The organism is Subtercola sp. YIM 133946 (genome assembly GCF_036553535.1).
In the GTDB taxonomy this organism is placed as follows: Bacteria; Actinomycetota; Actinomycetes; order Actinomycetales; family Microbacteriaceae; genus Subtercola.
The window spans coordinates 1-43,528 of the sequence record NZ_JAZHPE010000033.1; the positions used below are offsets into that span (position 1 = coordinate 1).

Here is a 43,528-nt window from a genome sequence, read left to right on the forward strand (position 1 = left end):
CAGGTGAGCAGGTCGACCGCGGCGAGCGACAGAGCGGCGATGAGTGCCCAGGAGGCCAGCCCCACGATGAGCGCGCGCCACCCGGTGCGGGCGAGCTTCGCGAACCGGATGTTCGAGCCGAGCGCGAACAGCGCCATGGCGAGCAGCGCGGTCTGCAGGGTATCGGCGATCGACAGCAGCTCGCCGGGCAGCGGCACGAACGTGCGCAGCACCACAGCCGCGAGGAAGCCCGCGATGAACAGCGGAACGATCGGCGGCCGCTTCGGCCGCACCACGGGCACGGCCCCGGGGTCGAGAGCGAGTGCGGCGCGGTCGGCGCGCGTGTCGCGGCCGCGTTCGACCAGCCCCACGATCGCCACCATCGGCGCCAGCGTGAGCACCCGCGTCAGCTTCACGACCACCGCGACGGCGAGCGCTGTCGGCCCGGCGATCTGCGCGGTCGCGACCACCTGGCCCACGTCGTGCACGCTGAGGCCCACCCAGAGCCCGAACTGGTCGACGTCGAGCCCGAGCGGAAAGCGCAGCACGGGCAAGATGAAGATGGCCAGCGTTCCGCACAGCGTCACCAGCGCGATCGGGGTCGCCTGGTCTTCGTCGCGGCTGCGCGTCACGGCGCTCATCGCGCCGACCGCCGAGGCGCCGCAGATCGAGAAGCCGGCCGCGATCAGAATGGGCTGGGTGCCCGGCAGGCGCAGCAGCTTTCCGAGGCCGAGGGTGGCCGCGAAGGTGATGCCCACGATCAGCACGATGACGACGATGGTCGCCCAGCCGAGCCCTGCGATGTCGAAGAGCGAGAGCTTGAGGCCGAGCAGCACGATGCCGATGCGCAGCAGCCGGCGCGCGGCGACGGCGATACCCGGCTTCAGCACCGAGTCGAGCAGCCGCTGCGTGGCCGGAATCTGGCCGACCACCATGCCGAGCCCGACCGCCGCCGTGAGCAGGGGGATGCCCGGCAGCACCAGGTGCAGGCCGAAGGCCGCCAGCGCGGCGAGCCCCGCGACGGCCACGCCGGGCAGCCACCGTGGCACGCGCGGGCCGCGCGTCGCGCCGTGCGCTGCCCCACCGTACGCCGCGCCGCCGTCTGCGCCACCCGCGCCGCCGCCAGCGCCGTCGGCTACCGCCACGAAGGCAGCCAGTAGTGCAGCGTGAGCAGCCAGCCGGGGATCGGCTGCGCGGTCCACACCGGGTAGAAGAACACGGTCACGAGCGAGGCGAGCACCAGGTACGCCGCCACGACCCAGAGGGCGCGGGTGCGTTTTCGCCGGGCATCCGTTCGCCTGCCGAGTGCCATGCCGATCACGAAGGTCAACCCGAGAATCATGTAGGGCTCGAACGCGATCGTGTAGAACTGGAAGATCGTGCGGTTGATGTACAGCAGCCACGGCAGGTAGCCCGCCACCATGCCCATCAGAATGAGCCCGACCTGCCATTCGCGCTTACGGATCAGTCGGTAGACGAGGTAGAAGACCGCGGCCGTCGCCGCCCACCAGATGGCCGCGTTGCCCACCGAGGTGATGTTCGCGTAGCAGGTGTCGGCGCCGCAGCCGCCCGTGCCGCCGGTGGTCGTGCCGACGTACATCTGCGTCGGCCTGATCATGAAGAGCCAGGTCAGCGGATTCGCAGCATACGGGTGCGGATCGTGCTCGTTGACGTTGAAGTTGTAGACCGACACCTCGAAGTGCCAGAAGTTCTGCCACACCAGGGGCACCCAGGCGAGCGCACCCGTCCACGGTTTGCCGTCGGTCTCGGCCCAGTTGCGGTAGTAGCCGCCCGAGGTGGTGAACCAGCCGATCCAGGTGACGAGGTAGCTGGCGAGGTAGAGCGGCACGGTCAGGAGGAAGACCGCAGGCCCCTGCTTCAAGATCGACGCGCTGATGTAGAACGGAATGCCCGCCCGTCGCCGCGCCAGCAGGTCGACCAGCACGGTGTAGAGGGCGAAGGCGACCAGAAAGTACAGCCCCGACCACTTGACGGCGCTCGCGAGTCCGAAGGCGACGGCCGCCGCCATCAGCCAGGGCCGCCACCACATGGTCGGGCCCCAGGTCGGTTCGCGGCCCTCCGCCTCGCGCCGGGCCACCCAGTCGGCGAGCCGCCGCAGGTGCCATTCCCGGTCGAGCAGAATCGCTCCGAACCCGAGCAGCAGAAAGAGCATCAGGATGCCGTCGAGAATGCCCACCCGCGACATCACGATGGCGTGCCCGTCGATCGCGAACAAGAAGCCCGCGATGGTGCCGAGCAGGGTCGACTTGAACAGCTTCGTGCCGATCATCGCGATCAGCAGAACGGCGAGAATGCCGCAGATCGCCACCGACAGCCGCCAGCCGAAGCTGTTGCCGGCGCCGCCCGCTGCCGCCTCGCCGAGGGCGATGATCCATTTTCCGAGGGGCGGATGCACGACATACGACCCGGCGCTGGTGAACTGGTTCACGTCGCCGGCGTTGAACGCCGCGTCTGCGCCCGAGGGCCAGCTGCCCTCGTAGCCGAGGTGCAGTAGCGACCAGGCGTCTTTCACGTAGAAGGTCTCGTCGAAGACGAGGCTGTGCGGGTTGCCGAGGTTGTAGAGCCTCAGGATGGCCGCCAGGATCGTCACGGCGATCGGGCCGCCCCACCGCCACAGCCGCTGGCGCGCCGGGCTGTAGAGGGTGCGCGCCCACCAGGCGTCGATCCTCGACCCGAGCGTCTCGCCGCTGTGCTCGGCGTCGGCGAGGTCGCGTTCGCTCGGTGGGCCCGTCCAGGGCAGCGTGTCGACGCCGCGGGCGCCGGGCTTCGGCGGCGCCTCGAGCACGGTGCCGGTCACGGCGGTGCCGGTTGGTGCGGCGATAGTTGGTGCGCTGCCGGTCGTTGGAGCGCTGGTCGCTGCGGCGCCAGGTGCTGGGCTGCCCGCCGCCGAGGGCCCGCCGGAGGAGTCGCTGTCTGGCGCCGGCACGGGCGGTTCTGAGTCGGTCGCTGGGCTCACCCGCCCCATGCTATCCAAAGCAGGCTGAATGCCCTGTTGGGCTCGGGCTTCCTGTGCAAACTCTCGACCGCTGCCGGGCTGTGTCCGCTGACGTGGGTGCCCGCGCGTTGGCGCGACGAATCGGCGGTGCTCAGCGAATCCTCGCCGCATATGGGCTCGGTGTCGCTGAACGCCGCCGATTCGCGCGCCGCGCTGGCGGCATCGGGCAGACTGGGGCCATGATCATCCTCGCCGCCACCCCCATCGGCAACCTGAAGGATGCGTCGGCGCGACTGATCGAGACCCTCGAGGCCGCCGAAGTGGTCGCCGCAGAAGACACCCGCGTCACCGCCAAGCTGCTGCGAGCCCTCGGCGTCGCGAACCGTCCGCGCCTCATCGCGCTGCACGACCACAATGAGCGCGAGAAGGCCGCCGAACTCGTCGAGCTCGCCCGCGGCACCGACCTCGTGGTGCTCAGCGACGCCGGAATGCCCACCGTCTCAGATCCGGGCTACCACCTCGTGCAGGCCGCGGTCGCGGCAGGAGTGGTCGTCACGATCATCCCGGGCCCCTCTGCTGTGGTGTCAGCGCTCGCCGTCTCGGGGCTGCCCACCGACCGCTTCACCTTCGAAGGGTTTCTGCCGCGCAAGCAGGGCGAACGGCGTGCCGCCTTGGCCGAGCTGGCGCGCGAACGTCGCACGATGGTCTTCTTCGAGTCGCCGAACCGCCTCGCCGCCTCGCTCGCCGACATCGCCGCCACGCTCGGCGACGACCGGCTCGTCGCGGTCTGCCGCGAGCTCACCAAGCTCTACGAAGAGGTGAAGCGCGGGGGAGCGGCCTCGCTCGTCGCCTGGGCCGAGGCGGGCGTGAAGGGCGAGATCGTGCTCGTCGTCGCCGGCGCAGAACCCCTCGAGGTCACCCTCGAGACCGGCCTAGCCCAGGTTCTCGAGCTCGTCGCCGACGGCTCCCGCCTGAAAGACGCCACCGCCGCCATAGCCGAGGCCACCGGCCTCAGCCGCCGCGCCCTCTACGAGTCGGCCCTCCAACGCCGCCCGCCCCGCCCCGCGCCCTGACCCTCCTGGAGGATGTACTGGTCACGCATGGGCCAGCGGTGACCTGCGGCCTGTCACGAGTCACAATCCTGATGGGTGAACCGACAGCCATTCAGTGTGTTCTGATCGCAGAACGTCTCTCAGGTGCGCTGTCGGCGCGATCACGTCGGCGCCCCCAGCGTACGGAGCATAGAGCCACGCCAGCGACGGCACCGTCAGGATGCAGCTCCCTGCTTCGCCCTCGTCGTCTGCGATGCTCCTGAGAAGTGGGTCGATCTCTGCCCGGTCGACCGCACGGCTGACGCGAATGTAGGACTCGAGCACGTCATCATCGTCGGGCGCCAGCGTCTTCCATAGCCAGGAACCCGGCAGGGCCTTCTTCGTCCAACCGTGGAACAAGTCTGACTTGGGGTAGTCCTGAGCGATGACGATGACCGGCCACGAGGTTCCGGTCGCAGCCATCAGCTCGTCGATCACCCTGTGGTGACGCGCGAACAGTTCGCGCCATTCACTGCCCGTCTCCGCGTACCGCTTCGAGAGAGGCAGGCTGTGGAAACGAACCCACCGTGCTGCCAGATCGTTGCGGAGGTGATGTCGCACCGGTCGGGCAGAGCCCCACCGCGCCGCCCAAAGAGCCGACAACTGATCGGATCGAGACAAACTGACCATAACTCAGTATAGCGACGCATCGAACCGGGCCCCACCTCACCTGAAGTGCACAGACGGCGTAACAGGGCGCCCGGCGGGGGCGCGCGGCTTTAGGATGATCGGTATGTCTGACGGCTCCTCGTTCTATATCACCACGCCTATTTTCTACGTCAATGACGTGCCGCACATCGGCCACGCCTACACCGAGGTGGCGGCCGACGTTCTCGCGCGCTGGCACCGTCAGGCCGGTGACCCCACCTGGTTTCTGACCGGCACCGACGAGCACGGCCAGAAGATCCTGCGCACGGCCACCGCGAACGGCGTGACGCCCAAGGAGTGGGCCGACCGCCTCGTCGAGACGGCGTGGCAGCCGCTGCTTGCGACCATCGACATCTCGAACGACGACTTCATCAGAACGACGGATGAGCGCCACGAGGTCAACGTGCAGCTGTTCCTCCAGCGGCTCTTCGACGCCGGGTACATCTACACCGGCGAGTACGAGGGCTTCTACTGTGTGGGCTGTGAGGAGTACAAGCAGCCGAGCGACCTCGTCGACGGCACCGGGCTCTACGAGGGCCAGCAGGTCTGCGCCATCCACTCCAAGCCCGTCGAACTGCTGCAGGAGCGCAACTACTTCTTTCGCATGAGCGACTTCACCCAGCCGCTGCTCGACCTGTACGAGGCGAACCCGAACTTCGTGCAGCCTGAGAGCGTGCGCAACGAGATCGTGAGCTTCGTCAGGCAGGGCCTCACCGATCTCTCCATCTCGCGCCAGACCTTCGACTGGGGCGTGAAGGTGCCGTGGGACGACACGCACGTCGTCTACGTGTGGTTCGACGCGCTGCTGAACTACATCACCGCGGCCGGCTACGGCTACGACGACGAGAAGTTCGAGCGGCTCTGGCCCGCCACGCACATCGTCGGCAAAGACATCGCCCGCTTCCACGCCGTCATCTGGCCGGCGATGCTCATGGCCGCCGGGCTCGAGGTGCCCACGCAGGTGTTCGGCCACGGCTGGCTGCTCGTCGGCGGCGAGAAGATGTCGAAGTCGAAGCTGACGGGTATCGCGCCGAACCAGATCACCGACACCTTCGGTTCGGATGCCTTCCGGTACTACTTCATGAGCGCCATCAACTTCGGCCAAGACGGCTCGTTCAGCTGGGAAGACCTGTCGGCCCGCTACCAGGCCGAGCTCGCCAACGGCTTCGGCAACCTCGCCTCGCGCGTCATCGCCCTGGTGAACCGGTACTTCGACGGCGAGATCCCGAACCCCGGAGTGTCTGAGGGCGCCGACGAGCGCGTTCGCACGGTCGAGCGTCGCGTGGTCGCCGAGGCAGACGAGGCCATCTCGCGCCTCGCCATCCACGAGGCCCTGTCGACGATCTGGCAGCTGGTCGACGAACTGAACGGCTACATCACAGCGCAGGAGCCCTGGGCCCTTGCCAAGAAGCCAGAGATGCTCGACCGCCTGCAGACGGTGCTGTTCACGGCCATCCGCGGCCTCGGCACCCTCGCCGTGCTGCTCTCGCCGATCATCCCTGAGGCGGCGACCAAGCTCTGGACCACGCTCGGGGGCGTCGGCGACATCACCGACGTTCCGCTGCGCACCGCCTACCACTGGGAGACCGACGGGAAGGTGTGGCCGCTCGAGCCGCTCTTCCCGCGCGTCGAGACGATCGACGGCTCCGACGGCACGGCTGCGGCCGCGGCCTCGGCTGCCCCGAATGGCCCGAAGGGTCCGAAGGCTCCGGCAGGCGGCGGGGCGAAGCGCGGCCCCGAGTCGATCGACGCAGCCACGAAGGCGCCGGCCGTTCATCCGGTCGGCACCGACGCGTCGTGACGAGGGTGGGCGGCCGGCACGCTCTAGGCTCGAAACATGAGTGAAGGTTCGCCGTACATCCGCCAGCGCGACCCGTCGCCGGGCCGCGACCTCAGCTACCCGCCACTGCCGCAGGCGCTCGTCGTTCCGGTCTACGACAACCACACTCACCTCGAAATTGCAGACGGCGACGACCCCCTGACCTACCGCGAACACCTCGACCGCGCCTCGAGTGTCGGCGTGCGCGGAGTGGTGCAGGTCGGTGGCGACGTCGAGACCTCGCGCTGGTCGGCCGAGCAGGCCCTGCGCGAGCCACGGATGCTCGCCGCCGTCGCCCTGCACCCCAACGAGGCTCCCGTGTACGCCGAGAAGGGCGAACTCGACGACGCCCTCGCGGTGATCGCCGAACTCGCCACCCGGCCGCGGGTGGCCGCGATCGGTGAGACCGGGCTCGACTTCTTCCGAACATCCGGCGACGAGGCCCTTGCCGCGCAATACCGGTCGTTCGAGGCGCACATCGAGATCGCCAAAGAGAACGACCTCGCCATGCAGATTCACGACCGTGACGCCCACGCCGAGGTCATCGCCACCCTGAAGCGGGTCGGCGCCCCCGAGCGCACGGTCTTCCACTGCTTCTCGGGCGACGTCGAGCTGGCCGAGATCTGCGCCGAGAACGGCTGGTACATGTCATTCGCGGGCAACGTCACGTTCAAGAATGCCGGCAATCTGCGCGAAGCCCTCGAGGTCGCCCCACGCAACCTGCTGCTCGTCGAGACCGACGCGCCGTTCCTCACACCCGTGCCGCACCGCGGCCGCCCGAACGCGCCCTACCTCATTCCGTACACGCTGCGGGCGATGGCCGACCACCTCGGCACCGACGTCTCGATGCTCGCCGCCCAGATCTCCTCCAACACCGAGCTGGTCTACGGTTCGTGGAACGCCGAACCCGTCGTTGTTCCCGACTGGAACGACTGATGCCCCCTGCCCCGCCAGCCCACCCCGCCGGCTCGCCCTCGGTCGGCCCCGAGAAGAGCCAGCTGCTCGGCCCCGCCGAGGTGCGCGACCTCGCCGAACTGCTGAACCTCACCCCCACAAAGAAGCTCGGCCAGAACTTCGTCATCGACGGCAACTCGGTGCGCCGCATCGTGCGTATCGCCGGTGTGCAGCCCGGGGAGACGGTGGTCGAGATCGGCCCCGGCCTCGGGTCGCTCACCCTCGGCATCCTCGAGACCGGTGCCGAGGTCATCGCCATCGAGATCGACAAGCGCCTCGCCGAGCAGTTGCCGCACACGGTCGGTCTGCTGCAACCGGATGCCCGGCTCACGGTCATCCGCGACGATGCGTTGCGCATCATGTCGTTGCCCGGCGCTCCCACCCGCCTGGTGGCGAACCTGCCGTACAACGTCTCGGTTCCCGTTCTGCTGCACTTCCTCGAGCACTTCTGGAGCATCCTCTCGGGTGTGGTCATGGTGCAGGCCGAGGTCGGGCACCGCATCGCAGCCACGCCCGGCTCGAAGGTCTACGGCAGCCCGAGCGTCAAGGCGGCCTGGTACGGCACCTGGCGCACCGCCGGCTCGGTGAGCCGCCAGGTCTTCTGGCCCGTGCCGAACGTCGACTCGGTGCTCGTCGCATTCGAACGGTCTGCCACCAGCCTGGCCAGCGAAGAGCTGCGCATCGCCACGTTCACCCTCGTCGACGCGGCCTTCCAGCAGCGCCGCAAGATGCTGCGCCAGTCGCTGTCGAGCGTGTTCGGCGATTCGCGAACCGCCGCGGGCATCATCGAGGCCGCCGGGCTCGAACCCACGGTGCGCGGCGAGCAGCTGACCGTTCACGACTTCCTCGCCATCGCCGAAGAGGCCATGCGCGACTAGCGTGCGCTCAGCGCAGGGCGACTTGCGCGAATGGCGCACACTCAGCTGTGCACACTTAGCACAGGGCAAGCAGAGCGAAAACCCTGCCCCGGGCTGGGCTAGGTTAAATGCATGACAGTGAACACGGGTCTTCGAACGGTTCATGTCAGGGCCCCGGGCAAGATCAACGTGTTTCTGAAGGTCGGCGCCGTGATGGAAGACGGCTACCACGACGTGGCCACGGCGTACCAGGCCGTCTCGCTCTACGAGGAGGTGCGGGCGACTCCGGCCGACGACTTCTCGGTCTCGTTCTCGGGATCGATCGACACCTCCAGCCTCGCCACCGACGGCTCGAACCTCGCCATCCGGGCCGCCCGCATGGCCGCGCACAAGGCCGGCTACCGCGGGGGAGTGCACCTCGAGATCGTCAAGAACGTGCCCATCGCCGGCGGCATGGGCGGCGGGTCTGCGGATGCCGCGGCCACCCTGCTGGCCTGCGACACCCTCTGGGGCACCGAACTGGGTCGCGAAGAGCTGCTGCTGCTCGCGGCGCGGCTCGGCGCCGACGTTCCGTTCGCCTTCACCGGTGGAACGGCCATCGGCACCGGCCGCGGCGACCAGCTGAGTCCGGCGCTCGCGAAGGGCCAGTTCCAGTGGGTGCTCGCGATCGCCGACTTCGGGTCGAGCACGCCCGAGGTGTACCGCGAGCTCGACCGGCACCGCGACAGGCACGCGCAAGACATCTTTCCCGCCCAGATGCAGCCGACGGTCGACGCCGATGTTCTGCAGGCGCTGCGCGCCGGCGACCCGCACATGCTCGCCGAGTCGCTCTACAACGATCTGCAGGCGCCCGCCCTGCATCTCGCCCCGGCTCTCGGCACCGTGCTCGAGCTGGGCGAGGCCAACGGCGCCCTGGCCGGCATCGTCTCGGGGTCGGGCCCCACGGTCGCCTTCCTCGCGGCAGACCTCGACGGCGCCCTCGAACTGCAGATCGCGCTCTCGACCGCCCGCTACACCGTCGTGCGTGCCACCGGCCCCGTGCACGGCGCCCGCGTCATCTCCGACTGACCCCGCCGCGAGCATCCGCACCCCCCACCTCGCCCCCCCCGCCCCGCCCGGCCGCCCCCCGTCTGCAATCGATTCGCGGATTGAGAACAGTGGGCGGCGTAGCTACTGTGCCGAACACGTGAATGGATCGCGGCTCGGCACGCGGGGCGCCGGCCCAGCCCAGGCCAGGGCGGATGCTCGCCGTCAGTCGATGGCGAGCAGGGCGTTCACGGGGTAGCCGGGCACGGCCGCGCGACCGCCGAGGGCGGTGAGCTCGATGGCGACGCCGAGCCCGACCACGACGTACCCGGCGCGCTCGAGCAGCCGGATCGCGGCGGCCATCGTTCCGCCGGTCGCCAGCACGTCGTCGAGCACGTAGACGCGTGATCCGGGCGCCAGGGCGGCGGGTTGCAGCTCGATCGTCGCGCTGCCGTACTCGAGGTCATAGGTCTCGGCGAGCACGTCGCCGGGCAGCTTGCCGTGCTTTCGAATCGGAAAGACGCCGATTCCCCTGGCGATTGCCGCGGCCGAGGCGAACAGGAAACCCCGCGCCTCGACGCCGACCACGGCGTCGACGTCGTTCGGTATGGCGTCGAGCAGAGCATCCGTCACGGCGCGCAGTGTGGGCCCGTCGGCCATCACCGCGGTCAGGTCGCGAAACAGGATGCCCGGCTCGGGAAAATCGGGCGTCGTGGTCATTCTGGCGCTGATCAGCTCGCTGATGCTCGTGTTCGTCACCGCTTCACGGTAGTGCACGCGCGCCAGCCCCGCCGAAGCCGACGTCGATTCGACGACAGGATGCGCCCGCGACGTCAGACGCCCACGACGTCAGACGCCGACCTCAGACGACGTCGTCGCGGCGCTCGCTGCGGGTGACCTGCTGGCCGTTCGCGTCGATTCCGCTGCGCGTCGTCGACACGCTCGATCGCTTGCGCGCGATGAGCACGATGCCGAGGATGACGATCAGAACGCCGGCCGCCATCAGGATGTAGCCGACGGTCGCCAGGTCGATCCAGGCGACGGTGACGTTCACGGCGAAGGCGAGTATGGCGCCGACGGCGATCAAGAAAATGCCGAGTCCGAGACTCATCTGGTCCTGCTTCCTTCGGGTGGGGCGGGTGTGGTGTACCGTGCGACCGACCCTACTCTGCTCTCGCACCAGAGCATCGGATGACCGTGGCGGGTCTTGCTCCCGCCCTTCGCCTGCGGCATAATCGCCGGGCGCGGCGCCCCGGCGTACCGCGGGTGTGGTCAACTTGAGTAATGGCACATCTTCTGGGAGCCGAGTCTCTCCACCTCGAGTATCCGACCCGAGTCATCTTCGATCGTCTCACGCTCGGCATCGACGAGGGCGACCGCATCGGCATCGTGGGCCGAAACGGAGACGGCAAGTCGACGCTGCTCCAGCTGCTGTCGGGCAGCCTCGAGCCCGACTCCGGCCGGGTGACGCGGCGCGGCGGTGTGACCGTGGCCGTGCTCGACCAGTCCGACACGCTCGACGACAGCCTGAATGTCGGCCAGAGCATCGTGGGCGACCTCGACGAGCACGTCTGGGCGGGCGACCCGATCGTGCGCGACGTGATCGCGGGCCTCGTCTCCGACATTCCGTGGGAGGCGAACGTCGCCGACCTCTCGGGCGGCCAGCGCCGCCGGGTGGCGCTCGCGTCGCTGCTGATCGGCGACCACGACATCATCTTCCTCGACGAGCCCACCAACCACCTCGACGTCGAGGGCATCGCCTGGCTCGCCGGTCACCTCAAGCGGCGCTGGTCGCCGAACTCGGGCGGACTCGTGGTCGTGACGCACGACCGGTGGTTCCTCGACGAGATCTGCACGGCCACCTGGGAGGTGCACGACCAGGTCGTCGAGCCGTTCGAGGGCGGTTACGCCGCGTACATCCTGCAGCGCGTCGAGCGCGACACCATGGCGGCGACGATGGAGTCGAAGCGGCAGAACCTGATGAAGAAGGAGCTCGCCTGGCTGCGCCGCGGTGCACCCGCGCGCACGGCGAAGCCGAAGTTCCGCATCGAGGCGGCCAATGCCCTCATCGAGAACGAGCCGCCGGCCCGCAACTCGATCTCGCTGGCGTCGATGGCGATGCAGCGGCTCGGCAAAGACGTGGTCGACCTCGAGAACGTCTCGGTGGTCTACGACGGAGCCGCGGGGCCGCGAAAGGTGCTGCACGACATCACCTGGCGCATCGCCCCCGGCGAGCGCACGGGCATCCTCGGCGTGAACGGTGTGGGCAAGAGCACGCTGCTCAGCCTCGTGTCGGGCTCGCTGCAGCCCACCAGCGGGCGCGTCAAGCGCGGCAAGACCATCAAGGTCGCCACCCTCACGCAGCAGCTGTTCGAGCTCGAAGAGATTCAGAACGACCGGCTCAACGACGTCATCTCGAGGCAGCGCAGCACGTACATCAGCGGCGGAAAAGAGATGACCCCCAGCCAGCTGCTCGAACGTGTCGGCTTCTCGAGCGCCCAGCTCTCGACCCCCGTGAAAGACCTGTCGGGCGGCCAGAAGCGGCGGCTGCAGCTGCTGCTGATTCTGCTCAGCGAGCCGAACGTGCTGATTCTGGATGAGCCGACGAACGATCTCGACACCGACATGCTCGCCGCCATCGAAGACCTGCTCGACACCTTTCCCGGCACGCTGCTTGTCGTCTCGCACGACCGGTACCTGCTCGAGCGCGTCACCGACAACCAGTACGCGGTCATCGAGGGTGGCCTGATCCATCTGCCGCGAGGCGTCGACCAGTACCTCGAGGTGCGCGCGTTGCAGCAGCGCACCGAGCCACGCGGGTCGAGCAGTGTGGGTGCGAATCCGTCGACGGCGGGTGCGGCATCCGCAGCGGGAGGGTCAGGCGGCGCGGCACATGCGGCCGGCGCGGGCGGCGGAGCGGGCGGCACCTCGGCCGGCAGTGCCCCGACGGCCCCGAAGCTGGGCGGCGCCGAGCTGCGCTCGGCCCAGAAGGAGCTCGCCTCGGTCAACCGACGGCTCGAGAAGTACGGCGCGCAGGTGACCGAGATCCACAGCCGCATGGCCGCGCACGACCAGAGCGACTACACCGGCCTCGGCGCCCTGTCGGCCGAGCTCGACGCCACGCAGAACACGCTCAGCGACCTCGAGGTGCGCTGGCTCGAACTCTCTGAGCTGCTCGCCTGATACGGCGGGCCCGCCCCCGCCCGACAGGTCAGCCGAAGTCGCGCGAGAGCTTGCGCAGCAGGGCGGCGAGGCGGTCCTGGTCGGGCTTGCTCAGTCCTGAGAGCAGCGCGCCCTCCGAGGCGACGAGTTCGGTGATCGCGGCGTCGACGCGCTCCACGCCGTCGGCGGTCATCGTGACGAGGATGCCGCGCCCATCATGCGGGTCGGTACGCCGCTCGACGAGCCCCCGTGCCACCAGCCGGTCGATGCGGTTCGTCATCGTTCCCGACGACACCAGGGTCTCCTCGAGCAGCGCCTTCGGGCTGAGCTGGAACGGCGTTCCGGCGCGGCGCAGCGCCGACAGCACGTCGAACTCCCACGACTCGAGCCCGCTGGTCGAGAACGAGTTGCGGCGGGCGCGGTCGAGGTGCCGCGAGAGCCGCCACACCCGCGACAGTACCTGCAGCGGGGCGAAGTCGAGATCGGGCCGCTCGCGCCGCCAGGCGTCGACGATGTGGTCGACGGAGTCGGCTGGTTCGAGGTCGGGCATCTGTTCATTATCTCGGGGCAGCGGGCGCATTTCACTGCATCTCGCCCGCACGGCGTGCGCGCCACCCTCGAAGCTCTGGCAGACTTGTGTACTGCACGCGCTCGTTCGTGCGTGCATTCCGCCTTGGTGTAACGGCAGCACGACAGCCTTTGGAGCTGTTAGGACTAGGTTCGAATCCTGGAGGCGGAGCGCACCGCCAAGCCAGAACTGGGAGATTTCGTGACCGACTCCAGACTCGCGATCATCATCCTGGCCGCCGGCCAGGGAACGCGAATGAAATCCGAAACCCCGAAACTGCTGCACACGCTCGCGGGGATACCGATCGTCAGCCACGTGCTGGCCACGGCGCGCGAGCTCGACGCCGCCTACACCGTCGCGGTGGTGCGGCACGAGCGGGATGCCCTGGTCACCGTCATCACCGACGAGTTGCCGAACGGGCTCATCGTCGACCAAGACGAGATCCCGGGCACCGGCCGCGCGGTCGAGCAGGCCATCGCGGCCCTGCCCGACGACTTCGACGGCGACGTGCTGGTCGTCAACGGCGACACCCCCATGCTCGACGTGCAGACCCTCGCCGGACTGGTCAACGAACACCGCCAGGGCGGCGCGGCGGCCACCCTGCTCTCGGCCTACCTCGACGACCCGTCGGGCTACGGCCGCATCGTGCGCGCGGCCGAGACCGAGGGTGACCGGCCGAACGGCCGCATCGGCCGAAACGGCCGGGTCGACCGCATCGTCGAGCATCGCGACGCGACCGACAGCGAGCTGGCCATCGCCGAGATCAACGCCGGCGTCTACCTGTTCGGCGTCGCCGAGCTGCGCGACCTGCTGCCGCAGCTGACCATGCACAACGCCCAGGGCGAGAAGTACCTCACCGACATGATCGAGCTGCTGCGCAGAGCCGGCTCCGACGTGACCGTGCTGCCGGTGAGCGAGTCGTGGCTGGTGGCCGGCATCAACGACCGCGCCCAGCTCAGCGAGGCTGCGGCGAAGATGAATGCCCTGATCATCCGGGGCTGGCAGCTCGCGGGCGTCACCGTGCAAGACCCGGCGACCACCTGGATCGACCTCAAGGCCACGTTCGAGCCCGACGTGACGCTGCTGCCCGGCACCCAGATCAAGGGCGCCACCGTCATCGCCCGCGGCGCGATCGTCGGCCCCGACACGACACTCGTCGACTGCGAGGTGGGCGAGGGCGCGATCGTGAAGCGCACCGACGCCACGCTGAGCGTCATCGGGGCCGGCGCCGAGGTGGGCCCGTTCTCGTACCTGCGGCCCAACACGATCCTCGGCGCGAAGGGCAAGATCGGCACCTTCGTCGAGACGAAGAACGCCCAGATCGGCGACGGCAGCAAGGTGCCGCACCTGTCGTATGTCGGCGACGCGCACATCGGTGTCGGTTCGAACATCGGTGCCGGCTCGATCTTCGCCAACTACAACGGTGTGGTGAAGAGCGAGACCGAGGTCGGTTCGCACGTGCGGCTGGGATCGCACAACGTGTTCGTGGCCCCCGTTACAATTGGTGACGGAGCATACAGCGGCGCCGGAACAGTGGTGCGCAAGAACGTTCCGGCGGGCTCGCTCGCCATGAACATCGCTCCGCAGCGAAACCTCGAGGGGTGGGTGCAGGCGCACCGTGCCGGCAGTGCAGCCGACACAGCCGCGCAGGCGGCCCTCGCGGCCCAGGCGGCAGAGGCCGCGCTGGGCGAGAACGGCAAGTCAACAACAACGGGCGAGCGCGCCGACAGAACCGGAGAATAAGTGTCTGAGATCACCTCGAACGGCGAAAAGCACCTGGTTCTGGCAACCGGCCGGGCGCATCCCGAGCTCGCGAGAGCGATCGCCGACGAGCTCGACACGACCCTGATCGGGTCGACCAGTCACACCTTCGCCAACGGCGAGCTGTACGTGCGGTTCGACGACAGCGTTCGGGGCAGCGACGTGTTCGTCATCCAGTCGCACTCGACCCCCATCAACGAGTGGTTGATGGAGCAGCTGATCATGGTGGATGCCCTCAAGCGCGCCTCGGCGAAGAGAATCACCGTCGTGGCGCCGTTCTACCCCTACGCCCGGCAAGACAAGAAGCACCGCGGCCGTGAGCCGATCTCGGCCCGCCTCGTCGCCGACCTGTTCAAGGCGGCCGGAGCCGACCGCATCATGTCGGTCGACCTGCACGCCCCGCAGATCCAGGGTTTCTTCGACGGCCCCGTCGACCACCTCTTCGCGATGCCTGTGCTCATGGAGCACATCCGTCAGAACTACGACATGGGCGAACTCACCGTGGTGTCGCCCGACATGGGCCGGGTGCGGGTCGCCGATGTGTGGAGCGACAAGCTCGGCACACCGTTGGCGATCATCCACAAGCGCCGCGACCCGCTGGTGCCCAACCAGGTCACGGCCCATGAGATCGTCGGCGACGTGAGTGGGCGCTGGTGCCTGCTCGTCGACGACCTGATCGACACCGGCCGCACCATCGTCGCCGCCTCAGAGGCGCTCAAGAACGCCGGCGCGAAGGGCGTCATCGTCGCTGCGACGCACGCGGTGTTCTCCGACCCGGCCACAACGATCCTGCAGTCAGACTTCATCGACTCGGTCGTCGTCACCGACACCCTGCCCGTTCCCGCCGAGAAGCGTTTCGCGTCGCTGACCGTTCTGCCCATCGCGCCGCTGCTGGCCCGCGCCATCCATGAGGTGTTCGACGACGGGTCGGTCACCTCGATGTTCGACGGCGACGCCTAGAACCGTTCCAACGAAATATTCGCGCGCATCCGGCGGTTGAGAAGAGCATGACCACGACTACCGACTTCGTTCCCGCGGCCGACTCCATCACGATGTTCTCCACCTCGTGGTGCGGCTACTGCAACCGCCTCAAGAAGCAGCTCGACAAAGACGGCATCGCCTACACCGAGGTGAACATCGAAGAGGTCGAGGGCACCGCCGCCCTCGTCGAGTCGCTGAACGGCGGCAACCAGACGGTTCCGACCGTGCTCTTCCCCGATGGCAGCAGCGCCACCAACCCCTCGGCGCACGAGGTGAAGAGCCGCCTCGGCCGCTGACGCTCGACCCGCTGCCGATGTGCGCGGCAGTTCGGCATGACCGCGGTCGTTCGAACCACCGCGGATCTGCCGAAGTACCGCGGATGTGCCCCGCGGCAGCCCGACGCGACCCGCCTCACGTTCCGACGGTCGGATCCTGCACTGTCGGATAGCTGGGAATCAGGCCGAGCGGCGCCACTGGCTGCCTGTCGCCGCCGTACGCGCCGACCGTGTAACACTGCCAGCCGACCCCGCCGGGGCCGAAGAACTCGAACTGCACCCGGCTGCCTGACGCGGTGAGGGTGCGCGAGAGCGAGGCCACGGTCGCGGCACACGCGGCCTGCGCCGTCGACTTCGCCAGGCTGTAGGTGGTGAGGATGCCCGGCAGCACCAGCGCGACGATGCCGAGCACGACGAACGCACGCATCACCCGCAACCGCCGCCGGCTTCGCACGGGCCGGGAGTGCGGCTCGTACCCGGCCAGCTCTGGATGGTCGTCGTACTCGCTCATCGCACCCTCGCCGCCATCACCGTCGCGCTCGCCGTCAGGCGATCCAGCCCGCCGTCAGCTGCGTGACCGCGCTGCCGTCGAGGTCGCGCAGCTTCAGGCCGGCGAATGATGTCGCACCGTCTGACGATTGCACGCGCAACGGAACATCGTCGCCCACCAGCGCACCGACGATGACGTCGGCCACGCCGCCCGCCTCCTGCGCCGCTGCGAACGCACCGCGCGTGCGCTCGATGTAGTGGTCGAACGCCTCGGCGTAGGGCCCGTCGGCGTCGACAGCCGCCCCGCCGATACCGACGTTGTCGACGAAGCTCGTCGCCACAGCTCCCGGTTCGACGATCACGACGCGAACGCCCACCGCCGCCGCCACCGGATGCAGCGACTCCATCATGCCCTCGACCGCGAACTTCGCGGCGCAGTACGCCTCGTTGAACGGCTGCCCGACGACCCCGCCCACACTCGAGACGGTCACGAGCGAGCCGCTGGATGCGCGCAGGTGCGCCATCGCGGGCTTCGTGACGTTGATGACGCCGAAGTAGTTGACCTCCATGACGCCGCGGATGGCGTCGACGGAGTCTTCTTCGACCGTTCCGACGTGCCCGGCTCCCGCGTTGTTCACGACGGCGTCGAGGCGACCGTACTGGGCGGCGACGTCGTTCACGAGCGACTCCGCGGCTGCGGCGTCGGTGGTGTCGAGCATCCGCACCTCGACGCGGTCTGCCACACCGAGTGCTTCGGCCGCGCTGCGCAGTTCTGCGTCGCTGCCGGCGCGCCGCACGGTGGCCACCACATGGAAGCCCACCTGCGCGGCCGCCACCGCCGTCGCCAGGCCGATGCCCGTCGACGTGCCGGTCACCAGGGCCACCGGGCGCTGTGCTGCAGAGGAGCCGTCGTCGCTCTCGTCGCTCACGTCGCTCATCAGTGCGAGCTGCCCTCTGACTCGATCTCACTGCGGTCGCCCGACCACAGGGTGTGGAACGTGCCCGGCATGTCGACCCGCTTGTACGTGTGCGCACCGAAGAAGTCGCGCTGCGCCTGCACGAGCGACGCCGGCAGCCGCTTCTCAGCCAGCGAGTCGTAGTAGCTGAGCGCCGAGCCGAAACCGGGAACCGGGATGCCCGACAGTGCGGCCGTCGACACGATGCGGCGCCAGGCGGCCTCGCCATTCGCGACCGCCGAGGCGAAGTAGGGGTCGGCGAGCAGCGTCTTCAGCTCGGGGTTCTTGTCGTAGGCCTCGACGATGCGGTTCAAGAACTGCGCGCGGATGATGCAGCCCCCGCGCCAGATCTTCGCGATGTTGCCCTTGTTGATGTCCCAGCCGTACTTCTCGGCGCCGGCGATGATGGCGTCGAACCCCTGCGCGTAGGCGACGACCTTCGAGGCGTAGAGTGCGGCGTTCACGTCGTCGGCGAACGAGTCGCCCACCTCGACCGGGGTCGGGCGCGACTCGATGACCGCCTGCGCGGCCTCGCGCTGCTCGGGGTGGCTCGACACGGCACGGGCGAACACGGCCTCGGCGATGCCGCCGACCGGCACGCCCAGGTCGAGGGCGTTCTGCACGGTCCAGACACCGGTGCCCTTCGAGCCGGCCTGGTCGAGCACGATGTCGACGAACGGCCTGCCGGTCTTGGCGTCGACTTGCTTCAGAACCTCGGCGGTGATCTCGATGAGGTACGACTCGAGGTCGCCCGAGTTCCACTCGGTGAAGACGTCGGCCGCCTGAGCGGGGGAGAGGCCGCCGATCTTGGTCAGCAGGTCGTACGACTCTGCGATCAGCTGCATGTCGGCGTACTCGATGCCGTTGTGGATCATCTTCACGAAGTGCCCGGCACCGCCGGTGCCCACGTGGGTGACGCACGGCTCGCCCTCGGCGACGGCAGCGATCGACTCGAGAATCGGGCCGAGCGTCTCGTACGACTCGTTCGAGCCGCCGGGCATGATCGACGGGCCCTTGAGCGCCCCCTCCTCGCCGCCGGAGATACCGGTTCCGACGAAGTGGATGCCCTTCGCCGTCACGGCCTCCTCGCGGCGGATGGTGTCGGTGAACAGCGCGTTGCCGCCGTCGACGATGATGTCGCCCTCGTCGAAGAGGTCGGCGAGCTGCGAGATCACTGCGTCGGTGCCCTTGCCCGCCTGCACCATGATGATGGCGGTGCGCGGCTTCTGAAGCGACGCCACGAAGTCTTCGATCTTCTCCGAGGCGACGAATCCGGCCTCCGGATGCTCGTCGACGAGGAGCTGTGTGCGCTCCGGCGACCTGTTGTACACAGCCACCGTGTTTCCTTCGCGACTGGCAAGGTTTCGCGCTAGGTTTGAGCCCATCACCGCTAGTCCGACAACACCGATGTTCGCCGTCGCTTCGCTCGTTTCAGCCATTGTTCTCCTTCTGGGTACGTCGGTTTCCAGCGTAGCGGGTCGGTCTCGTCGCAGCTCGGGTGGGGGCCGGCTGGCGCAGGGGATTGACCCCCGAATGAGGGGTGATATGTGGGGAGTTCTCCCCACTACGATCGACAACGGGTGGGGGGATCCTGCGCCCGTCAACTGAACATGAGCGAAGGATTTGATTTAGTGACCACTCACGCCATCCGAGGAACTTTTTTCGACTTCGTGGACGACCCCTGGAAACATGTCGGCGATGAGGAGGCTTCTGCCCGCTTCGTCTCCGACGGCCTCCTCGTCGTCGACGACGGCATCATCGTCGCGTTCGGCCCGTACGACGAACTGAGCGCCGAGTACGGCGACGTCGAGACCACGCACATCGAGCACCGCATCATCACCCCGGGTTTCATCGACGGTCACATCCACTTTCCGCAGACGCGTGTTCTGGGGGCGTTCGGCGAGCAGCTGCTGCCCTGGCTGCAGAAGTGGATCTTCCCCGAGGAGGCTCGCTACGCCGAGCGCAGCTACGCCCACGAGGCGGCTGGGCGATTCTTCGACAATCTGCTCGCCTCGGGCACGACGACGGTTCAGGCTTTCACCTCGAGCGCCCCGGTGTGCACCGAAGAGTTCTTCGAAGAGGCCACGAGGCGCAACATGCGCGTCATCTCGGGCCTCACGGGCATCGACCAGAACGCTCCCGACTACTTCGTCGACACTCCCGAGAACTTCTACGCCGACAGCAAGGCGCTGATCGAGAAGTACCACAACGTCGGCCGCAACCTGTACGCCATCACGCCCCGGTTCGCGTTCGGCGCGAGCCCCGAGCTGCTGCAGAAGTGCGCGCAGCTGAAGACCGAGCATCCCGACGCCTGGGTGCACACGCACATCTCAGAGAACCCCGCCGAGGTGCGTGGCGTCGGCGCCGTGCACCCCGGTGCCGACGACTACCTCGCCGTGTACGAGAAGTACGACCTCGTCGGGCCCAAGTTCACCGGCGGTCACGCGGTGTGGCTGTCGAACTCGGAGTACAAGCGCATTCACGACGCCGACGCGGCCGTCACCTTCTGCCCGAATTCGAACCTGTTCCTGGGCAGCGGAATGTTCCGGCTCGGCAAGGCCACAGATCCCGACGAACGCGTGCGCATGACCTTCGGCACCGACATGGGCGGCGGCAACCGCTTCAGCATGCTCGCCGTTCTCGACGGGGCCTACAAGGTCGGCATGATCAACAACACCCTTCTCGACGGCAGCGTCGACCCCTCGCTGAAAGACACGGCAGAGGCTGAGCGCAACAAGCTGTCGGCGTACCGTGCGTTCTGGTCGATCACCCTCGGCGGCGCCGAGGGTCTCTACATCGACGACCGCGTCGGAAGCTTCCAGGTGGGCAAGGAGGCAGACTTCGTCGCCCTCGACTGGACGGCGGGCCCTCCCGGGGCCGACTGGCACTCCAGCCTGATCGCCGACGGTGGCGACCCTGTTACGGTCGACGATGCCGCGAACATGCTCTTCGGCATCATGATCGTCGGCGACGAGCGCGCGGTCGACCAGACCTGGGTCATGGGCACGAAGGTCTACCAGCAGTCGATCGTCGACGAGTCGACCTACTCGGCGGTCTGACCCACTGTGACCACGACCGACACCCGGGCCGCTTCTGCGGCGCTCAGCCAGCCCGTCTCGCTCATCATCGAGCGCAGGGTCATTCCCGAAAGCAATGACCTGTACCGCGAATGGCAGAAGCGGCTCGGGGTCGTCATGGCCACCTGGCCCGGCTTCATCGACCGCAAGGTCATCGAGCCGTCGCCGCCGACCCAGGACGACTGGATTCTCATCCAGCGTTTCGTCAACGCGCAGGCCGCGCGCGACTGGCTGCAGAGCGCCGAGCGTTCGGCGTTCATCGACGAGATCAAGGGCCACTTCGTCGGGCAGGAAGACGTGCACCTGGTCACCGAAGACGAATCGACGGCCAAGGCTGCGTCGATCATCGTGACCAGCCACGTCGAGCCGGGCGGCGAAGACGCCTTCCTCACCTGGCAGCGCAAGATCTCGGCGGCCGAGTCGAGCTACCCCGGCTTTCTCGGCCACAAGATCGAGCGCCCCACGCCCGGTGTGCAAGAAGACTGGACGGTCATCGTCACCTTCGACACCGACCAGCACCTCGAGGCGTGGCAGAACTCGCAACAGCGGGCGCGGCTGCTGAAGGAAGGCGAGGCCTACAACTCGAACATGCGTGTCTCGCGGTCGAGCTACGGCTTCAACTTCTGGGCGCCCGGTCGGCCGAGTCGCGCGACCATCTTCAAAGACAATCTGCTCGTGCTGCTGGTGCTGTATCCCATCGTGTTCCTGTGGGGGTACTTCATCGGCGGCCCCCTGCTCGAAGACAACGGCGTGCCGTTCTGGGCGAGCCTGTTCATCGGCAACGTCGTGAGCACCCAGCTGCTCGGCTGGTTCGTCGCGCCCTGGATCTTCAAGGTTTTCGACTGGTGGCACAACCCGGGGGCAGGGGTACGGCGGAACGTGTACGGCTACCTCATCCTCGCCGTGCTCTACGCCGCCCTGATGGGGCTCGACGCGTGGCTCATCTCTCTCAAGGTGTAGTAGGCTGAACAACTGACTTCGGCGAGGGATGCCCTGCATCCGTGATCGACGCGGTGGACGACGCTTTTTCGCTCTTCGAGCTGGCTCTTCCTCACGCTGACGCGTTCGAGTTGAACACCCACCTTTGAGGAGAAGAACCATGACTGACGAAGACAACAAGATCATCGCCGAGCCGCGCACGTCGTTCGGCAAGGGCGCTGCCCGCAAGCTGCGCGCCGCCGGCAAGATCCCCGCCGTGATCTACGGCCATGGCGCGGAGCCGCAGCACGTGAGCCTGCCCGGCCACGAGGTGTTCCTGCTCATCCGCAAGTCGAACGCGCTGATCGACCTCGACATCGAGGGCAAGCAGCAGCTCGCGCTGGTGAAAGACGTGCAGAAAGACCCCGTACGCCAGATCATCGAGCACCTCGACCTGATCGTCGTGCGCGCCGGTGAGCGTGTGCAGGTCGAAGTGGCCGTGCACGTCGAGGGTGAGCCCGTCTCGGGCACCACCGCCGACCTCGACACCTTCTCGCTGCTGCTCGAGGTGCTCGCCACGAACATCCCGACCAGCGTCGTCGTCAACATCGAGGGCGCCGAGGCCGGCACCCAGATTCTGGCGAAAGACATCGCGCTGCCTGCGGGTGCCGTTCTCGTCGGCGACGAAGACCAGCTCATCGTCGCCGTGTCGGTGCCTGAGGAGCAAGACCTCGGCGACAGCCTGTCGGCTGGCGACGCGTCGACCTCAGACGCCCCGACCCCCGCGTAACCCTGTCTGCAGAAGACCTCTGGCTGGTAGTCGGGCTCGGCAACCCCGGGCCCGACTACGCCGGCAACCGGCACAACGTCGGCCAGATGGTGCTCGACGAGCTCGCCGGCCGGCTGTCGGCGTCGTTCTCCTCGGCCCCGCGCGTGAACGCCCGCGTCGCGACCGGGCGTTCGACGCCGGGCGGCCCGCGGTTCGTGCTCGCGAAGCCGAACAGCTTCATGAACAACTCGGGCGGCCCGACGGCCGCCCTTCTCTCGTACTACGACGCCCTGCCGTCGCACCTGATCGTGGTGCACGACGAGCTCGACATTCCGTTCGACACCCTGCGCCTGAAGTTCGGCGGCGGGCCCGGCGGGCACAACGGCATCCGTGACATCGCCGCGGCCGCCGGCACCGGTGACTTCACCCGGGTGCGTGTGGGCATCGGTCGACCGCCCGGGCGGCAGAGTGCCGCCGACTTCGTGCTGCGCGACTTCACGTCGACCGAGCGTCAGGTGCTGCCGAACATCCTCACCGATGCCGCCGACGCGGTCGAGAAGATCGCAACCGACGGTCTCACCGCAGCTCAGCAGCAGTTCCACTCGCCGCCGCCCGCCTGACGCGGCCCGCTGTCAGAGGGTGCCCGTAGACTTATCCGGTGATCCTCCAGGGCTTAATCGCTGCGCTTTCGCGCGCCTCGACGTTCGAACGCGCCCTGGGCGAGGCGGGTCGCAGCGCCGACTTCTCCCTCACCGACGGGCTGCGTGCTCCGCTGCTGTCGGGCCTGCTCACCCGCCGTGCCGAGAAGCAGCTGCCGCAGGCGATGCTGGTCGTCACCGCGACCGGCCGTGACTCTGAGACCATCAGGGCCGGTCTCGCCTCGCTCGCCCCCGAGGCCGAGATCCTCGAATTTCCGGCGTGGGAGACACTGCCGCACGAGCGTCTCAGCCCGAGCGCCGAGATCGTGGGCAAGCGCATCGCTGCCCTGCGCCGCCTGGCCGAGTGGTCGGCCGAGACCGATCCCCGGCCCATCATCGTGGTCGCCTCGGTGCGAGCGGCTCTGCAGCCCCTCGCCGACAACCTGACCGAGTACGAGCCTGTTCGGCTCGTGAAGAACGGGCGCGGCTACGACCTCGCCCGCCTCACCGGCGAGCTGGTCGATCTCGCCTACTCGCGGGTCGACATGGTCACCCGCCGCGGCGAGTTCGCGGTGCGCGGGGGAATTCTCGACGTGTTCCCCGCCGTCTCCGAGCATCCGGTTCGGGTCGACTTCTTCGGCGACGAGATCGAAGAGATCAAGCTCTTCTCGGTGGCCGACCAGCGCTCGCTCGACACCGAGCTCGACCAGGTCGACCTGCCGCCGAGCCGGGAGCTGCTGCTCAGCGAGTCGGTGCGGCAGCGCGCCCGCGAGATGCAGCACGAGTTTCCGAGCCTCGCCGGCCTGCTCGAGAAGATCGGCCAGGGCATCCCGGTCGAGGGCATGGAGAGCCTGGCGCCCGCCCTCCTGAACCGCCTGGTCACGGTGACGCACTACCTGCCCGATGGCTGCGTCATCGCCGTCATCTCGCCCGAACGCGTGGCGAGTCGGGCAGTGAGCCTCTCTGAGACCAACCGCGAGTTCCTCGCCGCGGCGTGGAGCGCGGCCACCGTGGGGGCCGAGGCGCCCATCGACCTGGCCTCCGGTGAGTTCATCACCCTCAACGACCTCAAGTTCGCGGCCGGGGTGAACCGCCCGTGGTGGACGTTGAGCACGTTCGACAGCGGTACGGCATCCGTCGACGAACACCTGCAGGCCATCGTCGACTCCGACGCCCACTACGTGCGTATCGAGGCGGATGCCGTACCGAGCTTCCAAGGCAACGTCGACGGTGCCCTCGAGCACGTCGCCGCACGGTTGCACGACGGCTGGAGCGTCGCGGTCGTCGCCGCCGGAGCCGGCCTGGTCGAACGCGCCGCCGACGTTCTCGCCGGCCGCGAGCTGCCCGCCCGCATCGTCGACGACTTTCCCGCCGAGCCCGAGCCGGGCATCGCCTACCTCGTCAAGGCCACCGTCGAGAGCGGCTTCGAGCTGCCCGAGACCAAGCTCGCGCTGGTCAGCGAGTCCGAGTTCTACGGCCGCAGCGCCGGCTACGACGGGCGGCAGGTCAAGAAGCTGGCCACCCGGCGCAAGAACGTCGTCGACCCGCTGCAGCTGAAGCCGGGCGACATCGTCGTGCACCAGACGCACGGCATCGGCAAGTTCATCGAGCTCACCCAGCGTGAGGTGTCGAGCGGCGGGCGTCACCCCGTGAAGACCACGCGTGAGTACCTCGCCCTCGAGTACGCGCCCTCGAAGCGCGGCTACCCGGGCGACAAGCTCTACGTTCCGACCGACCAGCTCGACCTGCTGACGCGTTACGTCGGGGGAGAGGCGCCGGCCCTGTCGAAGATGGGCGGCAGCGACTGGTCGAACGCCAAGTCGAAGGCGCGCAAGGCCGTGCGCGACATCGCCGTCGAGCTCGTGAAGCTGTACAGCGCGCGCATGGCGTCGAAGGGGTATGCCTTCGGGCCCGACACGCCGTGGCAGCGCGAACTCGAAGAGGCGTTCCCGTTCGCCGAGACGCCCGACCAGCTCACCACGATCGACGAGGTGAAGGCAGACATGGAGCGGCCCATCCCCATGGACCGCCTGCTCGCCGGCGACGTGGGTTTCGGCAAGACCGAGGTCGCGGTGCGCGCCGCCTTCAAGGCCATCCAGGAGGGCAAGCAGGTCGCGATGCTCGTGCCGACCACTCTGCTCGTCAGGCAGCACCTCGAGACGTTCACCGAACGGTTCGCCGGGTTCCCGGTGCACACGCGCGCGCTGTCGCGGTTCCAGACCGACAAAGAGGTGCGCGAGACCATCAAGGGGCTCGCCGACGGCACCATCGACATGGTCATCGGCACGCACCGCATCCTCACCGAGGGCATGGTCTTCAAAGACCTCGGCCTGGTCATCATCGACGAAGAGCAGCGGTTCGGGGTCGAGCACAAAGACAAGCTCAAGAAGCTCAAGACCAACGTCGACATTCTGTCGATGAGTGCCACGCCCATCCCGCGCACGCTCGAGATGGCGGTCACGGGCATCCGTGAGATGTCGACGCTCGCCACCCCGCCAGAAGACCGGCACCCGATTCTCACCTACGTGGGGCCGAACTCCGACCGCCAGGTCGCTGCCGCGATTCACCGCGAGATGCTGCGCGAAGGCCAGGTGTTCTTCGTGCACAACCGGGTTCAGTCGATCAACCGGGTCGCCGCGCACATCGCCGAGCTGGTTCCGGATGCCCGGGTGGCCGTCGCACACGGCCAGCTGCCCGAGCACGTGCTCGAACAGGTCATCGTCGACTTCTGGGAGCGCAAGTTCGACGTTCTCGTCTCGACGACCATCATCGAGACCGGGCTCGACATTCCGAACGCCAATACGCTGATCATCGACCGCGCCGACAAGTACGGGCTGTCGCAGCTGCACCAGTTGCGCGGTCGTGTCGGTCGAGGTCGCGAGAGGGCCTACGCCTACTTCCTGTACGACGAGGGCAAGCCGCTGTCAGAGACGGCGCACGACCGGTTGTCGACCATCGCTGCGAACAACGAGCTCGGGTCGGGCATGCAGGTCGCGCTGAAAGACCTCGAGATCAGAGGTGCGGGCAACCTGCTCGGCGGCGAGCAGTCGGGCCACATCGCGGGCGTCGGGTTCGACCTGTACCTGCGCATGATCGGCGAGGCCGTCTCGACGTTCCGCGGTGACGTGGCCGAGGGGCAGACCGAACTGCGGCTCGAACTGCCGGTCGACGCGCACATTCCCGAAGACTACGTCGACAGCGAGCGGCTGCGGCTCGAGGCCTACCAGAAGCTGTCGTCGGCCACGTCGCCGACCGCGCCCGACGGCCAGATCGACCAGGTGCTCGAAGAGTTCACCGACCGCTACGGCGAGCCGCCCGAGCAGGTCACCAACCTGATCACCGTGTCGAAGCTCCGCCGGCTCGCGCAACGAACCGGGCTGTCAGAGGTCGTGGCGATGGGGTCGAACCTGCGCGTGGCCCCGGCAACGCTGCCCGACTCGGTGCAGGTGCGGCTGCGCCGCATGTACCCCACGGCCAAGTACCTGGCGGCCGCCGCGGCACTGTCGGTGCCGATGCCGGTCGTGAACGGGGCGCCCCTGCCCGACGCCGACCTCATCGCCTGGGTCGAGAGCCTCCTCGGCGCCATCTTCCCGGCCCCCGCTGTGCCGGCCGCCGCTGCCGCGGCGCCCGCAGACTAGCGCGCTCCGCCGACCCGGACGCCACCTGGCCCACCCCCTTCACCCGGCCGCCCTACCCACCCGGCGTGCCGCGTCGGGCCGACCGCGTCAGAGGTTCTCGCCGCGGTACGTTCCGATGCTCCAGGCGTTGCCCTCGGGGTCGAGGCAGGCGAACTCGAGCGAGCCGTAGTCCTGCTCGGTCAGCGGGCGCATGACCTGCCACTCCGCCGCCACGACCCGGTCGAAGATCGCCGCCGTGTGCGCCGAACTGAGGTACTGCGACGACGAACCCGGCCCACCGACTGCGCCCGACCAGCTCTTCTCGCCGGCGTCAGAGCCGATCATGATGCCGCCGCCCTCCGGCCACAACAGTTCGGCGTGCGCGATCGGTCGCTCGTCGTCGCCTCGGTATACGGCGTGCTCGGTGAACCCGAGCACCTCCACCAGCCACTCGAGCGCTGACTCGGCGTCGGTGAAACGCAGGGTCGGCCACACGCCCGGTGCGGTCGGAGTAACGGGTGCGAGCATCCCATCGCCCGGCGCATTCGCGTCGTCGAGGGCCTGTGCGGGTTCGGCTTCGTCGTTCATGCACCCAGTGTGCGACGCCTGCATCGGTTGCGCCACCCCCAGCTTCGCGCGGTTCGGCCGGCGGCCCGACCCCGCGCCCGCGACCGACGTACGAGGTCGGCCGGCCGCGGCCAGCCCGCGGCCAACGCACAGAGTCCGCCGAGCCGCCGCCTACGCCGAGCCGCTGCCTACACCAGGCCCGCTGCCGCCACGCGCCGGGCGTGCAGCGCCGCCGACCGCACCGCGCCGATGCTGGCCGCGATCACGAGCGCGATCGCCAGCGCCTCCACCCACGTCAGCGCCTGGCCGAGAATCACCAGCCCGGCCAGCGCCGCGATCGCCGGCGCCAGACTCATCAGAATCGAGAACGTTGCCTCGGGCAACCGCCGCAGCGCGAGCAGCTCGAACGCGTACGGGATCGTCGACGACAGCACCGCCACCGCCAGCCCGAGCAGCAGCGCGGTCGGCTGGATGATCGAGACCCCCGCCGAGATCAGCCCGAACGGCAGCGACAGCACCGCCGCGACGGTCATCGCGAGGGCGATTCCGTCGAGCTTCGGAAAACGGCGCCCAGACCGCGACGACAACAGGATGTAGCCCGCCCACGAGGCTCCCGCGCCGGCCGCGAAGGCGACGCCGACGGCGTCGAGAGCATCCGCCCCGCCCTGGCTCAGCAGCACCACCCCCGCGAACGCCAGCACTGCCCACAGCCAGCTCGAGACGCGCCGGCTCACCACGACCGACAGGATGAGCGGCCCCAGCACCTCGATAGTGACGGTGGTACCCAGCGGCAGCCTGTCGAGTGCCTCGTAGAACAGCATGTTCATCGTGGCGAGCACCGCGCCGAACCCCGCCACAGTGAGCCAGTCGCTGCGGCTGTACCCGCGCAGCCGCGGCCGGCACACGACGAGCAGGATGACCGCCGAGAACACCAGGCGCAGCGTGACCATGCCGAGCGCGCCCACCAGCGGAAAGAGCACGACCGCGAACGATGCGCCCACCTCTTGGCACACGAGCCCCGCGATGACAATGCCCACCGGCCAGAGCGTCGCCGGCCCACGCACGGCGTCTCGCACGGCGGCGGTGGAGGGCGGCGGGGTCACCTGTCCACGTTACCCGCGGTTCGGGGGCGCACGGTTCGGGTGCCTGAGCGGATGCCCGGTGCGGGCTCAGTCGGCCGGCGCCTCCGTCGACGAACGGCTCACTCGACGGGCGGCGAACGGCTCGGCCGGCGAACGGGTCCGTCGACGAGCGGCTCACTCGACGAACGGCTCACTCGACGAACGGCGAGTCTGCCGGCGCGGAGTCGAGCGCCTCGTCGTCGACCCCGACTGCCGTGCGCTGGTACGCCCGCGACCGCGCCGCCACCAGCAGCGACGCCGCCACGATCGACACGGCTGAGCCGAGCAGTACCGCCAGGGTGCCCTCGTCGATCACGAGATCGACGCCCTTGAACGCCAGCTCGTTCATCAGCAGCGACACCGTGAAACCGATTCCGCCGAGCCCACCGATCATCACCAGGTCGGGCAGCGTCAGCACGCTCGATCGTGGTGCGTTGCGCCCCACGAGCCGGTTGCCCAGCCACCCCGCCACGGTGATTCCGAGCAGCTTGCCGACCGGCAATGCCACCAGAATGCCCCAGAACGCCGGGCTCAGCTCGGTGATTCCCACCGACGGAATCATCACGAGCGCCGCCGAGAACGCGAACAGCGGCAACACGATCGCATTCGACCACGGCTGCAGGGTGTGCGCGGTGCGCGCTGCAGGCTTCGCGGCCATGACCAGCCCGAGCGCCACGCCCGCGATCGTCGCGTGAATGCCCGACTGGTACACCAAGTCCCACGTGAGCAACGCGATCAGCACCATCAGCACACCGATCGCGACACGCAGGCCGCGGTTCGTCAGGGCACCGGATGCCCCTTCGCGACCACCTCGGGCGAGCATCCAACTCAAGCCAGCGAACACCGCGACACACGCGACCGCCCCCGCGAGCGCCGGCAGGTTCAGCGAGGTCGTGAAGAAGACCGCGATGATGAGAATGGCCACCAGGTCGTCGAGCACCGCCAGCGCCAGCAGAAACACCCGTACCTTGCCAGGCAGCGCCCGCCCGAAGATCGCCAGCACGCCCAGCGCGAAGGCGATGTCGGTCGCCGTCGGAATCGGCCAGCCGTCACCGTACGGGCTGCCGAGGTTGAAGAGCAGGTAGACGCCGGCGGGCACGATCACGCCGCCGAGCGCGGCGATCGCAGGCAGCAGCGCCTTCGCCGGAGAGTTGAGCGAGCCCGCGACCAGCTCGTGCTTCAGTTCGACCGCGACGATGAAGAAGAACACCGCCAGCAGGCCGTCACTGGTCCAGTGTTCGACCGACAGGTCGAGGTTGATGGCCGGGAACCCGATGTGCGCGGCATTGATCGAGAGCAGCTCGGCGCCCGCGCCCGTGTTGGCGAGAATCAGCCCGAGGGCGGCGGCGACCAGCAGAATAGCGGCCGCGTTGCGTTCGGATCGCAGAAAGCTCATGGGCACATCTTCGCAGGCTCGGCGTGCAGACGCAGAGGGTTCGTGCGCTCACGCAGCGGCTACAGTCGAATCCGAGCCTGTCTCGCCCGAATCGGAGGATCACCGTGACCATCGACGCCACCCAGCCCGCTCCCTCCAAGCTCGACGAGCTCATCGCCGTCACTGCCCGCCTGCGCGCGCCCGGCGGATGCCCGTGGGATGCCGAGCAGACCCACGAGTCGCTCGTGAAATACCTGCTCGAAGAGTCGCACGAACTCATCGACGCCATCGAGACCGGCACCCGCGAAGACCTGCTCGAAGAGCTCGGTGATGTGCTCTACCAGGTGATCTTCCACGCCGACCTCGCCGCGCACACGCCGGGCGAGCAGTTCGACATCCAGGATGTCGCCGCGCAGATGACCGCGAAGATGGTGGGCCGGCACCCTCACGTGTTCGGCGACGTCACCCTCGAGACCGCCGACGACGTCGTGGCGGTGTGGGACGACTTCAAGGCCGTCGAGAAGCCGTCGCGCACGAGCATCCTCGACGGCATCCCGCAGGGCATGCCCTCCCTGGCCCTCGCCGACAAGCTGCTCGGCAAGGCGCAGAAGATCGGGCTGCTCGACGCCGATGCTCCGCAGAGCATCCCGGTGTCGTCTGAAGACGAATTGGGGCCGCTGCTGCTCGCGATCGTTGCCTCTGCCAAGTCGCAGGGGCTCGACGCCGAGCGTGCGCTGCGCTCCACCCTGCGCGACTTGCAGGGTGAGATCCGCGAGGCAGAGACGGATGCCCGGGCCGATGCCGCTGCGGCCGACCCCGATCTCGATGCCGACGCCGGCATCATCGCCCTCCCTGCCGCCGACTGACGCGGAACGGGCGGCCCACAGCGTGACCTCGACGTATTCCGCCGAGCTTCGGTTCTGGGCCGCCCGTTCGGGGCGCTGGCACCCCGTGACGGACTGGCACAATTGAGGCATGGCCCAGACAATCACCCCGCCCCGCGGCATGCGCGACTTTCTGCCGACCGAGAAGGCGGCGCGTGAGCGTGCGCTCGGCATCATCCGCCGCTCGTACACCGCGCACGGTTTCGACGAGATCGAGACCCCGGTGATGGAAGACATCGAGCGCCTCCACTCGGGCCTCGGTGGTGACAACGAGAAACTGAGTTTCAGCGTTCTGAAGCGCGCCATTCCTGCCAGCGAGCTCGAGCGGGCCGCAGCGAACGACGACGCGCAGAGCCTCGCCGACCTGGGCCTCCGTTTCGACCTCACTGTTCCGTTGGCCCGGTTCTACGCCAGCCATCGCGGCGAGCTTCCGAGCGTGTTCCGGGCCATCCAGATCGCGCCGGTCTGGCGTGCGGAGCGACCGCAGAAGGGGCGCTACCGCCAGTTCGTGCAGTGCGACATCGACATCATCGGCGAGCCGAGCCAGCTGGCCGAGGCCGAGATCATCACGGCCACCCTCGCCACGCTCGACGAGCTGGGGCTCGAGGGCTGCACCATCCGCATCAACGACAGGCGGCTGCTGACCGCGATGCTGAACGTGTTCGGGTTCGCCGAGGCCGAGCATCCGCAGGTCTTGATCACTGTCGACAAGCTCGACAAGATCGGTGCCGAGGGTGTCGTCGCCGAGTTGCGCGACCGTGCGGTCACCCCCGACGCGGTCGACGCGCTCGACGCCTTCTTCCACCGCGTCACCACGCTCGAGTTCAACCCGTTCGGTGTGCGCGCCATCACCAAGGCGCTGCCGCACGGGGTCGACCCGGCGATCATCGACGAACTGGCTGCCCTCGCCGACGTGATCGACCCCGCCGTGCTCGTGTTCGACCCATTTCTCGTGAGGGGCATGGGCTACTACACCGGAACCATCTTCGAGATCGCTCACCCCGACCTGTCGTTCTCGCTCGGCGGGGGAGGCCGCTACGACGGCATGATCGGCCGCTTTCTCGGCCAGGACGTCGCCGCCTGCGGCTTCTCGATCGGCTTCGAGCGCATCGTCGACCTCCTGCAGTCTGAGCAGGTCGGGCTTCCGGATGCCCTGCTGCTGCTGCACGACCCCGACGCCTCACCGGCTCAGCTCCTGGGCCTCAAGACGCAGCTCATCGCGGCCGGCACCCGTGTTCGCCTCGAGCGCCGCACCAAGAACACCCAGGCCCAGCTCACCCGCGCCGCCGCCGCCGGCTTCACCACCTTCGCCTTCGTCACCCCCACCACCCACGCCCTCGCCGACCTCACCCCCAAACCCCTCTAGAGTCGACGGCGGGGCGGCTGAGTAAGCGCTGAGCGAACGGTTTTGGTTTATATATAGTTCGGCTATACAATCAATTAAGTGAACAGCGAACTATCAGCACTTCTCGGTGACCTCGTCACGGTCACCCACCGTCTCACCCGTCTCGCGGCCCAGGCCACGGGAGAAAACACCTCACCAGCCGCCTGGCGCACTCTGAGCGTTCTGACATCGGCCGGCCCCATGCGGCTCGGTGAACTCGCGGCCGCGAGCCGCGTCAGCCAGCCCACGATGACCAAGATCGTGCGCAACCTCAACGAGCTCGAGTGGATCAAGCGCATCGCCGACAGCTCGGATGCCCGGGCCTGGCTCATCGCGATCGCCCCGAAGGGCGAGCGTGCCCTCGACGATTGGCGTTTCCGCCTCGGCGTCGCCCTCGAACCCCTCTTCGCCGACCTGTCGAGCCGTGAGCTCGACGTGCTGGCCGAAGCGACCGACCTCATCGGCGACCGCGTAGGAGTACAGGAGCTGGCAGCCTGATCATGACCGTCGGATCCTCTCGTACAGGCTCCGCGACTTCCGCCTCACCCACGACGAAGGCCGCCTCAGCCCAGAACCCCCAGCCGCTCAACGCTCACGCCCCGCACGGCGGCGGTGGGGCATCCATTCTTCGCCAGCCGAAGGCCGTGTGGGCCGTCGCCTTCGCGAGCGTGATCGCCTTCATGGGCATCGGGCTCGTCGACCCCATTCTGCCGGCCATCGCCGAGAGCCTGAAGGCCACACCCACCCAGACAAGCCTGCTCTTCACGAGCTACCTGGTCGTCACCGGGCTGGCGATGCTCATCACGAGCTTCATCTCGAGCCGCATCGGGGCCAAGAAGACCCTGCTGATCGGGCTGGCGCTCATCGTCGTGTTCGCGGCGCTCGCCGGCGCATCGGGCAGTGTTGAGGCCGTCATCGGCTTTCGCGGCGGCTGGGGGCTCGGCAACGCTCTCTTCATCTCGACGGCGCTGGCGACCATCGTCGGCGCGGCCAGCGGCGGAGCCTCGAGTGCCATCGTGCTCTACGAGGCTGCCCTCGGGCTCGGCATCGCCATCGGTCCGCTGCTCGGTGGTCTGCTCGGCTCGATCAGCTGGCGCGGTCCGTTCTTCGGAACCGCTGTACTCATGGCGATCGGCTTCGTGGCCATCGCCGTGCTGCTGAAGAAAGACGAGAAAGCCGATCGAAGCCCAACCCGGTTGTCGGCGCCTCTTCGCGCGCTGCGGTTGCCGAGCATCCGGTTGCTCGCCCTCACTGCCCTTTTCTACAACATGGGCTTCTTCACGCTGCTCGCCTACACTCCTTTTCCGCTGGGCCTTGACGCCATAGGTCTCGGTCTGGTGTTCTTCGGCTGGGGGCTCGGCGTCGCCATCACCTCGGTATTCGTCGCTCCGATTCTGACCGCGCGCATGAAGCGCACGACCGCCCTGATCGGCGTGCTGGTGCTGCTCGCTCTCGACCTGGTGGCCGGCGGCCTGCTGATCGCATCGACGGCGGGCCTCATCGTGACCATCGTCGTCGGCGGTCTGTTGCTCGGGGTCGTGAACACCGTGCTCACCGAGTCGGTCATGATGGCGACCGACCTGCCGCGCACGGTAGCCTCCTCGGCCTACTCGTCGGTGCGTTTTCTGGGCGGCGCGATCGCTCCGCCCGCCGCAGCGGCCCTCGCGGTGGCTGTGTCACCCGGATTTCCGATGTACGCGGCGGCCGGCTCGGTGATCGTCGCTGCACTGTTCGTCGTGTTCGGCCGTACGACGCTCGCGCGCGTCGACAACGGGGGAGAAGAGCCCGCTCTGGTCGAAGCTGAGGCGCTGAGCGTCGGCGAGGAGTAGTTCTGCACAGGAGGGGCGGCGGCACGATCATCCACAGCTCGCCGCCCCCGACCACTCGGGTTCGCACCGGTTCGTTAGACTGGGCCGCGGATGCACGCCACACGTGTCATCCGTCATTTTGAACCCTGAGGAGACAATCCAGTGGCATTGATCGAAGCTGTAGGCGCTCGCGAGATCCTTGATTCGCGCGGCAACCCGACCATCGAGGTCGAGGTTCTGCTCGACGACGGCGTGGTCTCCCGTGCTGCCGTTCCGTCGGGCGCATCAACGGGTGCGTTCGAGGCCTACGAACTGCGCGACGGCGACAAGAGCCGCTACCTCGGCAAGGGCGTTCTGAAGGCCGTCGACGCGGTCATCGACGAGCTCGGCCCGGCCCTCGAGGGCTTCGACGCCAGCGACCAGCGCCTCGTCGACGGCGCCATGATCGCCCTCGACGGCACCGAGAACAAGAGCCGCCTGGGCGCCAACGCCATTCTCGGCGTCTCGCTCGCCGTCGCCCGCGCGGCGGCCGACTCGGCCGACCTGCCCCTGTTCCGCTACGTCGGCGGCCCGAACGCGCACGTTCTGCCCGTGCCGATGATGAACATCATCAACGGCGGCTCGCACGCCGACTCGAACGTCGACATCCAGGAGTTCATGATCGCTCCCATCGGTGCCGAGACGTTCGCCGAGGCGCTGCGCTGGGGCGTCGAGACCTACCACGCGCTCAAGTCGCTCATGTCGAGCAAGGGCCTGTCGACCGGCCTCGGCGACGAGGGTGGCTTCGCCCCGAACCTCTCGAGCAACGCTGCCGCGCTCGACCTGATCGTCGAGGCGATCACGAAGGCCGGCTTCACGCCCGGCACCGACATCGCCCTGGCCATGGACTGCGCTGCGAGCGAGTTCTACAAAGACGGCGCCTACCAGTTCGAGGGCAAGGCCACCACCGCGCAGGAGTTGAGCTCGTACTACGAGAACCTGCTCGCCAACTACCCGCTCGTCTCCATCGAAGACCCGCTCGAAGAAGACGACTGGGAGGGCTACCAGCACCTCACGGGCGAGATCGGCGGCAAGGTCCAGCTGGTCGGCGACGACCTGTTTGTCACGAACCCGGCGCGCCTGGCGAAGGGCATCTCGCTCGGCGTCGCCAACTCGCTGCTGGTCAAGGTCAACCAGATCGGCACGCTCACCGAGACGCTCGACGCGGTCAGCCTGGCCCAGCGCAGCGGCTACACCACGATGATGTCGCACCGCTCGGGCGAGACCGAAGACACCACGATCGCCGACCTCGCCGTGGCGACCAACTCGGGCCAGATCAAGACCGGTGCGCCCGCCCGCAGCGAGCGTGTCGCCAAGTACAACCAGCTCCTGAGAATCGAAGAAGAACTGGCCGAGGCTGCGGTTTACGCGGGTCGCTCCGCGTTCCCGCGCTTCAAGGGCTGAGACTCGATTCAGTAGCAACGAAGCCGCGTAGCGAGACCGTCGAACCCCTGTTCGGCCGGTCACGCTACGCGCTTCGCGTTACCCTGCCCCACCCTCAGCCTCTCCGGCAGCAAGGAAGACACCACGATGCGGCCCCCAGCCACCTCCAGCAAGCGGGCCGCTTCGCGACCCGTCTCGGTGAAGGGCGGTTCTGCCAGAAGCAGAGCTCCGCAGGGCGCGGGCGCGGGGGCTGCCGCTGACGGAGCCGGTTCGACGAACTGGTTGCGCAGCATCCGGTTCTCGGGGTTCACCGTGCTGATGCTCGTGGTTCTCGTGCTCTTCGTGGTGATCGTCGCACCCGGTGCGCGCATCTTCATCGAGCAGCGTCAGCAGATCGCCGACCTGCAGAACGATCTGCAGACCGCTCAGGCCGAGAACTCGACGCTGAACGCGCAGGTCGCCAGGTGGAGCGACCCGGCCTACATCCGCGCCGAGGCCCGCGAGCGGCTCTACTTCGTCATGCCCGGCGAGACCAGCTTTCTCGTGCTCGACGACACGGGAGCCGGTGCGGCCGCGTCGACGGCGCCGGTGAGCACGGGCATCCAGTCGACCCAGAGCAACTGGATGGCCGCCCTCTTCGCCTCGGGCCTGACCGCCGGGCTCAGCAATCAGACCGCCGACCAGCTCGGCGACGGCGGCCCGGCGGCAGCGACCGATCCTGCCGCGACCGACCCTGCAGCGACCGGCCCTGCCGCCACCGACGCCCCCACTCCGACCACGACCCCGTAACGAGCCCTGCAGTCATGACCACCCCACCGTTCGACCCCGCATCCGCTGCCGACATCGCCACCGTCTCGGCCCAGCTCGGCCGGACCGCCCGCAACGTGCTCGGCATCGCCGCCCGTTGCGTCTGCGGCGCGCCCACGGTCGTCGCCACCGCCCCGCGCCTCGACGACGGAACACCGTTCCCGACCCTCTACTACCTCAGCCACCCGGCGGCCACTGCGGCCATGTCAGACCTCGAGGCCACCCAGGTGATGCCCGTTCTGCAAGACCTCCTCGCCACCGACGAGCAGGTTCGAGACGCCTACCGGGCGGCCCACGAACAGTACATCGCCGATCGCGAGAGCATCGCCGTCGTCGACGAGATCGCCGGCATCTCGGCCGGCGGCATGCCCGTGCGTGTCAAGTGCCTGCACGCCCTCGCAGCGCATGCCCTGGCCGCTGGACCGGGCGTCAACCCGATCGGCGACCTGGCGCTCGAGCGTGGTGACTGGTCGCCGCTGGTCTGCCAGTGCATCGAGTATCCTAGAGACGAGGCCAGTGTGGGCCATTGACCGGCTTCGCACCGAATTCCTGTCAGATCGTTCAGCGACGACCTGTTCAGGGGGCACGGTGCGGAGGTAGTAACCTATGGCAGTACCTTCACTGAGGAGAACCTTTCTGTGCCCAAAATCCTAATCGTCGGCGGCGGCTACGCCGGTTTCTACACCGCCTGGAAGCTGGAGAAGTGGCTTCGGTCGGGTGAAGCAGAGGTCACGGTCGTCGACCCGCTGCCCTATATGACCTACCAGCCGTTCCTGCCGGAGGTCGCCTCTGGCTCGATCGATCCGCGGCACGCAGTGGTCTCCCTCCGTCGTCACCTGAAGAGCACGAAGATCATCGCCGGCAAGGTCGAGAAGATCTCGCACGCCGACAAGACCGTCACCGTTCTGCCGAACATCGGCGAGCAGTTCGACCTCGACTACGACATCGTCGTGGTCACCGCCGGCGCCGTCTCCCGCACCTTCCCCATCCCGGGTGTTGCCGACGAGGCCATCGGCCTGAAGACCATCGAAGAGGCCGTCGCCATTCGCGACCGCATCCTCACCAACTTCGACAAGGCGTCGCTGCTGCCCGAGGGCCCCGAGCGCGACCGCCTGCTCACCTTCGTCGTCGTCGGCGGCGGTTTCGCCGGCATCGAGATCTTCGCCGAGATGCGCTCATTCGCCAGCGCCCTGCTCGACCGGTACCCCGAGCTCGAGTTCGAAGACACCCACTTCCACCTCATCGAGGCGATGGGCCGCATCATGCCCGAGGTCTCGCTGAAGACCGCCGGCTGGGTCGTCAACAACCTCGCCGAGCGCGGCGCCCAGATCCACCTCGACACCCAGCTCAAGTCTGCCGTGGGCGGCGTCATCGAGTTGTCGACCGGAGAGTCGTTCGAGTCAGACACCATCGTATGGACGGCCGGTGTCATGGCCAGCCCGATGCTCAAGAACACCGACCTGCCGATCGAGGAGCGGGGTCGCCTGCGGGTGCGCCCCGACCTGCGCGTGCACGACGAGAACGACGAGATCGTGGTCGACGCCTGGGGTGCCGGCGACGTCTCCGCCGTTCCCGATCTCTCGGGCGGCGGCGTCGGCGGCTTCTGCGTGCCGAACGCCCAGCACGCCGTGCGCCAGGGCAAGCGTCTCGCCAAGAACCTCGTCGCCGAACTTCGCGGCGAAGACCTCGAAGACTACTACCACAAGAACGCGGGCGCGGTGGCCGGCCTCGGCCTCGGCGTGGGCGCGTTCCAGTCGGGCAAGATCGGCATCACCGGCGTGATCGCCTGGTTCATGCACCGCGGCTACCACGGCCTGGCCATGCCCAGCTGGGAGCGCAAGATCCGCGTCATCGGCGGCTGGGTGCTGAACTTCCTGCTCGGCCGAGACATCGTCTCGCTCGAAGCCCGCGTGCACCCGCGAGCAGCATTCGAAGAGTTCGCCTCACGCCCGCGCGCCGCGGCCCCGGCGGTCGAGTCGGCACCCGCCGGGCTTCCCGGCCCCGCCGGTGCCCCCGTTCCGGTCGGCGGAGCGGTCTCGAAGGAGTAGCGACTCAGGTCGCCCCCATAGCCCAATTGGCAGAGGCAGTCGACTTAAAATCGACACAGTGAGGGTTCGAGTCCCTCTGGGGGTACTCAGCTCGAAGGCCCTACTTCCCTTTATTCATGCGGAAGTGGGGCCTTTCGCGTTGCTCAAAAAATGCGTTTTGGACACATTTTGGACACACTTCAAATCGACTATTTGTCATTCGCCTTGAATTGTTCGATCGCAGGTGATCACTCCGACGCATCTTCCGAGGCAAAACTATGCGGGCAATTTGCGGTGAAAGCCACAAGGGTGGGATGGCAGAGATCGCGGTAGAGCTGCGGCCGAATGAGCCCTACGTTCGGACGAGAGGCTGCCCGTGCAGCGTGCAAAACCTTGTCTTGACCCCCGAATTGGGACAGGATCGGGGATAAGCCGCTTCGATGAAGTTGCGGTCATGCGAGTCGAAACGGTGAGGGGTTCTCCGATGTCTGACAACAGTAAGCCGAACATTCTGGTCATCTGGGGCGATGACATCGGAATTACAAATCTGAGTTGCTACAGCGACGGCCTGATGGGCTATCGAACCCCGAACATCGACCGCATTGCCGACGAGGGGATGCGGTTCACCGACTCCTACGGTGAGCAGAGTTGCACCGCCGGGCGCGCATCGTTCATCTCCGGTCAGAGCGTGTACCGCACGGGGATGAGCAAGGTGGGTGTTCCTGGCATCGACATCGGCCTCGCACCTGAAGACCCGACCATCGCCGAGCTGGTGAGGCCGCTCGGGTACGCGACAGGTCAGTTCGGTAAGAACCACCTCGGCGACATGAACAAGTATCTGCCCACGAACCGCGGGTTCGACGAGTTCTTCGGAAACCTGTACCACTTGAACGCTGAAGAAGACCCCGAACATCCTGACTTCCCGAGCGCCGAGCGGTTCCCGCGGTTGAACGCTCTGCAAAAGCCCCGCGGTGTCATCCGCTCGTGGGCCACCGACGAGTTCGATGAGACCGTCGATGAGAAGTTCGGCGTCGTGGGCAAGCAGAAGATCGAAGACACCGGGCCGCTGACCAAGCTGCGCATGGAGACCATCGACGACGAGACGCTCGGTGCCTGCCAGGATTTCATTCGCCGCCAGCACGACGCCGAGACGCCCTTCTTCGTGTGGATGAATTTCACCCATATGCATTTGCGCACCCACACCAAGCCCGAGAGCGTGGGCCAGGCCGGCTATTGGCAGTCGACTTACCACGACACCATGATCGACCATGACAAGAACGTGGGTGCCCTCCTCGACCTGCTCGACGAACTCGGCATCGCCGAAGACACGATCGTGATCTACAGCACCGACAACGGCCCGCACGCGAACTCATGGCCCGACGCCGGTACAACGCCGTTCCGCAGCGAGAAAGACACCAACTGGGAGGGTGCCTTCCGGGTACCCGAGCTGATTCGCTGGCCCGGCAAGATCGCTGCCGGCTCGATCTCGAACGAGATCATTCAGCACCACGACTGGCTGCCGACCCTGCTCGCCGCTGCCGGCGAACCCGAGATCGTCGAAGAGCTGAAGACGGGTCACGAGATCGGCGACGTCACCTACAAGGTGCACATCGACGGGTACAACCTGCTGCCGTATCTGACCGGCGAGGTCGAGCAGAGCCCGCGGCAGGGCATGATCTACTTCTCTGACGACTGCGATGTGCTGGGCATCCGGTTCAACAACTGGAAGATCGTTTTTCTCGAGCAGCGCCGTGAGGGCACGATGGCGATCTGGGCCGAGCCGTTCACTCAGCTGCGGGTGCCGAAGCTCTTCAACCTGCGAACCGATCCGTTCGAGCGTGCAGATGTGACCTCAAACACCTACTGGGATTGGTTCATCGATCACAATTACATCGCCGGTTACGGTGTGGCGATCGCCACCGCGTTCCTGCAGTCCTTCTACGAGTTTCCGCCGCGTCACGAACCGGCGACGTTCACGATCGATCATGCGGTGAAGAAGCTCAACGCGTTCCTGGCCGGCCAGTAACCGGATGCCCATGGATTCGTGGAACGACGGGCCCACCCGCACGGCCATTGTCGACTTCGTCGAACGAGTAAGCACACCAGGCGGCCCTGACTTTGTCGAGGCAGCGAAACGTGTCGCCGTCTTCGACAACGACGGCACGCTGTGGTGCGAGAAGCCCATGCCGGTGCAACTGGACTTCACGGTGCGCCGGCTCGGTGAACTCGCCGCACAGCGGCCCGAGCTTCGCGAGCAGCAGCCGTACAAGGCGTCGTACGAGAACGACCTGCACTGGCTCGGCGCCGCGATGGTGAAGCATTATCACGGGGACGACGCCGACCTGCGATTGCTGATGGCCGCCGTGACTGCTGCGTTCGAGTCTGTCGCGGTCGAACAGTACGACCAGAGCGTGCGAGAGTTCTTCGCGTCAGCGCAGCATCCCACCCTGCACCGCAGCTATCTGTCGTGCGCCTACCAGCCGATGACCGAGCTGCTGGCGTTTCTCGAGCAGAACGGGTTCACCTGCTACATCGCCTCGGGCGGAGACCGCGACTTCATGCGGCCGGTCGCCGAGGAGCTGTACGGCATTTCGCCCGAGCGGGTGATTGGCAGCGCCCTCGGGCTCAGCTACCAGTCGGATTCGGGAACGTCGTCGCTGCTGTACAAGGCGGCGATGGACTTCTTCGACGACGGGCCCGAGAAACCCGTGCGCATCTGGAGCCGCATCGGCAGGCGGCCGATTCTGTCGGTCGGCAACTCGAACGGCGACCTTCCCATGCTCGCGTTTTCTGAAAGTCCGGGTACTCCCGCCTTACGCTTGCTCGTTCATCACGACGACGCTGAACGCGAGTTCGCCGACGACGGCGGCGCAGAAGACGCTCTCGCGGAATCGGCACTGAAGAACTGGACCGTGGTCAGCATGAAGAACGACTGGAACACCGTTTTCTCGGAGGGCGTGTGACCTCACTCGCCACGACTGCCGAGCTCACCGAGTTGATGCCCATTCCGGCGCAGACGTTCCTGATGGGCTCCGACCGACACGGTCCGGAAGAGGCGCCGGTGCACCGTGTCATCGTCGACGATTTCGCCATTGAGCAGCACCAGGTCACGAACGCGCAATACGGTCGGTTCGTTGCTGAGACGGGTTACGTCACGGTTGCAGAACGGCCGCTTGACCCAGCAGATTACCCGGGCGCCCCGGCCGAGAATCTGCAGCCTGGTTCGATGGTGTTCACCAGAACGCCCGGCCCCGTCGATCTGCGGCACATCAACCAGTGGTGGCGGTGGACGCCGGGTGCGTCGTGGCGTTGTCCCGAAGGGCCCGGGTCGTCCGTGAATGATCGGGGTGAGCATCCGGTGACCCAGGTCGCTCACGAAGACGCCGCCGCCTACGCGCGCTGGGCTGGGCGCACCCTGCCCTCGGAGGCGCAGTGGGAGGCGGCAGCGCGCGGCGGCCTCGAGAACGCCGACTACGTATGGGGGCCGACCGCAGAGCAGGCGGGTGAGCGGCTCGCGAACTACTGGCATGGCGACTTTCCCTGGCGATCGGAATCCGGATATGGTGCGACCGCGGCCGTCGGTTCGTTCGCGCCGAACGCCTACGGCCTCTCAGACATGGCTGGCAACGTCTGGGAATGGACCGACGACTGGTACAGAGACGGTTTCGACGCTGATGCGGCAGACGACTGCTGTCTTCCCCAGAACCCGCGCGGGGTCACCGAGGCCGACAGCTACGACCCGCGCCAACCCCAGTTTCGGATACCCCGCAAGGTGGTGAAAGGCGGTTCGTTCCTCTGCGCCGACAGCTACTGCCTGCGTTACCGACCCGCTGCACGGCGACCACAGATGATCGACACAGGGATGAGCCACATCGGTTTCCGCTGCGCCGTCTGGATTTAGGCACCGTTCGTCAGCTGCGCAGGTTCGTCACGACGTGAACATTCGGTGATTTCGAACGCGTACGCGCGTCGTCGAGCGCGTTGGCAACCGCGTCGAGGTCGTCGTCGAACAGGTCGGCGTACGTGTCGAGCGTCATCGCGGCTGACTTGTGACCGAGCATCCGCTGCACGGCTTTCACATTCGCGCCTGCACTGATCGCCAAGCTGGCTGCGGTGTGTCGCAGATCATGCAGGGTGATCCGAGGAAATGACGCGTCGGATTTCTGCAGGCGGCGAATCGCGTACTCATACCATCCGTCGCGTGACGACGGGGTTCCGAGGTGCGTGGTGCCGTCACCGAATACGAGTTGGTCGCGGGACTTTCCTTCACACAGGCGGGCGAGCGATTCTGAAAGAAACGCCGGATAGGGAACGCTTCGTGCCTCGTGCCCTTTCGGCGTTCCGACGATTATGCGTCCACCGACTCGGGGTGCATTCTCCTGCACCAGCGCGCGACGGCGCAACGTATCAATTGACCCGACTCGCATGCCAATCGCCTCGCCCCAACGGAGGCCTGTATACGCGAGAAACAGCACGAGTGTTTCGTTGGGGCCGCACTCGGCGGCCAAGCGGTCTACCTGCTCGTGCGTCAGATAGATACGCCGTTTGGGTGTCTTGCGCGGAAGGTTCACTCCTCGGGCTGGGTTGGAGAGCATCCTTCTGTCTGCGACCGCCGAGTCGAGGATCGAGGCGAGCACGCCGTGCGCTCGAAGAACCACAGATGCACTCTTTCGCGAGCTGAGCTCGGTAACCCATGCTTGGACTTCGCTCGGCCTGATTCCGCCAACGGCGCGATCGGCCCAGAGGGGAGCAACGTGAAGGCGGTAGGCCCGTTGGATGGGATCGAGGCTGCTCGGCTTCAAGTGCGTCTGCTGCTGTAGCCAATCGGTTGCGAGAGTTCCAACCTTCACGCGCGCATGACTCTCGTCGATCCACTGGCCGCGTGCCATCGAGACTTCGTTCTCGGCCAAAAACAGCTCTGCATCGCGCTTGGTCTTGAACCCGTTTTTTCGTGTCTGAGAATGGTCGGGCTTTCGATATCTGACGCGATAGCGCTTGCCGGCCGCCGACTCGTACGGCTCAATTGTTCCCACGCCGGCCTCCTCGCTGCAGACGATGACTTACCGGAATTGTAAGCAGATGGCGCCGACGTTGGCAGTGAGGCCGGGTCTGGGATGTGGTTATTCGTGAGGGGGCTGTTATTCAAAACACTTCCACCACTACTTCCCACAGCGGGAGGTAGTAAAAGAAGTAGTAAGGGCGGTTGTTCCCCGTCACTCCGCCACCCCCGCGCAGGGCGCGCTCCACAACCTCCCACACCCACCACTACGTTTTGGGCATGGGAGGTTGTGGAGTAAAGGGGTGGCGGAATGACGGGGAAAAACTAAGAGAAGCTTAGAAACAAGAGGTGAGGACTAGGAGCAGGATTTGGCGGGATTGCAGGTGCTAGCAGGGTGGGCGAGCGAGGCAATGCAGACGAGGATCGGGCTCAGTTAGGGGATTGCAATGCCAAGCTTGATGCGAAGGGGGAGTCAAGTCTTGTCTGATGTTAATGAAGCGCTTCGGGGTTCAAACATATCGAGCACTATCGATTGAAACTTAGCTCGCTGCGACTTCGAAGCCCACACGCCTGGCATATGGGACTGCTGACGG

General features: G+C 67.4%; 38 protein-coding genes and 2 tRNA genes. 27 read left to right on the forward strand and 13 right to left on the reverse strand.

Annotated elements, in window-relative coordinates:
* Together V3W46_RS11335 and V3W46_RS11340 are read right to left on the reverse strand one after the other, a co-directional pair.
* Positions 1 to 1,028 (reverse strand): YeiH family protein (locus tag V3W46_RS11335; protein WP_443069974.1); only part of this gene is annotated, 1,028 nt, incomplete at its 3' end.
* 86 nt (positions 1,029 to 1,114) lie between these two features.
* Positions 1,115 to 2,956, reverse strand: a complete 1,842-nt coding sequence (locus V3W46_RS11340) for a dolichyl-phosphate-mannose--protein mannosyltransferase (RefSeq protein WP_331783228.1) — start codon at positions 2,954 to 2,956, stop codon at positions 1,115 to 1,117.
* A gap of 218 nt (positions 2,957 to 3,174) precedes the next feature.
* Here V3W46_RS11340 and rsmI point away from each other — a divergent pair, with 218 nt between their 5' ends.
* Positions 3,175 to 4,008: a 16S rRNA (cytidine(1402)-2'-O)-methyltransferase gene (gene rsmI, locus V3W46_RS11345; protein ID WP_331783229.1), complete on the forward strand. Its 834-nt coding sequence runs from the start codon at positions 3,175 to 3,177 to the stop codon at positions 4,006 to 4,008.
* 60 nt (positions 4,009 to 4,068) lie between these two features.
* Here rsmI and V3W46_RS11350 read toward each other — a convergent pair whose 3' ends face one another.
* The gene (locus tag V3W46_RS11350; RefSeq protein WP_443069973.1) at positions 4,069 to 4,656 is read right to left on the reverse strand and encodes a DUF3885 domain-containing protein; all 588 of its coding nucleotides are present in this window, start codon (positions 4,654 to 4,656) and stop codon (positions 4,069 to 4,071) included.
* 103 nt (positions 4,657 to 4,759) lie between these two features.
* Here V3W46_RS11350 and metG point away from each other — a divergent pair, with 103 nt between their 5' ends.
* From metG to V3W46_RS11370, 4 genes are all read left to right on the forward strand, one after another.
* Positions 4,760 to 6,475: a methionine--tRNA ligase gene (gene metG, locus V3W46_RS11355; RefSeq protein WP_331783231.1), complete on the forward strand. Its 1,716-nt coding sequence runs from the start codon at positions 4,760 to 4,762 to the stop codon at positions 6,473 to 6,475.
* A 36-nt stretch (positions 6,476 to 6,511) separates the two neighbouring features.
* Entirely contained in the window at positions 6,512 to 7,429 is a 918-nt protein-coding gene (locus V3W46_RS11360) for a TatD family hydrolase (RefSeq protein ID WP_331783232.1), read from the forward strand.
* Positions 7,429 to 8,325 carry a 16S rRNA (adenine(1518)-N(6)/adenine(1519)-N(6))-dimethyltransferase RsmA gene (gene rsmA / locus V3W46_RS11365; RefSeq protein WP_331783233.1) on the forward strand — a complete coding sequence of 299 codons (897 nt, stop codon included), beginning with the start codon at positions 7,429 to 7,431 and terminating at the stop codon, positions 8,323 to 8,325. Before V3W46_RS11360 ends, rsmA begins: the two co-directional genes overlap by 1 nt.
* 111 nt (positions 8,326 to 8,436) lie before the next feature.
* Positions 8,437 to 9,372, forward strand: a complete 936-nt coding sequence (locus V3W46_RS11370; protein WP_331783234.1) for a 4-(cytidine 5'-diphospho)-2-C-methyl-D-erythritol kinase — start codon at positions 8,437 to 8,439, stop codon at positions 9,370 to 9,372.
* Positions 9,373 to 9,555: 183 nt separating this feature from the next.
* On the opposite strand, the gene V3W46_RS11375 is transcribed toward V3W46_RS11370, so the two are convergent.
* Positions 9,556 to 10,089, reverse strand: a complete 534-nt coding sequence (locus V3W46_RS11375; protein ID WP_331783235.1) for an adenine phosphoribosyltransferase — start codon at positions 10,087 to 10,089, stop codon at positions 9,556 to 9,558.
* A 103-nt stretch (positions 10,090 to 10,192) separates the two neighbouring features.
* Positions 10,193 to 10,441 carry a DUF6458 family protein gene (locus V3W46_RS11380; protein ID WP_331783236.1) on the reverse strand — a complete coding sequence of 83 codons (249 nt, stop codon included), beginning with the start codon at positions 10,439 to 10,441 and terminating at the stop codon, positions 10,193 to 10,195.
* 173 nt (positions 10,442 to 10,614) lie between these two features.
* Between V3W46_RS11380 and V3W46_RS11385 the strand changes: the two genes are divergently transcribed.
* Positions 10,615 to 12,513 carry an ABC-F family ATP-binding cassette domain-containing protein gene (locus tag V3W46_RS11385; protein ID WP_331783237.1) on the forward strand — a complete coding sequence of 633 codons (1,899 nt, stop codon included), beginning with the start codon at positions 10,615 to 10,617 and terminating at the stop codon, positions 12,511 to 12,513.
* Between the two features lie 28 nt (positions 12,514 to 12,541).
* Here V3W46_RS11385 and V3W46_RS11390 read toward each other — a convergent pair whose 3' ends face one another.
* Positions 12,542 to 13,042, reverse strand: coding sequence for a MarR family winged helix-turn-helix transcriptional regulator (locus V3W46_RS11390; protein WP_331783238.1), 501 nt, complete (start codon positions 13,040 to 13,042; stop codon positions 12,542 to 12,544).
* Between the two features lie 117 nt (positions 13,043 to 13,159).
* Between V3W46_RS11390 and V3W46_RS11395 the strand changes: the two genes are divergently transcribed.
* The 4 genes from V3W46_RS11395 to V3W46_RS11410 all read left to right on the forward strand — a co-directional run bounded on the left by V3W46_RS11395 (position 13,160) and on the right by V3W46_RS11410 (position 16,098).
* Positions 13,160 to 13,231, forward strand: a tRNA-Gln gene (locus tag V3W46_RS11395).
* A 30-nt stretch (positions 13,232 to 13,261) separates the two neighbouring features.
* Positions 13,262 to 14,803, forward strand: a complete 1,542-nt coding sequence (gene glmU, locus V3W46_RS11400; RefSeq protein WP_331783239.1) for a bifunctional UDP-N-acetylglucosamine diphosphorylase/glucosamine-1-phosphate N-acetyltransferase GlmU — start codon at positions 13,262 to 13,264, stop codon at positions 14,801 to 14,803.
* Entirely contained in the window at positions 14,804 to 15,781 is a 978-nt protein-coding gene (locus V3W46_RS11405) for a ribose-phosphate diphosphokinase (protein ID WP_331783240.1), read from the forward strand.
* A gap of 47 nt (positions 15,782 to 15,828) precedes the next feature.
* On the forward strand, positions 15,829 to 16,098 hold the full coding sequence (locus V3W46_RS11410) for a mycoredoxin (RefSeq protein WP_331783241.1): 270 nt from the start codon (positions 15,829 to 15,831) through the stop codon (positions 16,096 to 16,098).
* A gap of 115 nt (positions 16,099 to 16,213) precedes the next feature.
* Here V3W46_RS11410 and V3W46_RS11415 read toward each other — a convergent pair whose 3' ends face one another.
* From V3W46_RS11415 to gndA, 3 genes are read right to left on the reverse strand one after another with little or no spacing between them, the layout of a single operon-like run.
* Complete coding sequence (locus tag V3W46_RS11415) at positions 16,214 to 16,588, reverse strand: hypothetical protein (protein ID WP_331783242.1); 375 nt, start codon at positions 16,586 to 16,588, stop codon at positions 16,214 to 16,216.
* A gap of 34 nt (positions 16,589 to 16,622) precedes the next feature.
* Complete coding sequence (locus V3W46_RS11420; protein ID WP_331783243.1) at positions 16,623 to 17,504, reverse strand: SDR family NAD(P)-dependent oxidoreductase; 882 nt, start codon at positions 17,502 to 17,504, stop codon at positions 16,623 to 16,625.
* Positions 17,504 to 18,961 carry an NADP-dependent phosphogluconate dehydrogenase gene (gene gndA / locus V3W46_RS11425; RefSeq protein WP_331783244.1) on the reverse strand — a complete coding sequence of 486 codons (1,458 nt, stop codon included), beginning with the start codon at positions 18,959 to 18,961 and terminating at the stop codon, positions 17,504 to 17,506. The genes V3W46_RS11420 and gndA overlap by 1 nt, the downstream gene beginning before the upstream one ends.
* Positions 18,962 to 19,153: 192 nt before the next feature.
* Here gndA and guaD point away from each other — a divergent pair, with 192 nt between their 5' ends.
* The 5 genes from guaD (at position 19,154) to mfd (ending at position 26,562) form a co-directional block, all read left to right on the forward strand.
* Positions 19,154 to 20,581, forward strand: coding sequence for a guanine deaminase (gene guaD, locus V3W46_RS11430; RefSeq protein ID WP_331783245.1), 1,428 nt, complete (start codon positions 19,154 to 19,156; stop codon positions 20,579 to 20,581).
* 6 nt (positions 20,582 to 20,587) lie between these two features.
* Positions 20,588 to 21,559: an antibiotic biosynthesis monooxygenase gene (locus tag V3W46_RS11435; protein WP_331783246.1), complete on the forward strand. Its 972-nt coding sequence runs from the start codon at positions 20,588 to 20,590 to the stop codon at positions 21,557 to 21,559.
* Between the two features lie 139 nt (positions 21,560 to 21,698).
* Complete coding sequence (locus tag V3W46_RS11440; protein ID WP_331783247.1) at positions 21,699 to 22,307, forward strand: 50S ribosomal protein L25/general stress protein Ctc; 609 nt, start codon at positions 21,699 to 21,701, stop codon at positions 22,305 to 22,307.
* Positions 22,308 to 22,309: 2 nt separating this feature from the next.
* A complete protein-coding gene (pth, locus tag V3W46_RS11445) occupies positions 22,310 to 22,906 on the forward strand; it encodes an aminoacyl-tRNA hydrolase (RefSeq protein ID WP_331783262.1) in 597 nt (198 codons plus the stop codon).
* Positions 22,907 to 22,944: 38 nt separating this feature from the next.
* On the forward strand, positions 22,945 to 26,562 hold the full coding sequence (gene mfd, locus V3W46_RS11450; RefSeq protein WP_331783248.1) for a transcription-repair coupling factor: 3,618 nt from the start codon (positions 22,945 to 22,947) through the stop codon (positions 26,560 to 26,562).
* An 87-nt stretch (positions 26,563 to 26,649) separates the two neighbouring features.
* Here mfd and V3W46_RS11455 read toward each other — a convergent pair whose 3' ends face one another.
* From V3W46_RS11455 to V3W46_RS11465, 3 genes are all read right to left on the reverse strand, one after another.
* The gene (locus V3W46_RS11455; protein WP_331783249.1) at positions 26,650 to 27,129 is read right to left on the reverse strand and encodes a VOC family protein; all 480 of its coding nucleotides are present in this window, start codon (positions 27,127 to 27,129) and stop codon (positions 26,650 to 26,652) included.
* Positions 27,130 to 27,296: 167 nt separating this feature from the next.
* A complete protein-coding gene (locus V3W46_RS11460) occupies positions 27,297 to 28,172 on the reverse strand; it encodes an EamA family transporter (RefSeq protein WP_331783263.1) in 876 nt (291 codons plus the stop codon).
* A gap of 208 nt (positions 28,173 to 28,380) precedes the next feature.
* Positions 28,381 to 29,625 carry a Na+/H+ antiporter NhaA gene (locus V3W46_RS11465; protein WP_331783250.1) on the reverse strand — a complete coding sequence of 415 codons (1,245 nt, stop codon included), beginning with the start codon at positions 29,623 to 29,625 and terminating at the stop codon, positions 28,381 to 28,383.
* A gap of 104 nt (positions 29,626 to 29,729) precedes the next feature.
* On the opposite strand from V3W46_RS11465, the gene V3W46_RS11470 reads away from it, so the two are divergent.
* The 12 genes from V3W46_RS11470 (at position 29,730) to V3W46_RS11525 (ending at position 41,837) form a co-directional block, all read left to right on the forward strand.
* Positions 29,730 to 30,470 carry a MazG family protein gene (locus V3W46_RS11470; protein ID WP_331783251.1) on the forward strand — a complete coding sequence of 247 codons (741 nt, stop codon included), beginning with the start codon at positions 29,730 to 29,732 and terminating at the stop codon, positions 30,468 to 30,470.
* 109 nt (positions 30,471 to 30,579) lie between these two features.
* The gene (hisS, locus tag V3W46_RS11475; RefSeq protein WP_331783252.1) at positions 30,580 to 31,854 is read left to right on the forward strand and encodes a histidine--tRNA ligase; all 1,275 of its coding nucleotides are present in this window, start codon (positions 30,580 to 30,582) and stop codon (positions 31,852 to 31,854) included.
* A 78-nt stretch (positions 31,855 to 31,932) separates the two neighbouring features.
* Entirely contained in the window at positions 31,933 to 32,370 is a 438-nt protein-coding gene (locus V3W46_RS11480; protein ID WP_331783253.1) for a MarR family winged helix-turn-helix transcriptional regulator, read from the forward strand.
* A 2-nt stretch (positions 32,371 to 32,372) separates the two neighbouring features.
* The gene (locus tag V3W46_RS11485; protein ID WP_331783254.1) at positions 32,373 to 33,701 is read left to right on the forward strand and encodes an MFS transporter; all 1,329 of its coding nucleotides are present in this window, start codon (positions 32,373 to 32,375) and stop codon (positions 33,699 to 33,701) included.
* Positions 33,702 to 33,842: 141 nt separating this feature from the next.
* Positions 33,843 to 35,123, forward strand: a complete 1,281-nt coding sequence (gene eno / locus V3W46_RS11490) for a phosphopyruvate hydratase (protein ID WP_331783255.1) — start codon at positions 33,843 to 33,845, stop codon at positions 35,121 to 35,123.
* A gap of 126 nt (positions 35,124 to 35,249) precedes the next feature.
* Entirely contained in the window at positions 35,250 to 35,891 is a 642-nt protein-coding gene (locus V3W46_RS11495) for an FtsB family cell division protein (RefSeq protein WP_331783256.1), read from the forward strand.
* 14 nt (positions 35,892 to 35,905) lie between these two features.
* Positions 35,906 to 36,439 carry a DUF501 domain-containing protein gene (locus V3W46_RS11500; protein ID WP_331783257.1) on the forward strand — a complete coding sequence of 178 codons (534 nt, stop codon included), beginning with the start codon at positions 35,906 to 35,908 and terminating at the stop codon, positions 36,437 to 36,439.
* Positions 36,440 to 36,547: 108 nt separating this feature from the next.
* Positions 36,548 to 37,957, forward strand: a complete 1,410-nt coding sequence (locus V3W46_RS11505) for an NAD(P)/FAD-dependent oxidoreductase (protein WP_331783258.1) — start codon at positions 36,548 to 36,550, stop codon at positions 37,955 to 37,957.
* An 11-nt stretch (positions 37,958 to 37,968) separates the two neighbouring features.
* A tRNA-Leu gene (locus tag V3W46_RS11510) sits at positions 37,969 to 38,042 on the forward strand.
* A 378-nt stretch (positions 38,043 to 38,420) separates the two neighbouring features.
* Positions 38,421 to 39,962 carry an arylsulfatase gene (locus V3W46_RS11515; RefSeq protein ID WP_331783259.1) on the forward strand — a complete coding sequence of 514 codons (1,542 nt, stop codon included), beginning with the start codon at positions 38,421 to 38,423 and terminating at the stop codon, positions 39,960 to 39,962.
* Positions 39,963 to 39,972: 10 nt separating this feature from the next.
* Positions 39,973 to 40,899 (forward strand): HAD family hydrolase, encoded by a 927-nt coding sequence (locus V3W46_RS11520; RefSeq protein WP_331783260.1) that lies wholly within the window; start codon positions 39,973 to 39,975, stop codon positions 40,897 to 40,899.
* A 35-nt stretch (positions 40,900 to 40,934) separates the two neighbouring features.
* Positions 40,935 to 41,837, forward strand: coding sequence for a formylglycine-generating enzyme family protein (locus V3W46_RS11525; protein WP_331783264.1), 903 nt, complete (start codon positions 40,935 to 40,937; stop codon positions 41,835 to 41,837).
* Between the two features lie 10 nt (positions 41,838 to 41,847).
* Here V3W46_RS11525 and V3W46_RS11530 read toward each other — a convergent pair whose 3' ends face one another.
* A complete protein-coding gene (locus V3W46_RS11530) occupies positions 41,848 to 42,969 on the reverse strand; it encodes a tyrosine-type recombinase/integrase (protein ID WP_331783261.1) in 1,122 nt (373 codons plus the stop codon).
* Positions 42,970 to 43,528 lie beyond the last annotated feature (559 nt).

What these genes read in the sequence shown, in the direction of transcription:
- rsmI (WP_331783229.1), top strand. Translation starts at nt 3,175, where the DNA reads ATGATCATCCTCGCCGCCACCCCCATCGGCAACCTGAAGGATGCGTCG.
- V3W46_RS11350 (WP_443069973.1), bottom strand. Translation starts at nt 4,656, where the DNA reads ATGGTCAGTTTGTCTCGATCCGATCAGTTGTCGGCTCTTTGGGCGGCG.
- metG (WP_331783231.1), top strand. Translation starts at nt 4,760, where the DNA reads ATGTCTGACGGCTCCTCGTTCTATATCACCACGCCTATTTTCTACGTC.
- V3W46_RS11360 (WP_331783232.1), top strand. Translation starts at nt 6,512, where the DNA reads ATGAGTGAAGGTTCGCCGTACATCCGCCAGCGCGACCCGTCGCCGGGC.
- rsmA (WP_331783233.1), top strand. Translation starts at nt 7,429, where the DNA reads ATGCCCCCTGCCCCGCCAGCCCACCCCGCCGGCTCGCCCTCGGTCGGC.
- V3W46_RS11370 (WP_331783234.1), top strand. Translation starts at nt 8,437, where the DNA reads ATGACAGTGAACACGGGTCTTCGAACGGTTCATGTCAGGGCCCCGGGC.
- V3W46_RS11380 (WP_331783236.1), bottom strand. Translation starts at nt 10,441, where the DNA reads ATGAGTCTCGGACTCGGCATTTTCTTGATCGCCGTCGGCGCCATACTC.
- V3W46_RS11385 (WP_331783237.1), top strand. Translation starts at nt 10,615, where the DNA reads ATGGCACATCTTCTGGGAGCCGAGTCTCTCCACCTCGAGTATCCGACC.
- V3W46_RS11390 (WP_331783238.1), bottom strand. Translation starts at nt 13,042, where the DNA reads ATGCCCGACCTCGAACCAGCCGACTCCGTCGACCACATCGTCGACGCC.
- V3W46_RS11410 (WP_331783241.1), top strand. Translation starts at nt 15,829, where the DNA reads ATGACCACGACTACCGACTTCGTTCCCGCGGCCGACTCCATCACGATG.
- V3W46_RS11415 (WP_331783242.1), bottom strand. Translation starts at nt 16,588, where the DNA reads ATGAGCGAGTACGACGACCATCCAGAGCTGGCCGGGTACGAGCCGCAC.
- V3W46_RS11420 (WP_331783243.1), bottom strand. Translation starts at nt 17,504, where the DNA reads ATGAGCGACGTGAGCGACGAGAGCGACGACGGCTCCTCTGCAGCACAG.
- gndA (WP_331783244.1), bottom strand. Translation starts at nt 18,961, where the DNA reads ATGGCTGAAACGAGCGAAGCGACGGCGAACATCGGTGTTGTCGGACTA.
- V3W46_RS11440 (WP_331783247.1), top strand. Translation starts at nt 21,699, where the DNA reads ATGACTGACGAAGACAACAAGATCATCGCCGAGCCGCGCACGTCGTTC.
- V3W46_RS11455 (WP_331783249.1), bottom strand. Translation starts at nt 27,129, where the DNA reads ATGAACGACGAAGCCGAACCCGCACAGGCCCTCGACGACGCGAATGCG.
- V3W46_RS11465 (WP_331783250.1), bottom strand. Translation starts at nt 29,625, where the DNA reads ATGAGCTTTCTGCGATCCGAACGCAACGCGGCCGCTATTCTGCTGGTC.
- hisS (WP_331783252.1), top strand. Translation starts at nt 30,580, where the DNA reads ATGGCCCAGACAATCACCCCGCCCCGCGGCATGCGCGACTTTCTGCCG.
- V3W46_RS11485 (WP_331783254.1), top strand. Translation starts at nt 32,373, where the DNA reads ATGACCGTCGGATCCTCTCGTACAGGCTCCGCGACTTCCGCCTCACCC.
- V3W46_RS11495 (WP_331783256.1), top strand. Translation starts at nt 35,250, where the DNA reads ATGCGGCCCCCAGCCACCTCCAGCAAGCGGGCCGCTTCGCGACCCGTC.
- V3W46_RS11500 (WP_331783257.1), top strand. Translation starts at nt 35,906, where the DNA reads ATGACCACCCCACCGTTCGACCCCGCATCCGCTGCCGACATCGCCACC.
- V3W46_RS11515 (WP_331783259.1), top strand. Translation starts at nt 38,421, where the DNA reads ATGTCTGACAACAGTAAGCCGAACATTCTGGTCATCTGGGGCGATGAC.
- V3W46_RS11520 (WP_331783260.1), top strand. Translation starts at nt 39,973, where the DNA reads ATGGATTCGTGGAACGACGGGCCCACCCGCACGGCCATTGTCGACTTC.
- V3W46_RS11525 (WP_331783264.1), top strand. Translation starts at nt 40,935, where the DNA reads ATGCCCATTCCGGCGCAGACGTTCCTGATGGGCTCCGACCGACACGGT.